Consider the following 46107-nt stretch of genomic DNA (forward strand, 5'->3'; position numbering starts at 1 on the left):
TGGCAGCCGAAACCGCTGATCAACTGATGATACCGCCTGTTGATGGCGCCATAGCCGGCCAGCCCGACCTTTTTGCCAGCGAGATCGCCATGGATATAGGCTAACGGGTCAATCTCAGATTCCTTCCAGCCGCCCGCTCTCATGAGCGCAATCGCCGTCGGAATGTCGCGCAACAGATTGAGAGTTTGAGCCACTGCAAATTCCGCAATGCTTGGCGACATCGAGCGCGAAGTCTCGATCAAGACGATTCCGCGCTCGGTGAGTGCGTCGACCGAAACGAAACTAGAGAAGCGATTGTCGTAGGTTACCCCGATTGCCCGTAGACGAGACGCGCGGTCGAGCAAAGCGTGATCCAAGGTGATGTCAGGCAGCGACCAGGGAGAAACGAGCAGAATATCCGCATCGATCAAAGCCGAAAGCAATTCGTCACGCCACGAGGGATTGCGAAGCGATATCGTGGTCGTGGTCCCTCTGGTCTCCAGTAGGGCGGCGCCACGTTTGATCCATTCCAAGCTCAACGGGTGATCGGAAAGAATGACGCTGTTCAAGTTGCTCGCGACCATTTCGATAGGCTCCTTCTTTGGTAGCATTCTTGGGTGTAGTCGAAACCGACATGCACCTCGTTAAAGATGATGTGGCTCAGGCTGAGCGGAAGCCCGCCCGAGCCGTGATGAGACCCACTCAGCTGGCTGAGGGGTGGGCAGGCGCCGAGCGTTCCCGGTACGGGCACTCGGCACCGTCTCAGGTCGCAGCGGGGTGCTCATGATGCTGGCTGCTGGCATCCCGCACATTTGCCTCGGTTCGCTGGCGCTCCGTTTGGATCGCGAGATCCACCACCCTCTGCAGGTTCGCCGCGTACCTAAAGCTAGGTTCGGTGTTCTTTCCGGTCTCCATAGCTTTGATGAAGCAGGAGTAGATGCTCATCGCCAACTCGTCGACGGCAATCTGCCGCCACATCCCGTTGGGGACGTTCTCTCCCAGACATGCCCGCAGGGTTGAGCCTTCCGATGTACTGAGTACTTCCGGCGCCCCTTTGTCCCCAAATAGCCTCAACTCTAACTCGTTCGTATAGCCAGTAGCCCAGCGGCTGGCCTGAATAACGCCAATGGCGCCATTCTCGAGCTCCACCGTTAATCCGAGACTATCGTTTGCGTAGAGCTCGTACTCGCCAACACGGTTGTCTCGAACCTTTTCGAAAGCTTTCAGTCGGGCAAACACTCGCTCGATGGCGCTGTCTGCCGCAAAGGCAGCACAATCCAATACGTGAATACCAAGGTCACCAAGAACGCCGTTAGAACCGTGTTTCGTTGAAAGCCGCCAGAGCAATTTCGCCTCATTTCTCCAATCACTGTGAACTAACCAGCTCTGCAGAAAGGATTCATCCACGTGCCGGACACGGCCGATCTGCCCCGAAAGCACAATCTCGCGTGCTCTCTGCAAGGGGGCATCATCACGAAAACTAAAATTCACCATTGCAATAAGACCAGCACTCTCTGACGCTGCGGCCATTTCTTGAGCCTGCTCGTAATTTTTGGCGAGTGGCTTCTCGCATAGTACGAGCTTTCGAGCAGCAATGAGAGCCATGGTTGTCGGATAATGAGAGCGGTCCGAAGTCACATTCGCTGCCGCGTCGAACTGGCCCCATCCAATCGCCTCTTCGGGAGAGGCGAAGGTGTGCTCGATGTTGTACTTGGCGGCGAAGGCCTTGGCGCGCACCGGGTCGGCGTCGACGGCACAGACTATTTCGACGCCATCGATCTTGCCGAATTCGATTGCATGGGCGTTCGCCCTGCCGCCGGTTACGAGAATAAGCAAACGCGTGAACATCTCTCCTCTCAGACAGAGCCAGCTGCAGGCAGAAAAAACCGTTTCGGATCGCGGTGGACTATCGGCTCTAAAGCGCTTTCCACGGGGACGTGAGGCAATTCCTGAATGGCCGCGTAGCTAGTTTGTGGGTTGTGTGCCCATTTAACCGCATTGCGCAGCACCTTCTGGACCGTCTCATCGTGATAGGTCGGATAAGTCTCGTGCCCGGGACGGAAATAGAAGATATTGCCAGCACCGCGACGGTAGGTGAGTCCTGAGCGGAAGACTTCGCCGCCTGCAAACCAGGAGATGAACACCGTCTCTAGCGGCTCCGGTACGGAAAAAGGTTCCCCGTACATTTCCTCATTCTCCAGCGTAAAGTGCTCGCCCACCCCTTCGGCTATCGGATGGCGCGGATTGACCGCCCATAGGCGTTCGCGCTCGCCGGCCTCGCGGTATTTGAGCGCGCAGGACGTTCCCATCAGCCGCTTAAAGAGCTTGGAGAAGTGGGCGGAATGGAGCAGGATCAGCCCCATGCCCTCCCAGACCTGTTTGACGACCCGCTCGACGATTTCATCATCGACCGCGCCGTGCGCCGTGTGTCCCCACCAGAGAAGCACGTCGGTCGAGGCAAGCCGTTTCTCCGTCAAGCCGTGCTCCGGCTCCTGCAATGTTGCCGTTGTCGCTTTTATAGCCGGATCCGCATTGAGGGCCACCGCGATACTGTTGTGCATCCCGTCCGGATAGATCTCCCGAACCAATGCATCTCTCTGTTCGTGCACATTTTCGCCCCACACGATGGCATTTACAGTCAATTTCATTCTCCAGTGGTTGAGGCACCATTTCGCGGTGCCAACAATTCGCGCGTTGCTGTGGACGCTGGCTCTGATTTGCTGTGCTGTCGTCCGGCCTACAGGGTAGCCCTAGGCCACGCCTCGCAATTCCACACTGTTGATCGCCCGGCCCTCCGCGTCGAAGTGATGGATATGGCCGGCGGTTGGCGAGATACGCACGACCTCGCCCGGATGGTGCCGCGACGTGCCGTTTTCCCGAACAATCAGCGGTTCCGAGGCACCGAGGTCGACGTAAATGTAACTGTCCGACCCAAGCATCTCGGAATGGACCACTGTACCTGACCACTCCCCCCGCCCGGCGATCTCCAGATGCTCGGCGCGGATGCCAATCGTATGAACGTTGTGAACTTGAGAGAAGCGGCCGGAGAGGAAGTTCATTTTTGGCGATCCGATGAAGCCAGCTACGAAAATTGACTTCGGCTTCTCGTAAAGCTCCAGTGGCGTACCAATTTGTTCAACGAGCCCGTCGCGTAGAACGCAAATTCGATCCGCGAGCGTCATCGCCTCCACTTGGTCGTGCGTTACATAGACCATAGTTGTGTTATGCATACTGCGGTGAAGCTTAGCGATCTCGATGCGCGTCGCGACGCGCAGTGCTGCGTCAAGATTTGAAAGCGGCTCGTCAAAGAGAAAAACCTTCGGGTCCCGTACGATGGCGCGCCCGATTGCCACGCGCTGACGCTGACCGCCAGAAAGCTGGCGCGGCAGCCGCTCGAGATAGGGGGTCAGCTGCAGCATCTCCGCAGCAGCCTCGACTCTTCTCCTACGCTCTCTCTTATCTGCGCCAGCAAGCTGCAAACCGAACGACATGTTCTCGAACACGGTCATATGCGGGTACAGCGCATATGACTGGAACACCATTGCGATCCCTCGTTTCGAAGGAACTAGATTGTTGACGACCTGATCGTCAAAGGCGAGGGTGCCGGAAGTGATTTCCTCCAGCCCGGCGATAAGTCTGAGGAGTGTAGATTTTCCGCAGCCTGACGGGCCGACGAAGACCATGAACTCGCCTGTGCGGATTTCCATGCTCACGCCCTTGATCACCTCAACAGCGCCAAAGGATTTCCGAACATCGTTCAGTTGCAGCTTTGCCATCATTTTCTCCTGATCTTCAGCCTTTAACGGCACCGGCCGTTAGGCCTGAAATGATCCGCCGCTGAAAGATGAGCACGAGAACTATGAGCGGTATCGTGACAATGACAGAGGCCGCCATGATGCTGCCCCAGGGAATTTCGTGCTGATAGGCGGCTGAGAGAAGCGCAATCGCAACAGGAACGGTGCGCTGGTCATCGGACGAAGTGAAGGTCAGCGCGAACACGAACTCATTCCAGGCACCGATGAAGGCCAAAAGTCCCGTGGTTACCAGCGCCGGCCCCATCAGCGGCATGAAAATGCGCGTGACGATTACCCAAGGCGAGGCGCCGTCTACAATCGCCGCCTCTTCAATTTCGATTGGCAGATCGCGCATGAAGGCGGTAAGCACCCAAACCGTGAACGGCAACGTGAAAATCATATATGAAAAAACCAGCGCAAAGGGTGTGTTGTAGATCCCGGCCCAGCGGATGAGTTCAAAGAGGCCAGCAAGCACGGCGATCTGCGGAAACATCGACACCGACAGGATTGTAAAGAGAAGCAGCGAGCGACCCCGGAAGTGCACGCGCCCCAATGCATAAGCGGCGGTCAGTGCGAGTAGGAGCGACAGACCGACTACTAACGAGGCGATCAGAACTGAGTTACCTAGGTTACGAGCGAAGCCGCTTGAAACGACGTCCGTGTAGTTGGCAAAGGACATCTCGGTCGGCCAATAGTCAATGCGAAATAGAGCGGCGCCGGATTTGAAGCCGGTGAGGATGGCGTAGTAGAGAGGAAAGATCGACACAACGACAATGAAGATGACGAGTGCATAGAACGCACTTCGCTTGGCGATGGTGACAAACATCAACGCTCCCCTCCCTCGAGATTGACCCGTCCCAGCCAGATGTAGAGGACTGTGACGCCGGCTATGATAAGAAAGAGGACGGTGGAAGCGGCGCAGCCGTAGCTGAATCTGTCGAACTCAAACAGGTACTGGCGCGTCAGTACTGACATGGTCACGGTCTGGGTGCTGGTAGGAGTCATAACGTATACGAGATCGAAGAGCCGCAGCCCGTCGAGTATCCCGAAGATGATGGTCACCATCAGCGGCGCACGTATCAGGGGTAGCGTCACCCGCCAGAACACCTTGAATGGGTGAACGCCGTCAATCTTGGCGGCCTCATAGATATCACTAGGCACCGTCTGCAGTGCGGCGAGGATGAGAAGCGCCACAAATGGTGTGCTCCTCCAGACCTGAACAACTAGGATCGCAGAGACCATTGTGTCGGGATTTGCCATCCAAGCGACCTTGTGACTTATCACCCCAAGGCGCAGCAGAATGTCGTTTATGATGCCAAACTGGTCATTGAACATCCACGCCCACATCTGTGCGGACACAACCCCTGGAAGCGCCCAAGGCACGAGTATGGCTGCGCGCACGAGGGCCCGCCCCGGAAACTGGGAATGGAGCACGAGCGCGACGACAAGACCCAGGACCGTCGCGCTGCTTACGGAGATCAGCGCGAATTTCAGTGTGTTCCAAACAGCGTTCCACCAAATGGGGTCGGCGAGCAGTCCGCGATAGATTGTGCGGCCGCTCTTTAGCGTGGTCCAGGTGAAATAGTTCTGGAAGCCTGCGAATTGAGCGTCCGCGATATTGTTAAGCGACCCATCGGTGAAGCTGAAGTAGATTGTGCGGACGAGCGGCCAGGCCGCGACCAGCACCAACAACAGCAGCGTCGGCGCCAAAAACACCCAGGCGGAGTGAACACGTTGCGCATTCAAATCCGAGTTAACGCGCGAGGAGTGCCCGAGCGCAGCCGGCGTATCTGCGGCAAGAAGATCGGCCATCAAATAAGACTTTCCATGCGGTTCGGCTCTGCAAAGGATGGCGGCATGATAGCCGCCACCCTTGGCGATGGCTGCAGACAAGATGATAGTACTCTTGTCCTCAGCCTTCCTCGGCCGGGAGGTTCACCAGCCGCTGCCCTTCAGTTCGGTCAGTTGCGCCTCGACGCGTTCCAGATTCTCGGCAGCGGTCCCTTTGCCGGAGAGCGTATCGTTGACGGCCGTAAAGAAGGCCGTGTTGGCCTCGTTCCATCTAGACTTAAGAACCGCCGCAGGGCGTATAGCCCCGCTGTCAATCACCCCCTTCATCGTGGGCATAAAAGGCTGGGCAGCAACTACGTCCGGATCGTCAAAGAGCGATGGGATCGCAGGCATGTCTCCAAGCTGAAGCGCGGCATCCTTCTGCACTTCAGCCGAAGCCAAGAACGTCACCAGCTCGATAGCCTCTTTTTGGTGTTCGGAATACTTCGACACTACGTTACCCTTCACGCCGAGCGTTGGCGCCGACACTTCGCCGGGATCCGCCGGCAATGGCATGACATCGAACTTGCCCCTTACGGCACTATCGTCGGCATTACTGAGTTGATAGGCATAAGTCCATTGGCGCATAAACACGGCATTGCCCGACTGCCACACCCCGCGCGACTCTTCTTCTCCATAAGAGACGACACCTGGAGGGGAGATCGTGCCGACCCAACCCTTGGCCCGCTCAAGGGCGGCAACTGCCTTTTCGTTGTTGATGGAGATGGTCCCGTCCTGCTCGACGATGTTGCCGCCTCCTGAGGACTTGATCCACTCAAGCGCATTGCAGGTCAGTGTGTCATTGCCCCTTCCCTGAAAAACGAAGCCCCACATATCAGAGTTGCCGGCTGCGCGTTCCTTATCCTGAATTTCCTTGGCAGTTGCCGTGAGTTCGTCCCAGGTCTTGGGCGGAGCCTTACCATACTTCTCCAACAGATCCTTGCGGTAAAAGAGCAGCGGCCCATCTGAACCTTGCGGCAGCGCAACTAGCCTGCCGTCAACCGTCAGTGACTGGATAATTGAAGGGAAGGTGTCGCCGATGACATCTTCGGCCGCGACTTTTAGGTCAACCAGGTGGTCGGCAAACGCCGGCAGCCAGATGTCATCCATCCGGAGAACATCGACGCTCTTGTCCCCGGCCGAAAACCAGAGCCTAAACTGGCTGAGCTTTCCAGAGGGTTCCGCTGGCAGATGTATAAATGTAACCTTATTGCCGGTTGCCTTCTCGAACTTGGCAATCTCTGCGGCAAAAAAGTCGAAGCCATAACCGGTTGCAAACGTCAATTCGGCGGCGCTGGCGACGTGGGCTACGAAGGCTATCGCGGCACTGAGACATAGGGTCCTCACGAAAGATTTCATTGTTAGCTCCTCCCAAGCTCCGCGGGTGCGCAGATACGTTCTGCATTGAATCCGATTTCGAACGGAGACTTTTTCGCCCACCAATCCGACTAATCGCATATACTGGTACCAACGCTCCAGTTAGAACAGTGTTCCACCTTTCGGGCCTGATTGTCAATCCGCAAATCGACAGCTAAATGGACTGACTGTGACCGGATCAATATCCTCTCGGGCGCGTGTTCTGATGTTGGCCTGCGCGCCGCGGTGCCGAAGCGCTCGAGCTTTGCCGTCGCCCAATTCGACACGCTGCGTTTGCGCCTCATCAGGATCGCCGCGCGGAGGGTCGAGATGAAGACGCAAATCCGCCTGCGCCTGCCGACATCCTGCCCCGACCAGCGCATCCTGCGCATCGTCCTCGATCGCATCCCCGGGGCTCGCGACATAGCCACAGGGCGCCGACGCCCTGAAAACAAACCCGCTGACCGCAACCCTCAAACCCGCCTTCTATCACGACTGATCACCGCCGTTCACGAGGCTTGTCAAAAAAGCACCGCAGCGGCGGCCGGATCGCCGATGCAGGCCGCCGAAAGCCGATCGCCGTGCATCAAGGCAGGCTAAGAAGGTAACGCAAGGAACCGGGATAGAAGGGTACGCATACGACGAAGGCCGCATGATTGGCACGCACGCGTGGGCGCGGCGGGCTCTATGATGGCGATGCGTGAAGGTCAGGCGGCCTGCTGATCGGCGGCCTTGTCGGCTTCGCGCAGGCGCTTCCATTCCCAGGGCAGTAGTTCATGCAGACGCGAGGCGGGAAGATCGGCAATGCGGGCCAGGACGTCGGCGAGCCAAGCTTTCGGGTCGACGTCGTTGAGGCGTGCCGTGGTGATGAGGGTAAGCATAACGGCGGCGCGGTCGGCGCCGCGCTGGGAACCGGCGAAGGTCCAGTTGCGCCTTCCCAGAGCAATGCCGCGCAGCGCTCTTTCGGCCGCGTTGTTGCTGAGACAGATTCTGCCGTCGTCGATGAAGCGGGCGAAGTCGGCCCAGCGCCTGAGCATGTAGTTGATTGGCTTCAGGACCTCGGAAGAGCGCGAGAGGGTATCGCGCTCGCGGAGCAACCAGGCGTGCATGTCGTCGAGAAGTGGTCTGCTCTGCTCCTGGCGCACGGCATCCCGCTCGTCAGCGCTGCGGCCGTTGATGGCGCGCTCGATCTTGAACAGCGCGTCGAGGCGCCTGACCGCTTCCAGCGCGATCGGGGAGATCGGTTTGCCCTTCTTGCCATCCCGGGCCTTTTTCGCGATGTCGGCCAATTCGAAGAATCCTCGCCGCGCATGGGCGTAGCAAAAGGCCGGCGTGATCCGCTGCGGATCGAACAGCGGCTAAAGCCACTGTAACAGTCGCACTGAAGGATGCCGGCGAATCCGGCCAGATGTTTCTGAGGATGCTCCCCGCGTCTGTCGCTCGAGGCGTAATAGATCGCCGCCGGCGGCGCAGGCCCGGCGAAGGGCCGGTCGTCGCGCGTATAGGTCCAGATGCGCCCGGTCGCGCACTTGCCCTTCGCCAGGATGCGAATGGTGGTGTCGTCGCCATGAAGGCGCTCGGCCGCGAGCACATGGCGCTCGATCAGCTGGAAGAGCGGCATGACGGCGAAGGTTCCGTGGCCGACCTGATCGGCCAGCGTCGACAGCGGCAGGTCGATCCCCTCGGCCTTGAAGCGCGCGCTCTGTCGGTTGAGTGGAGCATGCATGCCGAACTTGTCGAACAGGATTGTCGCCAGCAGTTGGGGACCGATGAAGCCGCGCGGCGTGGCATGGAACGGCGCCGGCGGCTGGTGATCTTCTCGCAATCGCGGCAAGTGAACTTTTCGCGCACCGTCTCGATCAGCTTGAACCGGCGCGGGATCTCTTCCAGCTTCTCGGTCACGTCCTCACCCAGCTTGGACAGCCGCGATCCGCCGCAGCAGGCGCAGATGCTGGGTGGCTCGATGACGACGCGCTCGCGTTCGATATTCTCTGGCCAGGGCTTACGCACCGGCCGCTTGCGCGTGAAGGAACGCACGCTCTGGGTCTTCGCCGCCGCGGCGGCCGCGGCAAGCTCATCCTCGGTCGCCGAGGTGACGAGGTCTTCGAGTTCCAATTCCAACTGCTCGATCAGCCGCGCCGTGCGCTCGGAGCGCTGCCCGTACAGTTCGCGTTTCAGCTTCTCGATGCGCCGCTCGAGATACGCAATCCGGGCCTCGGTGTCGGACAGCATGGCCTGCGCGTTGGCGGCTTCAGCCCGCCAGTTGGCAGCATCCGCGACCGCCACATCGCGTTCAGCCTGCAACGCCTCACGCTCAGCCAGCAGCGCCACGTAGGCGGTGCTGCTCGCCACAAGGCGAGCCGTGGCGACGATGGTGACCTTCGGGAGCGGATGAAGGCGATCGCGCATGAGCGCCGGCGCTTCGGCTATCGCCGCCTGCACGTGCTGCTGCGGCGGGAAGGTTATGTGGTCAATCACAAGCGTCTGTTCCGGCTCTATCGCGAGGAGAAACTTGCCGTTCGGCGCCGTGGCGGCCGCAAGCGGGCCACTGGAACGCGGGCATCGATGATGGTCCCCGTTGCGCCCAACGACCGTTGGTCACTGGACTTCGTGTCGGATCAGCTGACCGTGGCCGTCGCTTTCGGATATTGACCGTCGTCGACGACTGCACGCGCGAGTGCCTGGGGTGGTCGCGGATACGTCTCTGTCCGGCGTGAGGGTTGCCCGCGAACTCGATCGGCTCATGATCGAACGAGGCAAGCCGAAGATGGTGGTCAGTGACAATGGCAGTGAACTGACCAGCAATGCCATCCTTGCCTGGGCCGATGCAAGCCGCGTGGACTGGCATTATATCGCGCCGGGCAAGCCAATGCAGAACGGCTTCATCGAGAGCTTCAACGGTCGCCTCCGTGACGAACTGCTGAACGAGATGCTGTTCACCTCATTGGCGCAGGCTCGCGCGGTCTTGGCCAGTTGGCGGACAGATTACAACATCATTCGCCCACATTCGCGGCTCGGCTGGCAGACCCCTTCGAGTTCGCCCATACCTTCACCCCGCGACGGGACACAGCGCTGCGCACCATGATCAGCTCCGCGCCTGTGCCCGTCGCTCAACCGCTCAATAGGGCAACATTGATCGCCGGAGCGAACTCAGGATTGGATAAAACTTGGGGGCAACGCAACTCTTTCTGAATTGTCCGCAGTGCGCGCTCACAAGGTGAAGCCGTGTGGAGCGCCCCTCTGCCTCATAGTGTGTAAATAACGATTCTGGTGCGCATGGATGTGCGCAAACTGGTCGGCCGGAATTTCGCCCGCCTGCGTCGGGAGAAGGGCCTGACCCAGGAGGAGGTCGAAGCGCGCTCCGGATTCAGTCAACAGTACCTTAGTAGCCTTGAGCGGGGTCGTCGGAACCCGACGGTGATAACGCTCTATGAACTGGCCCAGGCGCTCGGCGTCAGTCATGTCGAGCTCGTCAAGCCGACGACGCCGCTTGAGCATCTGCCCGCGAGGATCATGATTCTCTTCGAGGTCGGCACCGAGCCGCTGGATAGAGCCCCATGGGGGAAGGTCGACCAAATCAGTTGGCAAAACTGCTGTTGCCATGACCGCATAAGAGTTCGCTGTTCTTGCGCTCTTGTGTCGACCCATCATGGTTCCCTAGATCAGCTCGAGCTTCGTTGCCAGCGCTGTTGCCTGCGCGAGACTTCCCGCGTCGAGCGTCTTGCGAGCATTATTCAGGTGGAAGTTGACCGTCGCGAAGGACATGCCCTCGATCGCCGCGATTGCTCTCATCGATTTGCCTTCGGCCGACCATTTGAGGCAAAGGGCCTGCCTGGCGGTGAGCTCGGCCTGAACGCTCGTCGTCGGCTGGACTTCCTGTTGTTCCAGCCTTGCCTGGAGGAGCGCGACGGCTGTCACAGCCGCGAGCTGATCGGTGTCGTGCTCCAGCGACAACGATGGCTTGTGCGATGCGACGGTCAGCATGGACATGTGACCAAACGCTGTCCTGATCGGGATCGTGATGCCCGACCGGATGCCGAAGTCGCCTGCGTCAGCGTAGAAGGCGCGAACTCGGGACGATACCTTTCTCGGGTTGTCAGACGCCCAGGTGAACGCCTCCATTCTTGCCCGCGCGGTCCTGACGACTGGATCGATATCCTTGTAGTCGCGTTCCAAATAGCGCTGTTGCCACTCGTTCGCGTAGTTCGATACCGCGTAGCTCCGCACTGGCTGGACGTTAAGGTAGGCATAGCAGTCGAAGCCGAGCTCACGGACCGCATCGGTGAGCGCTTCCTTCAACATCGCCTCTGTCCTCGCCAGTGGCGAGATGTCAGACAACTTCTGGAACCAGGTTCTCAACACTCGAACCTCCCTGTTCGGCGTTCGCCGTTGTTGCTGCTGTTGACTTTCTGCTGAAAACTAACCCGGGAAATGCGGATCACTCCCTTCTTGGATTACGGGCGCGCTGACATCTCGATCGAGGGTGCTGGAGTGCAAAACTGCGCCCTGCCGGTAGGGGAGGTACACCGGCAGGGCACGCCACGCACGACGCCGTCGTCGTCGAAGAGTTTTCCGCATTGGCCCTCGTGCGGGCAAGAACAGCAATGATGTTCTTGATGGAACTGTATTCAACAGAACAGCCAGTTGTCAACTCGCTTCTCGAGAACTGCCGATAGCGCACTCTATATCGACGACCAGACTATGATTTGATCGGAATAGGTCATCAGCTGCGTGCAACCGGCGGCCTTCGCCTCGTGGCCTCGGCTGCGTTGCGTAGGCGCCGGTGGGTTCCAGCCGCTAAAACCGAGCAAGCCGCGTCGGCCGTCCAAGGTAGGCAAGGCGTCCGAACGCTGCCTGTTCAGGTCATGGCCACTGCCGACGCGTTCCCATCGGGCAACCTAGGCCGGGCGCTTTTCCAGATCTGCAGGCGTATCAACTCCGTAGCTCCGCACTGGCTGGATCTTGCGGTAGGCATAACAGTCGAAGCCGAGCTCACGCCCCATCCAGCGCTTCGAAATGGACCCTCCCGGTGGAGAGGGACACCGGCAGGCTGTCGCGGCGTTAGGTCGCGGTCGCTCTTGGCATTCCCAGAAACACGCGGAGTTACCGTTCCCGCCGCCGGGAGAGCTGTGACGTGGGTTGCGCCGAATCTAACGGTTCTTAGCTTTTCATTGAGCGCATGTATGGCCCGGCATGATCAGTGGCGAGGAACATAGGAATTTGACCGGTCGGCCTTGCCGGTCGGGCTTGTCGGGCGCTCGATCCAAAGCGTCATCTGAGGTGGAACTTCTCCCGCGTGCAGGCGAAAGATCCGTTCGTCCAGTTCCTTATCTTCCGTCGTCAGACGATGGTTGAGGCGAAGGTAGTCGGTCCAGGTCGGTGTTTGGAATGCTTCCGTCCATTGGTTAGGCTTCTGAAGGTTGCGCTGGAGCGTCCAGCGCCGGGCACCGACGCGGCTGTGTACATGGCGGCGCTCGCGCATGAGGTCCAGGAACACCTCGACATTTTGCTCGGCGATCAGGTACTCCACCTTGACCACGATGGGACCACTTCTCGGCTTTAGTTTGAGGGCGACTGCTGGCGCGTCGAATTCATCCAAAGGATCTGGCTCGGAGTCGTGACGCTCACGAAGTGGAAACACGACCCCGGCTGCAGCGACCAAAAGCAGAGCTCCAGCGGAACCCTCCAGCGCCAAGTTCAGGGAGTAATTCTGCGCCACCGTGCCCCACACCCAACTGCCGGCCGCGATGCCGCCATCTATCAATGCATAATAGATCGAAATCGTGCGCCCCACGACCCAGCGCGGGCTCGCCAGTTGCACGCTCACGCCAACCCCGGACCAGGCGGTGACCCAACCCGCGCCGCCCAAAGCGAGCGCAATTGCGGCCACCGCAATCGAAGAGGTCAGGGCAAGGGAAAGAGAGCATGTAGCGCAGGCGACGCAGGCAAGCGTCATCAGTCGTTCTTGAGACAAGCTCCGTCTGAACAGGCTATTGGAGATGCCGGCGATGACAGCGCCTGTCCCGAAGCCGGCCATGAGGGCGCCATAGGCGATGGGGCCTCCTCCCAGCTGATCGCGGACAACCAGCGGCAGCAGCGCGAGTATGGCGATGCTCGCGAGCCCAAAGAGGGTTCCGCGCGCAATCGCCGCCTTGATTTCGGATGACATCGCGGTGAAGCGCAGCCCGTCATAGATCGCCGTCGCCATTGGCTCACGCGGGAGAGGTGAGGAGCGAACCTTCCATTTGCAGCGCCAGATGGTGACCAAAGGGACCAGATAGCCGAGTGTGGTCACGGCGAGAGCCGTCACAAGCCCGAACGAGGCAACCACAATGCCGCCGAGGGCCGGGCCAACGGTCCGGACAGTGTTGAAGCCGACGGAGAGCAGGGTAACGGCAGCGGGAACGTCACGTCGGTCCACGATATCGCCAACCGAGGCTTGCCAGGCGGGATCGTTGAGAGCACCGCCGCCCGCAATCAAGAAGCTGAAGCCGAGGATCATCCAAGGATCGGCAAAGCCCAGCGCCACAGACGCGGTCAGCATGGCAGATGCGACCACCATAATGCACCGGCCGGCGAACATGACCCTGCGACGGCTGAAATTGTCGGCGAGAGCCCCGGCGAAGACGGACAGGATGAAAGCGGGCAGGTTCGATGAAGCCTGGACCAGTGCGACCATTAGATCGGAAGTGGAAATCGTCGCCATCAGCCAGCTGATTGCGACGGTCTGCATCAGCCAGCCAAGGCTGGAGACCTGAGTGGCGAGCCAGATCGACCGAAAGGTCAGGTTCCTGAGTGGCGCAAACGTCCTAGGCGAAAATGGGTCCGGACCCGCGCCCGCCACCTTGCCCATTTAAACTGACCTTTGCTCGTGTGTCATTCGCCACATTTTCGTTGCTAGCAAAACAGCCGCCACTCAACGCAACCAGCTGCGAGCCCGAAATGCCTGAGCGCAGGGACGATCAGTAAATTGACAGCCCGGCAGGAGACTAAGCTACCTGCCGGGCCGGTGCGCCTTGGGAGGGCGTATACAAAGACGCGACACCAAGATGCGCGGCTAACGTTTTTGGCGCCAATCTTGATACGTGAGCCTGTAAAGGACTTGGCGTCGCAAGGGATCATCGGCTGCCTTGAGCGGGTGGTCGAAGTCGTCGTTTGGATCATGCGACATGCCGACGCGTTCCATAACGCGTTGTGAGGCGACATTGTCCACTGCGGCGTTCGCGATGATTTCGTTCAGCTTTAAATTCCGGAATCCGAAGTCAAGGACGGTGGCGGCGGCCTCGGTTGCATATCCATGCCCCCAGTGATCTGGATGTAACCTCCAAGACACTTCAACCGCCGGCGTGAAATGTGCTTGATAGGCGACGTCAACAATACCGCAGAAGCCGACAAATCCTGCAGCACCCAAGCGCTCGATCGCCCAAAGGCCATAGCCATGCCTTTTGAAACGCTCGCGCTCGGCAGTTATCCAGGCGTCGATCGCGGCCCGATTGTCGAATTTTGCGAGGTACTTTCCAACTCTAGGATCGTCAACCAACTGAGCTGCTGGTTCGGCGTCTTCGTCCTTCCATTCCCGTAGCAGCAGGCGTTTTGTCCGCAGCTCCATCAGTTGGCCCTCCTCCCGCTGGAGATATCTAAGCCCGCCCCAATTGAGCAGCCGCAGTCGCTCGGGCGCGCGACCATGCACAATGCGCCTCGTCCGCCGGTTACGAGTGCCCATTTGCTTGAAAACGCAAGGGCGCACTGTTTGGAGTTAGTCATCTATTGCTCCTAGAAATGCCACAAGATTGTCACCGAGTTCCGGGCAGGGATATCCGCCCTCCTGCAGCATGGCGATAGGTCCATTGAAGTCGCTTATGGCCCTAGCAGCCTTCCGGAAGCCATCGGAGGAGACGTCAAGCACACTGAGCGGATCGCCGCGATAGGCATCGAGGCCAAGCGCAACGAGGAGGACATCTGGTCCGAAATCTCCTATCTTTTGCATGCCCAGTGCGATTGCTTTGACGAAGACGGAGTCATCGCTGCCATGATTTAGCGGAAGATTGAAATTGAACCCTTCTCCGGCACCGGAGCCAATTTCATCTGCATAGCCGCTAAAGAATACCGGAAATCCATCAGGATCGGCATGGACCGATACCGTCAGCACGTCAGGCCGCTCATAGAAGATCTGCTGAGTGCCGTTCCCATGGTGGATATCGATATCCAGAATTGCGACGCGCTCGGCTCCTTTCATCCGTAGAGATTCAGCAAGGGTCGCAACGTTATTGAGGTAGCAAAACCCCCAGGCCATCTCGGTGCAGGCGTGATGGCCTGGCGGGCGGCAAAGTCCATATGCATGGCGCTCGCCGCGCGCCATCAAATCACCGACGTTAAGGGCGACGTCTACACTGGATCGCGCCGCCGCCCACGTTCCGCGCCCGACGGGACACGCTGTGTCGGCTTGGTGGAATCCGGAGCGTGCAACGATATGGCTGGCGTAATGTGACGCAAAACGGTTGGGGTGCGTGTTGGGCACAATTTCCGGGCCGGCGTGGGGCAACGCAAGCCATTCATTTATGCCATTCTCCAGAAAGTCGAGATACCGCGCCGTGTGAACGCGCGTCAGAATCGAGGCGTCGGCCGGGTTCGCCTCGAGCGCCTCGTGCCCGGCATCGATCGCCGACGAGAGCAGCATGTCGGCACGCTCGGGGCGCTCGGGGCTTTGAACCAGTCTTCCGCGATGAATGAATGTTTGCGGATCGTGGCTACGATGGCCTTCTGAGTAAACGACTTTCATGCCAATAGCTTTCTTGAGGGCTAGACGGTGGCGCCAAGAACCCACGGGGCGAATTCGGCCGCACCAAAGTCAAACTCTTCGCTTTTGGTTCGTTCCCCTGAAGCCACGCGCAAAATCAGATCGAAGATTCGCTTGCCGCATTGTTCGACACTCTCGCCCCCGCTGAGGATCTCGCCGCAATTGATATCCATGTCGTCCTGCATGCGCTGGTACATCGCCGTATTGGATGCCAGTTTGATGGAAGGTGCCGGCTTGCATCCAAAAACACTGCCTCTTCCCGTCGTGAAACAGATGAGGTTCGCGCCGCCGGCAACCTGACCAGTCGCCGACACTGGGTCGTATCCGGGGGTGTCCATGAACACCAATCCAGGGCCCTTGACTGCCTCCCCGTATTTGACGACATCAACCAGGTTTGTTGTGCCGCCCTTGGCCATGGCTCCCAGCGACTTCTCGACAATGGTGCTTATCCCACCAGCCATGTTCCCCGGGGAACGATTGTCGTTCATAACGGCACCTTCCCGCTTGAAGTATGCATCCCACCAATCCATCAGAGCGATCAGCTTCTCGCCGACTTCGCGCGATACGGCCCGCCGCGTCAGCAGATGCTCAGCCCCATAGGTTTCAGGCGTCTCGGACAGGATCACCGTTCCGCGATTACGGACCAGAATGTCGCTGGCTTCTCCCAAGGCGGGGTTTGCCGTCACCCCCGAAAGACCGTCCGACCCGCCGCACTGCAGCCCCACGATCAATTCGCTCGCAGGAATGGGCTCTCGGGTGACCTGATTGGATTCCCCGAGAACCTCCCGCACGAATGCGACTGCGGCTTCGACTGTCTTTCGCGCGCCGCCCATGGCCTGGATGTCCATGCTTCGTACGCGCCCAGCCAGTCGCTGCTCTTCCAGCAAACCCCCTATCTGGTTGACCTCGCAGCCCAGTCCGAGAACCATTACGTGGCTGAAATTGACATGGCGGGCGTAACCTCCGAGCGTACGGCGCAAGACGTTCAACGGTTCGCCGCCAGTCATGCCGCATCCAGTCTTGTGGGTTAGCGCGACAACCCCTTCCACATTCGGAAATTGAGCCAGTGGATCGTCCCCCGTAAAGGGGTTTTTCTTGAACACATCTGCCACAACATTGGCGACGTGGCTGCTACAGTTCACGCTGCTCAGAATTCCGACGTAATTCCGAGTTGCCGCGCGCCCGTCAGGACGGCGGATGCCCAAAAAAGTAGCTGGCGTTTCAACGTAGTCGGTGTCGCGCGCTGCCGCGCCAAAAGCGTAGTCCTTGTCGAATTCGCCCAAAGCCATGTTCTGCAGGTGGACATGCAGCCCAGGCTCAATGTCTTTGGTGGCAAACCCGATGATCTGACCGTATCGCAACACGGGCTCACCCGATCTGATCGTCCTGATGGAGATTTTGTGTCCCGCAGGGACAGCGCTCTTGGCAACAAGCGCCCCATCCACCGTCTGCTCCGGCGCGATTGCACGTCGCGCGATCGCGACATTGTCGCTAGCGTTCAGGACGAGCACCGAACTGGGCAGAGTCGTTGTCATCGTGTCGCCTTGCATTGTTGCTCCCGCCTGTTCGTGAGCTGGAACTCGAACCGGTCTGCGGCACGGTTGATACCGGCGCGACGCCAGGATCGGTCAAAAACCTCGGCACTATGCCCCGGTCGAGACGAGCGTTTGCGCTCTCCATCCAGCCAAGTCACGGTATTGTGCCTCCGTTAAGCTGCCCGGGAATACCGCTCGCTTAATGTGGCGATCGTCTGGTTGATGATCGCCACCACCCGCTCACGCTCATCTCCGACCAAGGGCAACCGCGGCGCGCGTGTCCATTCCGGTGCTCCGCAGACAAGGTGCTCGGCCAGCTTGATGTACTGCACAAGTTTTACACTGGTATCCAAGTGGAAGGCAGGGGTCATGATGCGGTACAGTTCGCGGGCCTCCGCAAACTTCTCGGCGCGGCCCAGGTCGAAGATGCGGACGCACTCCTCAGGCCAGGCATTCGTCATGCCGGAAACCCACCCCGTGACGCCCAAGGCCAGGCTCTCGAGGATCAGATCGTCCACGCCGCAAAAGACTGAGAAACGGTCACCAAACGCGTTATGGAGGTCCGTAACACGGCGAATATCGCCAGACTCTTCCTTAATACAAACGATCTGATCGACGTCCTCAAGTGACCTCAGGATTTCAGGGGTCACATCGACCCCGTAAGCAATCGGGTTATTGTAAATCATGATCGGGAGATCGCATCCGGCTGCGAGGTTGCGGTACCACGCGGAGGTTTCACGGGCGTCTGATTTATACGCGATACTCGGGAAGGCCATCAGTCCTTCTGCACCGAAGCTTTGAAACTTTCGTGCCGTCTCAACGGCCGAGTCGGAGGAAATCTCCGCAAGGCCGGAGAGGAGTGGAACACGGCCGCTGACAACTTCCTTGGCAGCGCGGATGACCTTCTCCTTTTCGTCGAGCGTCAGCGACGCATTCTCTCCCAACATGGGAAGAACAATAACGCCGGATACGCCACTTCTGATCAGCCGCTCAATGCTGCTTTGCGTCGAGGCGAGATCGAGATCGCCTTTTTCATTCAGCTTCGTGGTCACTGCCGGGAAAACGCCTGCCCAATTCGCCATCACTGCCAACCTTTGTTATTGCGCCCCAGGACGAGGCTTTTCCTAAAACGTCAATGATATTCTGTGTGGAACACCGTTCTAATAGCAGTTTTGCGCGTTGTCAACCGGTCTGCGGCGTAGCTGAGGCCTGATACACTTAGCGACCCCGACGTCCACAAACTTCAGAGCGCGGTGATGCGACCGCGTATAAGATCCGCCGCCCTTTCAGCGACTGCGATCGCGCTTGCGTTCATCCCGCCCGATAAAGGTCGCGGGAAGACTGAATTGTCGACGACCCTCAGGCCGGATACGCCGCGTACGCGAAGCGAAATGTCCGTTACGCTGCTCTCATCTGATCCCATTCGGCAGGTTCCGGTATAGTGGGCGGCGGTGGTTCCGACCCGCCGCGCGAAGTCCAGAAGCTGTTCATCTGTGACCACGTCGGGCCCTGGCACGGTCTCTCCAATGCTCCATCGCTTGAGAGCCTCCATCTCAAAGACCCGCCGAGCCGTGCGTAATCCGACCAACAGCCTTGGCCAGTCGGTTGGCGCACTGAGATAGTTCGGACTAATTGCCGGCGGCTCATGCGGATTTGCGTTGCGAGCGAGTACCGTCCCCGCGCTGTCGGGACAGGTTACGAACACGCCGATCGTCATACCTCCGTCACGCTCCAAAATTCCTGGAGTGGAGGCTGAGAAACTCACCGGCGCGAACATGAGTTGTAGGTCATCGAACTTAGCTTCTGGGGAACTTCGGCAAAACAGGGAGGCCATGCTCGCGCCCAGCGTGAGCAGCCCGCTGTTTTTGGCGAGATAGTTGATTGTTTCTCTCGCAATGGTCAGGGCATTATTCATTTCATTGATGGTAAGGACTCCGCGCGTGCGGTGAGACATCCTAACAAGGTATTGATCCCGAAAATTCTCGCCAACCTCCGGTAAGGCCTGAACAACAGGAACACCAATCCGCTTGAGATGCTCAGGGTTTCCGATCCCGCTCAGCTGGAGCAATTGCGGTGAGCGCAGAGTGCCACAGGAAACGATCAGCTCGCGCCGTATCTTAACTCGCCAGAAGCGCCCATTCCGAACGAACTCCAGGCCTTCCACTTTCTTTCCGGCGAAGAGAATCCGAGTGCAGGCCGCGTTGGTCTCGATCCGTAGATTGCGCCCCCTCTTCAGAGCAGGGCGGAGATAGGCTGACGCGGTGCTCGCCCTGAAACGGCCGTTGCGATTCTGTTGGAAGAGACTGGCTCCCCTTCTGTCTGGGGCGTTCATGTCGCCAACCTCGTCATAGCCGGCCTGGATTGCGGCTTTGACAAAATCCCGTGCGAGTGGATGAATCGTGCGGAACGAAGCGACGTTCACGGGGCCGAAGCTGCCGCGATACTGGGACGCATCGCCTTCAAAGCTCTCCGCCTTTTTGAAATACGGAAGTAACCCTGCATAATCCCAACCGCGGCATCCAAGATCATTCGCCCACCAATCATATTCAGCCGCTTGCCCTCTCGTGAACAGAATGCCGTTGATAGAGCTGCTGCCCCCCAACCCTCTACCGGCGGGAGCGGCGATACTTCTGCCGAATATGTCGGGGCTCGCCTCAGTCTTGTACATCCAGTTGAAGCGGCGATCTTTCAGCAGATAGAAATACCCTGCAGGAATGTGTATGAACGGATTCCAGTCGCGAGGCCCCGCCTCCAACAACAATACCGAGTTATCATCCTCGGATAGGCGACTCGCGACGACGCTGCCTGCCGACCCGGCGCCAGCGACGCAATAATCGGTCTCAAAATCCCATGCCGTGGCCATCACAGTCCTATGATCATCTGCTAGCGCCGCATCCGGTGAGGTAGGCGTTCGCCATGTGCAAACCGCTTCGCAACGGGCTCCGTTGTCCTTGGCAGAACTACCAGGAAAGTCTGGTGCCTATCCCGGCAGCGGAGTTAGGCACCTGTTAGACGCTGCACCACGGTTTGCCTTTGCCGCCCCAAGCCGTCGACGCCGAGTTCGACGACATCACCAGGCTTAAGGAACTCGGGCGGCTTCATCCCCAGCCCGACACCATGGGGAGTACCCGTTGTGATGATGTCGCCGGGCTCGAGCACCATGAACCTCGAAATGTAGGCGATCAGATACTTGAAGGGAAAAATCATCTTGCCAGTGGTGCCTGACTGCCTTCTGACCCCGTTCACCGAAAGCCATAGAGAGAGGTTTTGAGGGTCGGGCACTTCATCCCCCGTCACCAGCCATGGGCCAAGCGGGCCAAAAGTGGGGGAGGACTTGCCTTTAATCCATTGCCCCCCCCGGTGAATTTGGAAATCCCGCTCGGACACGTCGTGGCAGACCAAATAGCCAGCGACCACGGAGAGTGCATTTTCTTCCGGAATCTCGAAAGCGCGCTCGCCGACTACCACGGCGACTTCCGCCTCCCAGTCCAGCATGCGCGAACCACTCGGCATCACTATATCGTCGTTGGGTCCGACGATGCATGAAGGGGCTTTGGAGAATATCACAGGCTCTTCTGGGATGGGCGTGTCTGTCTCGAGTGCGTGATCTGTGTAATTCAGCCCGACGGCGATGAAATGTCCAACGTCGGCGACCGGCGGGCCGAAACGAATACTGCCGTCGACCGCCGGCAACGACGATGGATTTAGAGAGCGCAACTCATTCAGGCCTTCACGAGAGAGCGCGCGTCCCGCAATATCCGGAATAACTCCGCTGAGGTCGCGGACCGTTCCGGTTTCATCAAGGAGTCCAGGACGCTCGGAACCAGGCAAACCAAACCGCAAGAGTTTCATGCCGCGTCCCTTCCTTAACCGGCCGCGGCGTCGGTTTTGAGACGCGTGTACTCGAGCAGGTAACGACCGACCTGGGGCTTCGCGACAGCAGGATGCTGGAGGAGAGCGTGGACAGGTGCTTTCAGGGCATCCACGGTGCACGCCTCCAGGAGAATGAACCAGCTGGGCGGCGCGTCGTAGTCGTTTCGCCCCTCGCTCTCTGCGGTGCGGACTTGGGTGGCCGCCTCGTCCGCCTTGCCGAGATGCGCTCCGGTGAGAAGCGGATACTGCATAAGGTCCGACATGAGCGCCGATAGGTCGCCGGCCACTTCGCGGTCATTCCTATTCGAGGACTGAAAGCGCACCGTGGCGATCACGCCGCCCGGTCCAGGCCCCGTTGATCTGACCACACGCGCCAGTCCGCGTGAGGTGTTGAGAAAATGAGAGGTGGCTCGCCGCGTCCAAGGCGTGGGGCTGTTCAGCCGTTGGGCATACTCGGGGCCCGTAATCACCTCGAACCCCTCGACTTCGTAAAGCGTGAAGAATTCAGGATGTGTTTCGCTGTCGGCTGCACGATAGCGCCGCCCGCGCAGAAAGCCTGGAATGGCCGTCCTCTCAGGCATGTGTTCGTGAATATGCCATTGATAGAAATCTAGACGCCCCTCCTCTGCAATTCCATTCCAGATGGCGACCATGCCATTACCGCAGAGCATTGGCTTCTCCGTTACTTTCTAGGCTATTGAAAATTACTGACACTGGCGGAAAGCCATCAAACTCCGCTTTGATTTCGTCTCCTGAAGTTGCGGTATGAAAACCTGTGAAACTTCCTGTGGTGACGATCTCACCTGCCCCCAACATGATCCCGCGTTTCAGCAGGTCGTTTGCGAGCATCACTAGGAGCCCGATCAGGTCACAGTCGGAATGGCCGCCCCTCGTCTCGGAGCGGACGGTTCCGTTAATGGACAGCCGAGCTGCAAGGACGTCAAACGCCACACTCCGCCAATGTGGGTTGCATGAGCCGACGACGAGCGCGCCATTCGAGAGCAAGTCCGCGATCATCGCGTTGCGTGGAATGGGGGAAGCGACGGCCCAGCGGCTGTCTACCACTTCTACGGCTGCACAGGCGGCGTCGAGCGCATCGAGAATGTCCTCCCGCTCGAATCCGTGCTTCCGTGGCGTTGGCCGTCTTGCAAAACGGAAGGCGATTTCGCACTCGACACCGCCAAGTCCATACATCACCGGCGACAGTGAAGCCGGACTTTGTAGGAGGCGATGACGAAGGATTGGCGCGGACACCAAGTCCCCGTCGGGCAAAGCCGCTGCCTTCCAACCGGCGACGGGAGACAGCGCACTCACCACTTCACCTTGGATACGCAAAGCCTGCGCGCGGCTCAGCGCCTCGAGCTCTTTCACCTGAGCTGGAGCGCGCTGGCCGCCGCGGTGGGCTGCGATGAGTTTCCTCGCCAACATATGGTACAAATCGCTTGCAAATTCTGACATGACATACTAGCTGGAATAACGTTCTAATAGGATTACCCGCTTTCCTATGCCGGGTCAACCGGGGGCTCACGGGATATTTCCGTGGAGCTGTGAGGGATGTCGCCAAGTGAGGATGAGAATGTTTAAAGGTGATCGTGTGCTCGGGGGTATGCCAGGACAAAACAAAGCCGCTCGTACTCAGCAGGATCCGGAGGTGATTGTCGTGGGCGGCGGGGGATCTGGATTGTTCGCTGCGATAGAAGCAGCCGAGATGGGACGGCGCGTGCTCGTCTTGGAAAAGAATCCAGTTCCGGGAGGCACCACGAATTGGGCAATAGGTTCGCTCTCATCCAGCATGTCTCCCATGCAGGTAGCAATTGGCGTGCACGACACGCCGGAGGCTCACTATGAGGACATGGCAAAGTTCCACGGCAACCTGCTGGCACGTGACAATCCCGATCTGCGCAAGGTATTCGTGGAAAATGTTCCGGCCACTCTAAAGAAGCTGCTTGACATGGGTGTGGTCTTTTTCGGTCCGATGCCCGAACCCCCGCATCGCGTTCCTCGAATGCATAATATCTTGCCGAATTCTCGGGCTTATGCTCACGCCCTCTATCGACGCGCTCGCCAGCTTGGCGTTGACGTTCGCTTCAGTCATCGTGCCTGTCGTCTAATCCGCGAGCGTGAAAGGGTAGTCGGCGTCGAAGTCGAGGCGGACGGTTCGCAAAAGCGTTTCTTTGCGCTCCGTGGCGTTGTCCTCGCCGGCGGCGATTTCAGCGCTAACCGCGAGATGAAGAGGGAATATGCCGGGGACGTCATCGCCCAAGCGGATGCGCTGGTGAAGACCAGCACCGGCGATGCGATCCAGCTGGGGCTAGACGTAGGCGGAGAGATTGTGAACGGCGACCTGATGAGCGGGCCACAACTCCGGTTCGTGCCCCCCAGGACCAACTTGATGACAATGCTGCCGCCCAGTCGCTTTCTGGCTTTGACGATGCGGTGGGCGATGGCGACATTGCCGCAGCCCGTCATTCGCCCATTCATCATGATGTTTCTGACAACGGTTTTGGAACCGCAGCGCAAATTATACGAAAGCGGCGCGATACTGATAAATCGGGATGGCGCTCGATTCACCGATGAATGCGATAAACCCCAACTCGCAGTTCCGCAGCAAAAAGGCAAAGAAGCCTACATCATCCTGGATGACCGCCTAGCAAAAGCATTCAGCGCCTGGCCGAATTACATATCAACGGCACCCGGGGTCGCTTACGCGTACCTGCCGGACTACAGGAGAAATCGCAAGGACATTTATCATAGCGCGCGCTCCTTAAGTGGGCTCGCAAGCAAGATAGGCGTTTCTCCGCCCACGCTTGAAGTGACCATAGCTGACTACAATCGCAATCCCCGCCCGGGCTGTGCTGGATTACTTGAACCACCTTTCATTGCCCTTGGACCGGTTCGAAGCTGGCTTCTGACTGAGGGGGGCCTCCGAATTTCGGCTTCAATGGAAGTGCTCTCGAAAAGCGGGCAGGTGATCCCCGGTCTTTATGCGGCGGGAGCGACGGGCCAGGGCGGAATCATCCTGGAGGGCCATGGCCACCATCTCGGTTGGGCATTTACCTCCGGGAGATTGGCTGGTCGCGCTGCCGCTCTTCAGGAGAAGTCTTAGACTGTATATAGATTGTGCAGCCGGCCGCGATATCCGCATACCGCCCACGCGGCCAGAGTTGGTCCACCAGAAGGTGGCTATTACCGATTGACGTTGCTCGGCTCATGCTACAGTATTCTAATTAGAACAGTGCATTCGCGAAAAGCTTTTATCGAGCAATGGCGGCGTGGAAGTTGCCTTGACCGTCCGGCCGGAAATGCTAGAATGCCATTCTTAATGGAACAGAGAGATCACGCGTGAGAGTCGTTAACTCCCTCGTCGAACGGTGTTTCGCGGTCATCGAACTGCTGGCCACCGAAGCTTGCGCGATGCGTCTTGGGGAAATCGCAGACAAGCTCGATCTGCAGAAGAGCGCCGCCCACCGGATGCTCAACGTTTTATGCGAAATTGGCTGGGTAGAACAAGAGCAGGTGACCGGCTTTTACAAGCTTTCACTTCGACTCGCGATATTGGGGCAGCGTTTCCTGAGCGCGACGCATCTGACGGATGTTTGCCAGCCTGTTTTAGAAGAACTGGCGGCGGAGAGCGCAGAACTTGTCCGGATGGCTGTCGTGCAAGGCGAGACCCTGACGTGGATAGCGCAGGTCCAAGGCGCAAGGAACGGTCTAAAGTATCAACCGGAAATGGTCGCAAGCGTCCGTCTTGCCACAACGGCTAACGGAAGAGCCTACTTGTCGACGCTAAGTCCTAAAGATGCGCTACGCATAGCTATAAAGAGTGGCGACGACGGGCAGGATGGAGCGATTGCCTCTATAGAAGATTTTATGGATGAACTGAAATTGGCCCGGAAACGCGGTTGGGCAATTTCCGATGAGGCAGCCGAGCCGGGTGTAGTGGCAATTGCCGCCCCGATCACTTTGGCAAGTGGCCAAACGGTGGGTACCGTCAGCGTCGCCGGCCCCAGCTCCCGCCTCACTCCGGAACAGCACGACAAGACCGCGTCCTCGGTTCTCGCTACCGCGGCAAAGCTGGCAGAGTTGTGGCCTTTGAGACAATCGCGCGTCCAGGAAAACTGACTGCGTTTGTGTTCTGATTCGCCGGTGTAAATATAAATATCCTATCCCAGTTCCGCTCCGACGCGGGGCGCCATTGCCCAGCAAACGCGTCTGGCCGGCTCAGAACTCGCGCGCCCGGCCCTAAGGCTACTTGAATCGGTAGACGCCGAGCTTCTCGAAGGTCGAATAGATCCGATTTGCGTAGTCGGCGAATTGTGGATACTCACCGAGATGCGCCGGTCGCGGCCGCGGCAGATCGATGACAATTTCCTCCACGATCTGGCCCGGGGATTGTGACATGACCAGCACCCGATCCGAGAGCCCTATAGCCTCATCAATGGAATGCGTGATGAACATCACGGTCATCCGTTGCTCAAGCCATAAAAGCTCCAGGTCGTGCCGGATTTGCGTGCGGCTGATAGCATCGAGCGCGCCAAATGGCTCGTCCATGAGGAGCATTGATGGCTGATGAACAAGTGCCCGCGCGATCGACACTCGCTGCCGCATGCCGCCCGAGAGCTGGGCCGGATATCGGTCCTCCGCGCCTTTCAGGCCCAACTTCGCGAAAAGAGCCTCTGCGTCCTCGCGAAGTGCCTGCCTGTTGAGCCCGCGGATCTGTTGCTGGAGCATGACATTAGCCATTGCCGTCCGAAACTCAAGCAAGAGGTGGTTCTGGAACACGATGCCGATATCCGTGATGGGTCCCGCAAGCGGCCGGTCATCAATCGCGATCATTCCGGTCGATCGCGGAAGCAGTCCTGCGACCATCAGCATCGTGGTGCTTTTTCCGCAGCCTGACGGGCCGATCACACTCACGAATTCCCCACGTTCGATGTGAAGATCGAGAGGTCCCACCGCGCGAACCTCTCCACCCGGCACCGGAAAGACCTTTGAGAGTCCGGTCACGGTGATTGAGGCTCCACTCCCCGCAGGTACATGCGTCGATTGATTGGCGGATTTCAGTTTGATACCGTGCATGAAGGCTTCCCCTGTGTTGTAGTTTCGATGATCTGATGTCCCCTTGTCATCGGTCGGGGCGGGCCCAGGGTGTGAAAACATGTTCGAGGAGTGCAATCGCATAGAAGAAAACCAGGCCCTGCAGTGTAACGGCTACAATCGCCGCGAACATCTGTTCTAGATCCATGAAATTAGACGCCTGGATAATCAGAAATCCCAATCCGTTCGTTGAACCGATAAACTCAGCCAGCAACTCTCCGCCGACAGCGAATACGCTTGCGATTTTCAAACCGGAAAATATGAACGGGAGCGCCGCGGGTATCTGCACGTACAGGAACGTTTGCCGTCCGGAAGCGCCCATTGAACGGGTAATGTGATAAAGTTGCGGATCGATGGAACGAAGGCCGGATATGGTGTCAACCAAAATCGGAAAGAAGGTCAGCAATGCGGTGAGAGCGAGCTTTGACCCAATGCCTATACCGAACCAGACGATAAGTAGCGGCGCAATGATGGTTTTCGGAATCATCTCGGAAAATGCGATGATGGGATAGAGTCCGCGTTCGATTGATGGGAATGACGCGATCACAATCGCCAAGGGGATCGCCACCGCCGTAGCAAGCAGGAAACCCTCCACGATCATCGAAGCGGTGAATAGGAAATGAGGCCATACTTGCGGCCAATCGAGAACGAGTCTGCGGAAGATCGCCGACGGCGAAGGTAGCAGGAACTCGGGAATAGAAAACAGGCGACCTGCGTATTCCCACATGGCCAGGAAAACCACGATTGTGGCGAGTGGCAAGAACCAAGCCAACACTAGTTCAAGCAACGCCCACATCCGTATTGCGGCAGGTGTAGATGGAAGCTCGGTCGTCTTCATTCGCTTCTTCACCATTGAATCTCTCGGAGGAGCGCCCGGGTAAGATGCGGGCGCTCCCGTACTATGCGACAGTCCGCATCAGGGACAGGCGGGCCGGTTTTCCGGCAGGTAATCGCGGGTGTAGTGGTCAGTAATTGGCTTAATTGTGGGAAGCCCGAGATAGGTGGTCAGCAGCTCATAGGTGGTGTTCCAATTGGTATCTGGAACATCCCCGAGAGTAGAAGCTCCCTCTACGCACAGGGCCGGGATAATCAGGTTCTGTGCGGTCCAGATGCTTGCATCCCGGCTGTTCGCCTTCGGGTACATTTCCAACAGAGCGTCTGCCGCCGCGGCGGGGTCCTTGCGCGCTGCATCCCAGCCCTTTAGCGACGCCTCTATGAAGCGCTTGTAGAGATCAGGATTGGCAGCCAGCTTATCTTCCCGGGCGATCAGGCTAAGGCCGACTGTGGGGATACCATTCTCGCGGTACAGGATCGCCGTGGTCTCGATGCCCCGATGACGCAGTGGAGCGCTTATCGATCCTGGGTCGGACAAGACCACATCAACCTTTTTCTCGGTCAAAAGACCAAGGAACGCTGCGCCGTCGACACTGATGATCTCCATGTCAGATTGATTGAGACCGTTCGCTTTGAGCAGAGGGTCAAGGAGGGCGGTCTGGGAACACCCGGCGCAGACCGCGACTTTTTTGCCCTTCAGATCCTTGATCGTTTCGATGCCGCTTTCTTTAAGAGAGATCGCAGCGGACGTGTTGCCTTCCAAGATCGCGGCGATGATCTTGAAGTTCGCTCCCTTTGAAGCCACGTTCATTGCGGCGGGGGCATCTGCGTACCCGACGTCAGTTTGACCGGTTGCCACGAGCTGCGAGGTGATGGATGAACCTCGCCCTTCTTCGAATTCAATGTCGATGCCGAGCTCCTCATAGAAGCCCAGCTTCTTCGCTAAGACAAAGCCGAGGTCGCCATCGTCAGCCGTCCAGTTGAAGGTGAACTTCATTTTATCGGCTGCGAGTGACAGCGAGCTGCTCATTCCTACCGCAAGCGCTGCCAGAAAAATGCTTCTTCCCATTGTTTTCATGAGTGTTCTTCCTTCAGTGTTCATGTCCATTCCCCTTTCGCTTCTTTTAGAGTGCTCGACTAATGTTTCTCGGCATGCCTGAGCCAAGGCATGCAAGATTTCTCCGCCGCCTGAACGACATAGGTGAGCAATATTCCGAGCAGCGCGGCGCAGAAGAGAAGCGCGAAAATAAGTGCCACGTCACCGACCCTCATCGCGCGCAGCACCAGGTAACCAATACCGCTGTTGGAGCCGATATATTCGGCAATGATGACTGACGTGACCGATAGAACGATGCTGACCTTAAATCCGGAAAAGATATGGGGCAGCGCTGCCGGCAGGCGGATCAGGTATAGCGTTTGCCACCAATTCGCGCCCATCGAGCGGGAAATATAAAAGATATCCCGGTCAACCGACTTAAAACCGGCGATGCTGTCGACCATGATCGGGAAGAAGACAAACATGACCGTGAGGATGATGGCCGATGTATGCCCGAAGCCGAACCAGATGATGAGAAGGGGCAGCAGCGCGATCTTCGGCGCGATTTGAAACAGCAAAATTAGCGGATACAAACTGCGCTCGAGGAGCGGGCTGATTGCCACAAAAAATGCAAGCGGAATGGCCAGGAGTGCGCCGACAAAAAATCCAACGGCGATGAGCGTCAGGCTTTCAAGTGCGCTTGGCCAGATGAACTCGAACTCCAGGAAAATCCGGGTGAAGATCTTCGTGGGGGCTGGCAGGATATAGTCGGACGCACCCAGCAGGGTGATGGCGATTTCCCATACCGCGAGCACAGCAACAAACCAGATGAGCGGAGTGGCCCATTCCCCCACGCGTGCCATGCGCACATGCGAGCCGGTCTTCTGAGAAGCGATGCCATGCGCCATCTTCAGTCCTTCAAGTGCCTAGCGAGGTTGATCCGGCAGCAGGTCCGTCTTGTCCAGCACCCCCGCACTCCTTCTCTTTATGGAACGCCGTTCCAACTGTAACTGCCTTTATTTCGATGTCAACGGTTGAATCGCTATGGCGTAATCAATGCGCACGGTCTCCTCAACGGTTCAGTGCTTAAGGAGGCCGATCGCCGCGGCATGCATCCTCGGCTGCCAGCCGAGATCCTAGTCTAGGAATCGGTCACGCAGGGATGACGCGTCGGGTTACTGACCTGCGTCGCTTGAGGTGTTTATACCTGTGCGTGCCTCGATCGCCCAAGGGTTGACAGCGCGCCACTCCGCCAGCTTTCGCAGCCCCTCCCTCAGCGGGATTCGCGATTTAAATCCGATTTCTGCGCTCGCCCTAACCGTGTCGCCAAAATCGGCGCCTTGCACCCGGTCAGGTCGCAAATCATCTCAGCGATTTCGCGCAACGTGGTTTTCACGCCGGTTCCGATATTATAGGCGCGATCAACCGTGCCGGCCCTTAGCGCGCACACATTTGCCCGGGCGACGTCTTCAGCGATGATGAGGTCGTAGCCTCGCTTCCATCTCCTGCTATGACCGGTGACTCTCCGCGTTCCGCAGCGTCTAACATCCGCATGATCACAGACATGTAGACGCCCGAATAGCCTTGTCGAGGGCCATAAACATTCATGTACCGCATAGCGACGTACGGAAGCCCATACTCGTGATGATAGGCATGCAAAAGCACCTCGGACGCGATCTTCGTCGCCCCGTATAGATTCTGATTGTTAGACGGGTGCGCTTCAGTCATCGGCTCCTCGGCAGCATCCCCGTAAACGGACGTAGAGGATGCGTAGACAAGGCGCTCAACGCCCTGGTCTACACAGGCCTGCATCACGTTCAAGGTCCCTCTGACGTTGACCTCGAAGCCAGCTATCGGGTCGGCTCGGCAACGCAGGAGCAATAGCGTTGCAAGATGAATGACGCCGTGGGCGCCGGATAGCGTTCGATTGAGTTGATCGAGGTCCCGAACGTCAGCATTCACGATTTGCACGCGCTTGTCCTTCCGTGCCTCCGTAAGGAAATGCATCTTTCCGTGGCTGAAGTCGTCGTAAACGATGATTTCCGAAACCTGCTCGCAGACAAGCTGGTCCACCGTATGAGATCCGATGAGGCCCGCGCCTCCGATCACCACAACGCGTTTTCCTGTAAGCTCCATACCGACGTCGCAATCTAACGTTGCTGTGCGGCGGCGTATTGGTGTTGCGCCATCTCGGCCAGTATGGCGTCCGCAGCTTCTGCCGCGTCCTCTATGTCGGACGAGGTGTGTGCAGTGCTCAGAAAGAACGAGGCCCGACTGGTGATACGACGCCGGCGTCGAGCATCCTTGCAACAAACTCATCGCCGGCACCACGGTCGACGAGCCGCAGGTCCTGGAAGCTTTGAATGCGGCGGTGCAAAGAAAAGGCCGAAATGCGCTCCGTACCCCTGGACCTGACCGGCAATTCCGTGCCGCTTGAAAGACTCCTCCAGAAGTTCGATGAGTTGGACGCCCATCGCATCCAGGGCCTTCAGGGCCTGTCCGCCGCGGTTACAAGTCTGCTCCAGCGTCGCTAGACTAACACTTAGACCGGTGACGTTGCCACTGTAGGTGCCTCCGTGCATCACACCTCGGGTCAGCATTCCATCACGTCCGCTCGGCCCGCAACGCAACCCATTGGAACATCGGCTGCCAATGCTTTTCCGAAAATGGCCAGGTCCGGAATAACCCCGAATTTCTCCTGGGCACCACCCGGTGCCAAGCGGAACCCCGTGATCACCTCGTCAAAAATCAGTAGGGTGCCACATGCGGTGCAAAGCTCGCGAACCCTTCTCGAGATATCGGGGCCTTCGGGTGATGACGCCGCTATTGCACATCACGGGCTCCATGATCACGCCCGCGACGGTTTGGCCTTGCCAATTCAGGCACGGCTCGATCGCGTCCAGGTCGTTCCAGGGCAAGACAATCACATCGTCATAGCTTGAGGGGGTCATCCCCAATGACTCCGGCTGCGTCTGCACGGTAGTTCGACCGTCGGCCTGAACGAAGGGTGGCTTGATACTAACGGCCAGACCGTCACCCCAGCCGTGATAATGCCCTTCAAACTTTATGATCTTCGGGGGTCCCGTGAACGCCCGGGCAAGTCTCACCGCCAGCAGGTCGGCCTCAGTCCCGGTGTTGGTGAACCGCACGAGTTCAGCGCACGGAACAAAATCGACTACCTTCGCCGCTAACTGGGCCTCGAGAGGGTCTGTCCACCGAATACCTGTCCGATCGCGAGCGAGTCGATCATTGCGGCTTCGATAGCTTTCGGCCGGTGGCCGAGGACCATCGGCCCCATAGCCCATGACGAAGTCGATGTAGCGATTGCCGTTGGCGTCGATCAGCTCGCTTCCCTGCGCGCGAGCAACAAACAGGGGGGCCGCTTCCCAACAAGCCTCGCGTTGCTGCTCACACCAGCAGCCAGATACTGGCGGGCCCGGAAAGCAGTCGTTCCGATTCGCTGTACTTTTCGGATGTTGTTTCAAGGTTCGTACCTGACCTGCCACTGAGAATTTCCTCCATCTGAGATTAGAGTCCGGGCCTTGATTGAAGGACGGACTGATGAAGAGAAAGCGGTTTACGGAAGAGCAGATCATCGCGGTTCTGCGCGAGCATGAGGCGGGTGCGAAGGCGGGCGATCTTGCCCGCAAGCACGGGGTCTCGGAGGCGACGCTGTATAACTGGAAGGCCAAGTATGGCGGATGGACGTCTCTGACGCCAAGCGGCTGAAGGCTCTGGAAGACGAGAACGCCAAGCTGAAGAAGCTGCTCGCCGACCAGATGCTCGAAGCCTCGGCATTGCGCGAGCTTCTGTCAAAAAAATGGTAGGGCCCGCCGCCAAGCGCGAAGCCGTCGCGCATCTGCAGGCCGTCATGGACCTATCGGAGCGTCGGGCCTGTTCCTTTGTCGACGCCGATCGCAAGATGATCCGCTACCAGTCTCGCCGACCGCCAGAGACGGAGCTGCGTGGTCGGCTGCGTGACCTCGCGAACGAGCGCCGACGCTTCGGCTACCGGCGGCTGTTCATCCTGCTCAGGCGCGAGGGCGAGGCATCTGGGGTCAACCGTATCTACCGTCTCTATCGCGAGGAAGGTCTGACAGTGCGCAAGCGCCGGGCAAGACGGCGAGCAGTCGGCACGCGGGCGCCGATCCTGGTCGAGGCAAAGCCGAATGCGCGCTGGTCGCTGGATTTCGTCCATGACCAGTTCGCCTGTGGCCGGCGGTTCCGTGTGCTCAACATCGTCGACGACGTGACACGCGAATGTCTGGCCGCGATTCCGGACACCTCGATCTCCGGCCGTCGGGTTGCCCGTGAACTGACGGAACTGATCGCCCAGCGCGGCAAGCCAGGCATGATCGTCTCCGACCACGGCACGGAGTTCACGTCGAACGCCATCCTCGCATGGTCGAAGGATCACGGGATCGAATGGCACTACATCGCGCCGGGCAAGCCGATGCAGAACGGCTATGTCGAATCCTTCAACGGTCGCATGCGCGACGAGCTCTTGAACGAGAGCCTGTTCTTCGGCCTCGACCACGCCCGCAGCGCCATCGCCGAATGGCGGGAGGACTTCAATCCTGTTTCATAACACCCATCTGTCTATGTCGTTGAAGTGAATAGGTTTTGCTGATCTGGATGCGATCCCGTGGGGTATTTTGGGTTTTGCCGCGCGCGATGAACGATGCGCTGTGCCGCAGGTTCGCCAAGCGTTGATCGGCTGAAGACCCATGGACCATCCGGCAGAGGATGAACGCCTTCGATCTCGCCCGCCTCGGCGGCGAGCCTGAGGGTCTTCGGTGCAACGCCGAGAAGGCGCGCCGCCTTGTTCAGGTTAAGCCATGGCTCTTTGCCGTCCGCCGCTGGCCGGAAGACAGGGATCTTATGATGCGACCTGTGCGCGGTGACCCGTTCGCGTGTCCATCGATTGCCGTGGCCGGTCACCAGTCCATTGCGGTTGAGGATGCCAGCAATCAGATCATCATTGGCGATGAGCACCAGTTGGCGGACGGCCGCGATGATATCGCCGGACGTGCTGTTGCGCTGTCCACGGCGCCGCTTCGGCAGGCGCAGTTCAGTATGGACGCCGCCAACCCAATGGATCAGAAGAACGATGTCTGACGCTTCGTCATCGATATCGGCGACCACCTCCCGGATGACGGTGCGAACGATGCGCTTCTTGAGCCTTGCATCCGTCGTCGGCGCCGCCCATACAGCCTTGAGATCGGCGGCGAGCGCGGTGACGTGTATTGGCGACAGAAGTGATGGCTCCGATGTCGAGGCATCATGCGCGGCAATCCTGCTCTCGATCTCGCCGACACGCGTAAGCGCCCGGTTCCATCGCAACTCCAGTTCCGCCGCGACCAGCCGGTTCTGCGGATCGATGGCGTCGTATTGCCGGAACGCCCGATCGGCGTTGTAGCGTGCCGCCTCGCGATCGCGCATCAGAGCATCGCGGACCTGATCGCGGCGACTGGCCGCTTGCGCTTCGGCCTCGACGGCCGCGGCTATCGCTGCCGGCTCGACAACCCGCAGAAGAGCTTCCTCGATGGCGTCGTCGACGCGTAGTCCACCGAAGGCGATGCAACGCGGCTCGCCATTGTCAAGCAGACCACGCCAGCAGGAATAGCGCGGAATGTTGTGCTTGGTTCCCGTGTAGCGGACCGTCAGCTTGCGGCCGCAGCGCCGGCAGCGGACAAGGCCGGCGAGCAGAGCGTCGCCATGCTTGGGCGCCCCGTGATGCCGGCTCGTGGGCACGTTGTCGCTCACCATCTTGCGGATCGCTTCCGCCCTTTCCCAGCTGACGTAGCCTTCGTGTGCACCCGGGATCAGCGCCAGCCATTCATCACGCGCCTTACGGCGGCTGCGCGAACGAATGGCTGTTGCATCATATCCCGACGCAGCACGAGTCTTACCATAGGCATAGGCGCCGCCGTAGATCGGGTTCTCGATCATTCGGTGGATGGTCGCATAGCTTGGCCTGCGCCAGACCACATCGCCATTGTTGCGCTTGGCAGGCAAATCCAGCCCATGTTCGAGGAACCAGAGCAGGGCCTGGCGGGCACTGCCGAGTTCCGCCACCTTGTCAAACACAAGGGTGATGGCCTCCTGCATGCGACGGTCGGGATCCTTCTCCAGCCGGTCGCCGACCTTCACGAAGCCGACCGGGGAAGCGACGACGAGTTCACCGCGCCGGGCCTTCTCATAGCGGGCCGACAAGGAGCGCTGACGCAGAAGATCGAGCTCATACTCGTTGAGACTGCCCTTCAATCCCAGCAGCAGCCGGTCATTGCTCTGGCGCGGTGCGTAGACCGTCTCCTGGTCGATCAGCACGGTATCGACGACGCGGCACATCTCGATGAGCTGCTGCCAGTCGCGGCTGTTGCGGGCGAAGCGCGATACCTCCCGCGCCGCAACCGCCCCAACCTTGCCGAGACAGACTGCTGCGACCATCCGATCGAAGCCCGCTCGCGCGACACCGCCAGCAGCAGAGCGGCCGAGATCGTCATCGACCGTCTCGATGCAAGACCAGCCGAGCGCGACCAGGCGATCGCGCATCGCATACTGCAGGGCGCTGCTCTCACGATTGTGCAGAACCTGATGGGCCGAGGACTGCCGCACATAAAGGATCGCCTTTCGCTCCAGATGGTGGGGCCGGATCTTCTCATGCATCATGGCGTGCCTCCTCCCGTGGAACGGCGCGCTCGCCGTCGACGTGGTTGAGGATCAGGCGCACCATCAGCTTTGTCAGCGTCAGGCGCGTCTCTTCCGGCAGCGCCTGCCATGGTGGCATCTGCGCGGTCTCCGCATCGTGCGGGTTGGAGAACAGATCGAACTGATATGTCGTGGGCTGGCGCGGCATGGACCTCTCCCCGATTCGCGTCGTGAGGATCCGATGCTGCGCCCGAAACCTCCAATTGCGATGGGGTGTGGGAATTGGCCGTCGCGTCCTGCAGCAGTGTCACCAAGACGCCAAGCGTTCTGGGATCGACATGTGGGGCAGCGGCAATGCGCCACGCGGTGCAGACCGCGCGATCAAACATCCAGGCCGGAACCTCCAGCCACCGATCGGAGGCGTGGCCAGAGAGACTGCAGCGGAAAACCTCCCGGTCAGCCTTCTCGATCACCTCATGAACGTGAACACAACGCCCGGCCCAGGGATGCCATGGATAAAGAAACTTGCGTTCCTCGGTCCCGTGGGCGTTCTCTCGTCGTGTTGTTCAACACCGCCAGGCCTCATTCCTCGCTCGGCTACCAGACCCCGGCGGCATACGCCGAGGACATCACCGCAACCGGCTCCGACGCTGTGCTGATCGAAGGCTCCGCGCCTCCGCCGGTTGCTCAACCCGCGCCAAGAGGCGTAACAGAAACGGCCAAGGCTCTAATCGCCGCTGGATGAATGTTCAGTGGCAGGTCAGACGTGGCCGATTACAGTCGCAATCCGCGCGCAAACCGCCGGAGGCGATCGGCACGGTTAACCGATAAGGCGCTCTGGTAATCCCAATCTAAGCCGCCAGGCGGCGTTTTCTGAAATCTTTGATGATTTCCCTTGCCGCATTATGTCCCGGCACTCCGGTCACGCCGCCGCCCGGATGTGTACCGGAACCACACATGTAGAGGTTGCGAAGCGGACCGCGATATTGGGCATATCCGGCAGCCGGGCGCAACGCCCAGAGTTGGTCGAGATGAAGTGCTCCATGAAAGATGTCGCCTCCAACTAATCCAAATTCCCGCTCAAGGTCGAGCGGGCTCAAAACTTGGCGGCCGAGAATGCTGGATTTAAAATTTGGAGCGTAGCGGTTGACCGTGGCAATGACGTGGTCAGCAACTCCCTCCTTCACCTCATCCCAAGTCCTGCCGCCCGCGAGTTGGGGATTGAAATGCTGACAGAATAAACTCGCCACATGCTGACCTGCCGGAGCGAGGCTGTCATCGCAAAGGCTTGGGATAATCATCGATACAAGAGGTTCTTCGGACCATCCACCCCGCTTTGCATCATCGTAAGCTCGCTCCAAGTAGTCGAGTGACGAGCAGATGTGGATCCCGCCGTTGAGCGGCTCAACAGAATTGTCGATGTTGTCGAGCCCGTCGAAGCTTGGCAGTTCCGACAACGCCACGTTCATTCTGAATGTGCCCGAGCGACACCGCCAGCTCTCGATCTGGCGGATAAACTCAGAGTCAAGTGACGATGGATCCATCATTTTGAGATAGAGCAATTTGGGACCTACGTTGGCGGCTACCGCTCTCGCACGGATCACGGTACCGTCCTCCAGCACAACACCGCGCGCAACGCCTTTCTCCACGATCACCTCTCGAACTGGCGAGTTGACTCGGATTTCTGCACCCTTGGCTTCAGCGGAGCGCGCCATCGCCTGCGTGATGGCACCCATGCCGCCGCGGGCGTGCCCCCAAACGCCCTTTTTGCCGTTCGTTTCGCCGAACACGTGATGAATCAGAACATATGCTGACCCTGGATGGTAAGGACTGACCATGTTGCCCACAATACTGTCCCAAGCCAAGTGACCCTTGAGAGGATCGCATTCGAACCACTCGTTTAGATAGTCACCGATACTCATCGTCATCAGTTTCACGAAGCTTTCCTGCCTGGAGGTTGAAAGCTTGCGGAATCGATTGCCCATCTTGAGCAGCGACAGCAGATCGCCGAATCCGCCGCCAAGATTGGGTGGAGTTTCCAGTAGAGTATCGCGGATAATATCGGCAGCAGACCTAATTTCATCCTGAAAGGCGCGATAGCGCTCAGCATCGCGTGGGGAGAAACGTTGGACCTCTCGTTCTGTCCCCTCGATGCTGGGCGGAATGAACATCGCACCGCCCTCAGGCAGGGGCAGAAGCGTCGTGCCGGTTCGCTCTATGATATCCAAACCATGGGCCGCAAGCTCCAGGTCACGGACAACATTCGGGTGGAGTAACCCGACCACGTAGGAGCAGACAGAATTACGGAAGCCCGGATAAAACTCCTCAGTAACAGCAGCACCGCCTACAATACCTCGCCTTTCAAGCACGAGCGTCTTCAGGCCGGCACGAGATAGGTAACCCGCCGTCGTGAGGCCGTTGTGCCCGCCCCCGATTATCACAACGTCGTGTTCAGACCTGCTCGTCATCAACTACCTCGTACGGCTGCCGTTCGCCCCATAAACATGACTCGAACATCGTTCCAATTAGAACGTAATTGCCAGAAAGTCAATGGATCGGGCAAGCGAAGACTGTCAAACGGAACGGGTACCGGCTCCAGCCGTGAAGCAGTGACATCAGCCTATGGGCGCGGCAGCCTGACCGCCCTTGGAGAGTTGCCGTGTTGCTGTCAACCCTTGTGGCGGTCGATCCAGTCGACGGCGACGAGCCTGGCGAAGACGGCGCGGTCGATGCCGCGCGGGGTGCGCAGATCGACATCTTCCACGCAGGCGCTCTGGCGCAGCGCGGCGAATTTGAGCCGCGTCGTGAGCCGTTTGGTGTCGCGCTCGGCGGCCTCGCGATCGACAAGAAGCCCGATGCGCTCCTCGAACGACAGGGCATCGAGATCCGGCGATCGTCGCTGCTCCTCGAAGGCCTTGGCCATTCCGGTCAGGCCCAGAGCGATCAGCTGGTCATGGGTAGGATGGGTGAGCATTGAAATCTCCATAGTTCAGTGGAAATAGCCCTGACCGCGGATGTTGCCGTGGCGCAGGGGTTGGTGATCGGGCGCCTCGTCGAGGAAAGCGCGATCAAGGCCGTTCTTGAGAATCGAACGGATCGAGGCGACGGAGCGCGCCTTGATGAGGATGCCGCGTTGGCAGGCCGCATCGACACGTGCGTTGCCGTAGCTCTTGGTCAGCGACAGAATGCCGAGACAGGTGCGAAAGCCTTGTTCGGGACGCGGCCGGTCCGCGATGACAGCCTGGAAGAAGGCGGCGGTGGAAGGACCAATCTTCTCGCCGGCGGCGATCAATCCTCCCGGCCTCCACTTGCCGTAGCGGCGATGCGCGCTCGGCATGTGATCAGCGACTGTCGTATGGCCGCGCCAGTTGGGTGCACGGGCGTGGCTGGCGATCCGCTGGCCCTTGTGGAAGATCTCGACCGTCTTGTCGGCGATCCGCACATCGACGAGCTCGCGAATGAGGCGGTAGGGCGTGGAATACCAATGCCCGTCGATCTCGACGCGATAGTCGGGTGCCACGCGGCAGCGCTTCCAGCGCGCAAAGACGTATGGCTGGTCCGGCAGTTCTCCCAGCTTCGGCCTGTCGATCTCGGCGAACAGCTCGGCTCGGCTGGAGCCGAAACCGCGCATCTGGCGGGCGTTGAGTTCGGCGACGAGCACGCGGATGGCAGCGTTCAGCTCCGCCAGGGAAAAGAAGCGCTGATTGCGCAGCCGCGCCAGGACCCAGCGCTGGGCAATTTGCACCGCAACTTCAACTTTTGCCTTATCCTTCGGGCGTCCCGGCCTCGCCGCGAGTATCGCGGTGCCGTAGTGGCTCGCCATCTCGGCATAGGTCCGGTTGAGAGCGGGGTCGTAGTGATCGGGGTTGGTGACGGCGGCCTTGAGATTGTCGCAGACCACGAACTTCGGGACGCCGCCCAGAAAGGTGAAAAGGTTGGTGTGAACGCCGATCCAATCGGGCAGGCTCTCGCTCGGGCACGCCTCGGCGTAGGTATAGTTCGAGGCGCCCATCGCTGCGACGAACAGCTTCATGGCGTGCGCTTCGCCGGTGATGGGGTCGAAGATGTCAATGGTGTCGCCGGCGAAATCGACAAACACCTTCTCGCCGCCCAGGTGCGTCTGGCGCATCGTCGGGCGCGTCCGCCCTTTCCAGGCCTCGAAGGTCGTGCAAAACCAGGTATAGCCAAAGCCATCGGGATTGGCGGCGCGATACTCTTCCCACAGCAGCACCCGCGTCACGCCGCGGCGGCGCAATTCCTTCTCCACATAGCTCCAGTCGGGCACCGGCAGCCGGGGGCTTTGCGATGCCGCCTTCGGCGCCGGGAAGAGGAGCAGCTCAAGGCCTTCGTCATCCATCCCTTCGGGCAGCGGCCAGCTCAGCCCGGCAAGACGGGCGCGCCGTAGATAACCATGCACGACACCATTGCTCACCCCGAGCGTGCCCGCGAAGACGCGCTCGGTGAGGCCTTGGACATGTCTTAGACGTAAAACTTCTCTGATCCGGCGCATCGACAATCTCTGGGTTGGCATCAGCCTTCCTCGTTGCATTGACGAGGCATCCTGTAGCCGGGTTGAGATGTCGGCCGAAGCGTCCACAACCTTCGAGAAGGTTGCTCACGATCGTCTGAAATCGTTGCTCACGATCCCGCGAAATCCGTGCTCACGATGCGGTGAAATCCGTGCTCACGATCGCCAATACGCACAATTTCGTCTCATTGGAATTCTTATGTTCATTTGCAAGCGGCGTGGCCACGACTGTTCATCCCGCCAATAATGGCTGGTCCTGCATGGTGTAGCTAACCAAAGCGATCTTCAGCGGTGCGCCACGGCCGAAGCGTGTAGGGCCTCGACGAAGGCCTTCTGCATCTGCACGTACTCGGGGCGGTTGGGCTGGTTTTCGTTGAGCCAAGCGGAGTGGATGGCAATCACCACCTTGTCCTTCGGATAGACGAGGATCCACTGGCCAGCGAATCCACTGTGATCGTAGCCGTTCTTGGAGATGTACCAGAAATATCCATAGCCAATCCGATCATACCGATCAGATCCGGAGGGGAAGATCACTTGAGCACTGGTCGCCTCCGCCAACCAGTCTGGCGGCAGCACCTGGACGCCGCCGGCCTTGCCGCCTTCCAGCATGAACTGTCCGAAGCGGGCTAAGTCGCGAAGGCTCATGGCGAGGCCGCCGCCGGCGTGCTCGTAGCCGGCCGCATCCACCGTCCAGACCGCGTCCTCCTCCATCCCGTAGGGCTGCCAGAGCTTCTCCGAGAGGTACTCTGACAACAACTTGCCGACCGCGTTTGAGACCAATATTCCGGCCAAGTGGGTGTCGGCAGTACTGTAATTGTACTTGGTGCCCGGCTGATCGGCTCTGGGCATGCGGCGCATGTAAGAGACGACTGGACTCACGCCAGACTCGATCACCGGGTACCACAAGGAGTAGACGTCCGAGCGAGGGTCCATGTCATCTTCCACGCTGTACTTCACGCCCGAGGTCATGGTCATAAGCTGGCGGATGGTCACGCCCTCGTAAGCGCTGCCTCTGAGCTCATGAATGTAGTCGGTGACTAGATCACCCATACTTTTGATGTCGCCATCCTGGATCGCAGCGCCGACCAGAATCGAAGTCACCGACTTGGAGACGGAATTGCATAGCCAGATGTCCTTTTCCGTACGCCCGAGGTTATAACGCTCTAGGATCACCTGGCCGTCCTTGAGCACGATGACGCCCGAGGTGCGCGCCGCCTCCATGTAGCGATCGACGTCCATGGCCTGGCCGTTCCAGGTCCACTGGGGCGAGATCTGCTGGACAGCCACGGGCAGCGCGTGAACGTGGTCCCCGCGTTGCACCACATGGTGCCGAACGATCTTCTTGATCTCGCGGTAGCCGAAGACTTGCTCGTCCGGATTCCAGAACGCTCCGCCGCTAACCGGAGGCAGGGACGCGGCGTCCTTGTTACGTCCTATCATAGAAAATTTCCTCCTTATTTTTCATAGCCTCACGGCATTCTTAGAGGCGCATGGGGCAAGAAAATTCCTATACCTCCATCTGCATACTTAGTAGGGGTTTCATGTGCCCCGAGGATGAGAAGGGCCACAAATGGTGTGCTCTTCCAGACCTGAACGACTAGCGTCGCAGGGATCATCGTGTCGGGATTTGCGATCCAAGGAGGCGGCCATGATAGCCGCCATCGTAGGCGACGATTGGAGATATTCGTTAGCTCATCTTCAGCCGCTCTCGCCCGGGTTTACCAACCGCTTCCCTTTAAGTCGGTCAACTTTGCCTCAAGTTCTTCTAAGTTTTCGGCAGCTGTCCCTTTCCCCGAGAGCGTGTCGTTGACGGCGGTATAGAAGTAGGTGTTAGCCTCGTTCCATTTAGTCTTAAGAACCGCCGAAGGGAGTTTAGCCCCGCCGTCAATCACCCCTTTCATCATAGGCATAAAAGGCTGGGCAGCAACTACGTCCGGATCGTCAAAGAGCGATGGGATCGCAGGCATGTCTCCAAGCTGAAGCGCGGCATCCTTCTGCACTTCCTTCGACGCCAAGAACGTCACCAGCTCGATAGCCTCTTTTTGGTGTTCGGAATACTTCGATACTACATACCCCGCTATGCCAAGCGTTGGCGCTGACAATTCGCCCGTGTCCGCGGGTAGCGGCGCGACATCGAACTTGCCCTCGACAGCGCTATCGTCGGCGTTACTGAGCGGATAGGCATAAGTCCATTGGCGCATGAACACAGCATTGCCCGACTGCCACACCCCGCGCGACTCTTCCTCTCCATAAGAGACGACACCTGGAGGGGAGATCGTGCCGACCCAACCCTTGGCCCGCTCAAGGGCGGCAACTGCTTTTTCATTATTGATGGAAATCGTCCCATCCTGCTCGACAATGTTGCCGCCTCGTGAGGACCTGATCCATTCGAGCGCATTACAGGTCAGCGTGTCATTGCCCTTTCCCTGGAAGACGAAGCCCCACATATCAGGGTTACCAGCAGCCCGTTCCTTATCCTGAATTTCCTTGGCAGTTGCCGTGAGTTCGTCCCAGGTCTTCGGCGGCGCCTTCCCATACTTCTCCAACAGATCCTTGCGGTAAAAGAGCAGTGGCCCATCTGAATAACGCGGCAGCGCAAGTAGCCTGCCGTCAACCGTCAGTGACTGGATAATTGAAGGGAAGGTTTCGCCGATGACATCGCCGGCCACGCCTTTTAAGTCAACCAGGTGGTCCGCAAATGCGGACAGCCATATGTCCTTCATCGCGAGGACGTCGACACTCTTGTCGCCAGCCGCAAACCAGAGCCGATATTGGCTGAGCACTGCGGAGGGTGCCGCGGGCAAATGTATAAGCGTCACCTTATTGCCGGTTGCCTTCTCGAACTTGGCAATCTCTGCGGCAAAAAAGTCGAAGCCATAACCGGTTGCAAACGTCAATTCGGCGGCGCTGGCGACGTTGGCTACGAAGGCTATCGCGGCACTAAGACATAGGGTCCTCACGAAAGATTTCATTGTTAGCTCCTCCCAAGCTGCTCGGGTGCGCAGACACGCTCTGCATTGCGATCCGACTTCGAACGGAAACTTTCCGCCCCACCAACCCGACTTAATCGAAAATACTGGAACGAGTGCTCCAGTTAGAACAGCGTTCCACACTTGGCCATCATTGTCAATCCGGGAAATTCGACAGCTAACTCTTATGATCATGGTCAAGGGTGGTGCACGATGTTTTCCGCCCCATGTCTTTGCCACAGGTTTGTTGCCGTTAATGGGGAACAGCACGGGGACGGGATGGGCCTTGAGACGACGGTTGATCCAGCTCTTATCCGCGGGGTGGTTACCGCACTTCCATAATTCGTCCTGGGGGTTTCCCTGTCTAATGTCGGGCGTTAGGAGCGATGCTCCAGCCACATAGTTAGCACGGGAGTTTCCCCACCGTGGCCACATCCCGTCGCCGTGCGGTCCGGTGTTGCCGCCGGATTGAAACCGGTCAAATGAGCTTCAATCCGGCGGCGGCGCCCGTGCGAGCGGAACCCTTGCCACAAGCGCGATCTTCAAGGCGGAAGCGCACCGCATCTTCAGTGCACCGGTTCGACCTGGTGACCGATGGCCCACAGAGGCGGCCATCTCGCGCGCGATCGCCGCAATGACGATGGTTTTCTTCTTGCCGGCCGCCGTCATGCGGCGGTAGCGGGCGCAAAGCCGGGTCTGCGCCTTCCAGGCGATCTCACGCACCGCCCTCGGCAGGCCCTCGAGGCGGACGCTAATTAGCTACGTCACCCGGGCGGGATAGGGTAGCTCCAGGCGCCCTACACCAGCACGCGGCGCGCGCGGCGGTTGCCGGCCAGCGTCAGACTGCCCCGTTTTACCGTGTTGCCGGTCGAGCGCTCCGAGGGCACCAGGCCGAGAAAGGCCATCAACTGTCGGGGATTGTCGAAACGACGGACATCGCCGACTTCGCTCAAAAAGGTGACGGCGACGATGACGGAGGCCCCACGCAGCGCCTGATAAGCCGCCACCACCGGGCCATCGACCAGCTCGGCCAGTTGGGCGTCCAATCGCTCTAGCCGAGCCTCTGCGTCGGTGATCACGTCGACCTGGTCCTGGAACACGATCTGCTGGGCCGGAGGGTCGAACTTCTGTGCCGCCAGCCAGCGGGCATGGGCCCGGCTCCAGTTCTTGCGGCCGCTAAAGATACGGCCATGACGCAGCAGGAAGGAGACCAGCTGCTGACGTTTCTTGCGCAAGTCTTCGCCGGCCGCGGCACGGACCCGAACCAGATCACCGATGGCCTCATAGACGTCGTCGGGCACCCAGATGCCGGTCAGTTCGCCGGCGCGCAACAGCCGCGCCAGGCTGACCGCATCGCGCCGGTTGGTCTGACACGCTCGCCCGCACGCTTGGGGATCAGCGAGGGCGCTACGACATCGCAGCGATGGCCGAGCGCAACGATCTGGCGGTACAGCCCATAGCCGGTCGGGCCGGCTTCGTAGCAAAAATGCAGGCGCGGATACTTTTTCTCCAGCTTGCGCACGAAGCGCTCCACCGCCGCCGGCGTGGCCTCGATCTCGCCGAAATAGCGGACCTCACCTTCCGGCTCCCCTCGGCGATCGCAACCGCGTGCTTGGCCTTCGACACATCGACACCGACGAAAAACCCTTATCTTCCTTCATGGCCCGTCCTTCCTTTGCTTGGGGCTCGGCTCGGCACTATTCGGAGCCTCATCTTCGGGACAGGATGCATTGTGTAGGTGTTGAAGGTGCTGCGCTTCGAGCTGATGATTAACGTGGTCTGCGTGGAGGCAGCCACAAGCATCAGAAGGAGGAAGCGCAGCATGAAGCACTACGCCGCATGGTACGTGCGGTGAAGGAGACCGCAGTGTGCATGTCGACGAAACCGGCCGGATTTGCCGCGAGGTGAAGGTGGTGAGCCATCCGCAGGATCTGGCACCGGTGCTCAAGGACCCCGCTTGGCGGCTAGAGCGCGTTGGGCTTGAAGCCGGGCCGCTGTCGCAATGGCTGTTTAGCAGGCTGGCGGAAGCCGGATTGCCGGTGATCTGTATCGAGACCGGTCACACCAAGGCCTTCCTCAAGGCGCAGGTGAACAAGACCGGCCGCAATGATGCCCGCCGCATGGCGCAGATGATACGGGTCAACCTGTTTCGCCCGGTGCACGTGAAGACGCTGACGAGCCAGAAGCGCCGGGCGCTGCTGACCGCGCGCAAGCTCCTGCAGGAAAAGGCCATCGCGATTGAGAACGACATTCGCGGCTTGCTGCGCAACTTCGGCCTCAAGGTCGGCCCTGTTGGTGTGGTCAAGTTCGCGGCGTGCATCCGCGAACTCACCGAAGACATGTCCGATCTGGCCGAGATCGTTGATCCGCTGCTCGAGGCGCGCGGCAAGCTGCGGGAGAAGTTTGCCGCCCTCCACCGCAAGGTCCTCGCCCTTGCCAGCGACGACGAGGTCTGCGCTCTGCTGTGACCATCCCCCGTCGGCCCCGTGACCGCGCTGGCCTATACGGCGACGACATTCCGGAGCGCTTCAAGAACTCCAAGGCGGTCGGGCCGGCCCTCGGCCTGACGCCGGTGCTCGACCAGTCGGGCGAAAGCTGGCGCATCGGCCGGATATCCTGCTGCGGCGACGGCATGATGCGAACGCTGCTTTACGAGGCCGCGCAGACGCTGCTGACACGTGTGACGAAATGGTCGTGGCTGAGGGCGTGGGCGATGAATGTCGCCAAGTGGCGCGGCCGGCAAAAGGCCATTGTCGCATTGCCCGCCGGCTGGCGGTGATCATGTATCGCATGTGGCGCGACGGCACCCAATTCCGCTGGACTAGGCAGGAGCTGGTGCCGGTGCCGGCTGCCGGCAGCCGGCTGAACGGCTGACGGCTGACGGCTGACGGCTGACGGCCCGACCAGTGCAGCCTGCCGCCGTGCTCGTGGCCCGTCAAGGGCAGGTCGCTGCGCGCTGGCCTTCGGCCACCCTTGACGACCACTGCGCGCGCCGGCCGAGCCGAAACCGGACCGGGACGAGGAGATGGTCGCCCATCAGCCGAACAAGGAGATGAAAGATGATCGCAGAGCGAGCGTGACAAGGATCAACCCATAAGGTTCCACCTGCCGGTGGAAAAGGCGTCCTTCGCGGGACGATGAATGAGGTGAGTTCGCGAGGGTTGCAGTACCGGTCGCCATCGCAACGATCAGGACGCTTCCGAGATTGTTCCGCCTCATTCTTCTGATCCCCCATCAAGGCGACGGCCGAGCCGATCCCGTAGAGAAGCATGACCCCGCGAAAGACGTCACGCGCCGGCGAAGCGGAAAGCTCGAGAAGCGCTTGACTTCAACCTGTCGAGTAGAGAAGCAACCCCCGTTCGCTTTACAGCTGCAAAGACTAAGGGCGGGCCGCCCTCTCAGACCACGATCATAACGTCTAGGTGAGTTCAAGGAGAAGTGTTGGTGTCGTCTTCTCTATTGGCATGTTGAAGTCAAGTCTCCCTCGTCCAGCGGAATTCGGTTCCATCACACCAGATGCGATGCATGATCACCGCGGCGACCAGTCATCGCGCCGTCGCTTATCTCGATCGTGGTGAGGAACCGGCTCGCACCATACGCCTGTACCATGAAGCGTCTCCTTCTGATGGCAGATTTCAGAAACGTATCAAGGAGGGTCTTCGAGGTTGCAGTTGAGCGGACGCTTGACCGTTCGTTCGGTGGAGAGCAAGCTTCAGGTTCTAGCCGAAGTCACTTAGAAGCGCGACGTCGGGCCAATTCTTCCACTGGCCATTCGTCAACATGATGCTTGAGAGGAAACTCGACCCGGTCGCTCTCGATCATAGAAAG

General features: G+C 59.2%; 33 protein-coding genes and 8 pseudogenes. 8 read left to right on the forward strand and 33 right to left on the reverse strand.

Going from position 1 to position 46107, the window contains the following annotated elements; translation table 11 throughout:
• The 7 genes from NKH83_RS29800 to NKH83_RS29830 form a co-directional block, all read right to left on the reverse strand.
• Positions 1–563, reverse strand: a 563-nt coding sequence (locus tag NKH83_RS29800) for an NAD(P)-dependent oxidoreductase (RefSeq protein WP_352808587.1), incomplete at its 3' end; no start/stop codon positions are given.
• A 178-nt stretch (positions 564–741) separates the two neighbouring features.
• Positions 742–1827 carry a Gfo/Idh/MocA family protein gene (locus NKH83_RS29805; protein WP_352808589.1) on the reverse strand — a complete coding sequence of 362 codons (1086 nt, stop codon included), beginning with the start codon at positions 1825–1827 and terminating at the stop codon, positions 742–744.
• Positions 1828–1835: 8 nt separating this feature from the next.
• Positions 1836–2621 carry a ThuA domain-containing protein gene (locus NKH83_RS29810; protein ID WP_352808643.1) on the reverse strand — a complete coding sequence of 262 codons (786 nt, stop codon included), beginning with the start codon at positions 2619–2621 and terminating at the stop codon, positions 1836–1838.
• 108 nt (positions 2622–2729) lie between these two features.
• Positions 2730–3755, reverse strand: a complete 1026-nt coding sequence (locus tag NKH83_RS29815) for an ABC transporter ATP-binding protein (RefSeq protein WP_352808592.1) — start codon at positions 3753–3755, stop codon at positions 2730–2732.
• Between the two features lie 16 nt (positions 3756–3771).
• A complete protein-coding gene (locus NKH83_RS29820; protein ID WP_352808594.1) occupies positions 3772–4599 on the reverse strand; it encodes a carbohydrate ABC transporter permease in 828 nt (275 codons plus the stop codon).
• Positions 4599–5585, reverse strand: a complete 987-nt coding sequence (locus tag NKH83_RS29825) for a carbohydrate ABC transporter permease (protein WP_352808644.1) — start codon at positions 5583–5585, stop codon at positions 4599–4601. The genes NKH83_RS29820 and NKH83_RS29825 overlap by 1 nt, the downstream gene beginning before the upstream one ends.
• Before the next feature lie 123 nt (positions 5586–5708).
• Positions 5709–6962 (reverse strand): ABC transporter substrate-binding protein, encoded by a 1254-nt coding sequence (locus NKH83_RS29830; protein ID WP_352808596.1) that lies wholly within the window; start codon positions 6960–6962, stop codon positions 5709–5711.
• A gap of 231 nt (positions 6963–7193) precedes the next feature.
• On the opposite strand from NKH83_RS29830, the pseudogene NKH83_RS31760 reads away from it, so the two are divergent.
• Positions 7194–7370 (forward strand): annotated as a pseudogene (locus tag NKH83_RS31760) (transposase); the annotation flags it as partial.
• A gap of 296 nt (positions 7371–7666) precedes the next feature.
• Here the strand turns inward: NKH83_RS31760 and tnpC are convergent.
• Positions 7667–9332 (reverse strand): annotated as a pseudogene (gene tnpC / locus NKH83_RS29840) (IS66 family transposase).
• Between tnpC and NKH83_RS29845 the strand changes: the two are divergent.
• Both NKH83_RS29845 and NKH83_RS29850 read left to right on the forward strand, forming a co-directional pair.
• Positions 9306–10123: pseudogene (locus tag NKH83_RS29845) on the forward strand (IS3 family transposase); the annotation flags it as partial. The pseudogenes tnpC and NKH83_RS29845 overlap by 27 nt on opposite strands.
• Positions 10124–10235: 112 nt before the next feature.
• Positions 10236–10439, forward strand: a pseudogene (locus tag NKH83_RS29850) (helix-turn-helix domain-containing protein); the annotation flags it as partial.
• 177 nt (positions 10440–10616) lie between these two features.
• Here NKH83_RS29850 and NKH83_RS29855 read toward each other — a convergent pair.
• The 10 genes from NKH83_RS29855 to NKH83_RS29900 all read right to left on the reverse strand — a co-directional run bounded on the left by NKH83_RS29855 (position 10617) and on the right by NKH83_RS29900 (position 22622).
• Positions 10617–11318, reverse strand: coding sequence for an autoinducer binding domain-containing protein (locus tag NKH83_RS29855; protein ID WP_502895649.1), 702 nt, complete (start codon positions 11316–11318; stop codon positions 10617–10619).
• Between the two features lie 838 nt (positions 11319–12156).
• On the reverse strand, positions 12157–13812 hold the full coding sequence (locus NKH83_RS29860) for an MFS transporter (protein WP_352808598.1): 1656 nt from the start codon (positions 13810–13812) through the stop codon (positions 12157–12159).
• A gap of 204 nt (positions 13813–14016) precedes the next feature.
• Positions 14017–14568, reverse strand: coding sequence for a GNAT family N-acetyltransferase (locus tag NKH83_RS29865; protein WP_352808599.1), 552 nt, complete (start codon positions 14566–14568; stop codon positions 14017–14019).
• A 147-nt stretch (positions 14569–14715) separates the two neighbouring features.
• Positions 14716–15738, reverse strand: a complete 1023-nt coding sequence (locus NKH83_RS29870) for a histone deacetylase family protein (protein WP_352808600.1) — start codon at positions 15736–15738, stop codon at positions 14716–14718.
• Between the two features lie 20 nt (positions 15739–15758).
• Entirely contained in the window at positions 15759–17306 is a 1548-nt protein-coding gene (locus NKH83_RS29875; protein WP_502895646.1) for a UxaA family hydrolase, read from the reverse strand.
• Positions 17307–17464: 158 nt separating this feature from the next.
• Positions 17465–18373, reverse strand: coding sequence for a dihydrodipicolinate synthase family protein (locus tag NKH83_RS29880; RefSeq protein ID WP_352808602.1), 909 nt, complete (start codon positions 18371–18373; stop codon positions 17465–17467).
• Positions 18374–18534: 161 nt separating this feature from the next.
• Entirely contained in the window at positions 18535–20154 is a 1620-nt protein-coding gene (locus NKH83_RS29885; RefSeq protein ID WP_352808604.1) for a GMC family oxidoreductase, read from the reverse strand.
• A 134-nt stretch (positions 20155–20288) separates the two neighbouring features.
• Entirely contained in the window at positions 20289–21143 is an 855-nt protein-coding gene (locus NKH83_RS29890) for a fumarylacetoacetate hydrolase family protein (RefSeq protein ID WP_352808605.1), read from the reverse strand.
• A 14-nt stretch (positions 21144–21157) separates the two neighbouring features.
• Positions 21158–21835, reverse strand: a complete 678-nt coding sequence (locus NKH83_RS29895; RefSeq protein ID WP_352808607.1) for a hypothetical protein — start codon at positions 21833–21835, stop codon at positions 21158–21160.
• Positions 21822–22622 (reverse strand): 2-keto-4-pentenoate hydratase, encoded by an 801-nt coding sequence (locus NKH83_RS29900; protein WP_352808609.1) that lies wholly within the window; start codon positions 22620–22622, stop codon positions 21822–21824. The genes NKH83_RS29895 and NKH83_RS29900 overlap by 14 nt, the downstream gene beginning before the upstream one ends.
• 118 nt (positions 22623–22740) lie before the next feature.
• Here NKH83_RS29900 and NKH83_RS29905 point away from each other — a divergent pair, with 118 nt between their 5' ends.
• Positions 22741–24270, forward strand: coding sequence for an FAD-dependent oxidoreductase (locus tag NKH83_RS29905; protein ID WP_352808612.1), 1530 nt, complete (start codon positions 22741–22743; stop codon positions 24268–24270).
• A 236-nt stretch (positions 24271–24506) separates the two neighbouring features.
• On the forward strand, positions 24507–25286 hold the full coding sequence (locus tag NKH83_RS29910) for an IclR family transcriptional regulator (protein ID WP_352808614.1): 780 nt from the start codon (positions 24507–24509) through the stop codon (positions 25284–25286).
• Positions 25287–25412: 126 nt separating this feature from the next.
• On the opposite strand, the gene NKH83_RS29915 is transcribed toward NKH83_RS29910, so the two are convergent.
• The 5 genes from NKH83_RS29915 to NKH83_RS29935 form a co-directional block, all read right to left on the reverse strand.
• On the reverse strand, positions 25413–26243 hold the full coding sequence (locus tag NKH83_RS29915) for an ABC transporter ATP-binding protein (RefSeq protein ID WP_352808616.1): 831 nt from the start codon (positions 26241–26243) through the stop codon (positions 25413–25415).
• Between the two features lie 46 nt (positions 26244–26289).
• Positions 26290–27099: an ABC transporter permease gene (locus tag NKH83_RS29920; protein ID WP_352808617.1), complete on the reverse strand. Its 810-nt coding sequence runs from the start codon at positions 27097–27099 to the stop codon at positions 26290–26292.
• A 78-nt stretch (positions 27100–27177) separates the two neighbouring features.
• Positions 27178–28197 carry an ABC transporter substrate-binding protein gene (locus NKH83_RS29925; protein ID WP_352808618.1) on the reverse strand — a complete coding sequence of 340 codons (1020 nt, stop codon included), beginning with the start codon at positions 28195–28197 and terminating at the stop codon, positions 27178–27180.
• Between the two features lie 35 nt (positions 28198–28232).
• Positions 28233–29039, reverse strand: a complete 807-nt coding sequence (locus NKH83_RS29930; RefSeq protein ID WP_352808620.1) for an ABC transporter permease — start codon at positions 29037–29039, stop codon at positions 28233–28235.
• A 529-nt stretch (positions 29040–29568) separates the two neighbouring features.
• Entirely contained in the window at positions 29569–30204 is a 636-nt protein-coding gene (locus NKH83_RS29935; protein WP_352808622.1) for an NAD-dependent epimerase/dehydratase family protein, read from the reverse strand.
• A 317-nt stretch (positions 30205–30521) separates the two neighbouring features.
• Here NKH83_RS29935 and NKH83_RS29940 point away from each other — a divergent pair, with 317 nt between their 5' ends.
• Complete coding sequence (locus NKH83_RS29940; RefSeq protein WP_352808624.1) at positions 30522–30665, forward strand: hypothetical protein; 144 nt, start codon at positions 30522–30524, stop codon at positions 30663–30665.
• A gap of 59 nt (positions 30666–30724) precedes the next feature.
• On the opposite strand, the gene NKH83_RS29945 is transcribed toward NKH83_RS29940, so the two are convergent.
• Together NKH83_RS29945 and NKH83_RS29950 are read right to left on the reverse strand one after the other, a co-directional pair.
• Positions 30725–30868 (reverse strand): hypothetical protein, encoded by a 144-nt coding sequence (locus tag NKH83_RS29945; RefSeq protein WP_352808627.1) that lies wholly within the window; start codon positions 30866–30868, stop codon positions 30725–30727.
• 4 nt (positions 30869–30872) lie between these two features.
• A complete protein-coding gene (locus NKH83_RS29950; RefSeq protein ID WP_352808629.1) occupies positions 30873–31637 on the reverse strand; it encodes an aminotransferase class III-fold pyridoxal phosphate-dependent enzyme in 765 nt (254 codons plus the stop codon).
• A gap of 55 nt (positions 31638–31692) precedes the next feature.
• On the opposite strand from NKH83_RS29950, the pseudogene NKH83_RS29955 reads away from it, so the two are divergent.
• Positions 31693–32707, forward strand: a pseudogene (locus tag NKH83_RS29955) (IS3 family transposase); the annotation flags it as partial.
• 23 nt (positions 32708–32730) lie between these two features.
• Here the strand turns inward: NKH83_RS29955 and NKH83_RS29960 are convergent.
• The 8 genes and pseudogenes from NKH83_RS29960 to NKH83_RS30000 form a co-directional block, all read right to left on the reverse strand.
• Positions 32731–34803: a recombinase family protein gene (locus NKH83_RS29960; protein WP_352808631.1), complete on the reverse strand. Its 2073-nt coding sequence runs from the start codon at positions 34801–34803 to the stop codon at positions 32731–32733.
• Positions 34793–34990 carry a hypothetical protein gene (locus tag NKH83_RS29965; RefSeq protein WP_023672821.1) on the reverse strand — a complete coding sequence of 66 codons (198 nt, stop codon included), beginning with the start codon at positions 34988–34990 and terminating at the stop codon, positions 34793–34795. The genes NKH83_RS29960 and NKH83_RS29965 overlap by 11 nt, the downstream gene beginning before the upstream one ends.
• 643 nt (positions 34991–35633) lie before the next feature.
• Positions 35634–37250, reverse strand: coding sequence for a phytoene desaturase family protein (locus tag NKH83_RS29975; RefSeq protein WP_352808634.1), 1617 nt, complete (start codon positions 37248–37250; stop codon positions 35634–35636).
• Positions 37251–37456: 206 nt separating this feature from the next.
• Positions 37457–37756 (reverse strand): annotated as a pseudogene (locus tag NKH83_RS29980) (ATP-binding protein); the annotation flags it as partial.
• Between the two features lie 15 nt (positions 37757–37771).
• Positions 37772–39313: an IS21 family transposase gene (gene istA, locus NKH83_RS29985; RefSeq protein WP_352808636.1), complete on the reverse strand. Its 1542-nt coding sequence runs from the start codon at positions 39311–39313 to the stop codon at positions 37772–37774.
• Between the two features lie 282 nt (positions 39314–39595).
• On the reverse strand, positions 39596–40750 hold the full coding sequence (locus NKH83_RS29990) for a serine hydrolase domain-containing protein (protein ID WP_352808638.1): 1155 nt from the start codon (positions 40748–40750) through the stop codon (positions 39596–39598).
• A 278-nt stretch (positions 40751–41028) separates the two neighbouring features.
• The gene (locus tag NKH83_RS29995; protein WP_352808641.1) at positions 41029–42282 is read right to left on the reverse strand and encodes an ABC transporter substrate-binding protein; all 1254 of its coding nucleotides are present in this window, start codon (positions 42280–42282) and stop codon (positions 41029–41031) included.
• 563 nt (positions 42283–42845) lie between these two features.
• Positions 42846–43905 (reverse strand): annotated as a pseudogene (locus NKH83_RS30000) (IS110 family RNA-guided transposase).
• A gap of 196 nt (positions 43906–44101) precedes the next feature.
• On the opposite strand from NKH83_RS30000, the pseudogene NKH83_RS30005 reads away from it, so the two are divergent.
• A pseudogene (locus NKH83_RS30005) lies at positions 44102–45153 on the forward strand (IS110 family RNA-guided transposase).
• The last annotated feature ends 954 nt before the right edge of the window (positions 45154–46107 follow it).

It is taken from the genome of Mesorhizobium sp. M0909 (assembly GCF_040319515.1).
In the GTDB taxonomy this organism is placed as follows: domain Bacteria; phylum Pseudomonadota; class Alphaproteobacteria; order Rhizobiales; family Rhizobiaceae; genus Mesorhizobium.

Excerpts from the sequence above, each read along its gene's own strand:
- NKH83_RS29805 (WP_352808589.1), bottom strand. The coding sequence starts at position 1,827 with ATGTTCACGCGTTTGCTTATTCTCGTAACCGGCGGCAGGGCGAACGCC.
- NKH83_RS29815 (WP_352808592.1), bottom strand. The coding sequence starts at position 3,755 with ATGGCAAAGCTGCAACTGAACGATGTTCGGAAATCCTTTGGCGCTGTT.
- NKH83_RS29820 (WP_352808594.1), bottom strand. The coding sequence starts at position 4,599 with ATGTTTGTCACCATCGCCAAGCGAAGTGCGTTCTATGCACTCGTCATC.
- NKH83_RS29825 (WP_352808644.1), bottom strand. The coding sequence starts at position 5,585 with ATGGCCGATCTTCTTGCCGCAGATACGCCGGCTGCGCTCGGGCACTCC.
- NKH83_RS29830 (WP_352808596.1), bottom strand. The coding sequence starts at position 6,962 with ATGAAATCTTTCGTGAGGACCCTATGTCTCAGTGCCGCGATAGCCTTC.
- NKH83_RS29860 (WP_352808598.1), bottom strand. The coding sequence starts at position 13,812 with ATGGGCAAGGTGGCGGGCGCGGGTCCGGACCCATTTTCGCCTAGGACG.
- NKH83_RS29865 (WP_352808599.1), bottom strand. The coding sequence starts at position 14,568 with ATGGAGCTGCGGACAAAACGCCTGCTGCTACGGGAATGGAAGGACGAA.
- NKH83_RS29870 (WP_352808600.1), bottom strand. The coding sequence starts at position 15,738 with ATGAAAGTCGTTTACTCAGAAGGCCATCGTAGCCACGATCCGCAAACA.
- NKH83_RS29875 (WP_502895646.1), bottom strand. The coding sequence starts at position 17,306 with ATGCAAGGCGACACGATGACAACGACTCTGCCCAGTTCGGTGCTCGTC.
- NKH83_RS29880 (WP_352808602.1), bottom strand. The coding sequence starts at position 18,373 with ATGGCGAATTGGGCAGGCGTTTTCCCGGCAGTGACCACGAAGCTGAAT.
- NKH83_RS29885 (WP_352808604.1), bottom strand. The coding sequence starts at position 20,154 with ATGGCCACGGCATGGGATTTTGAGACCGATTATTGCGTCGCTGGCGCC.
- NKH83_RS29890 (WP_352808605.1), bottom strand. The coding sequence starts at position 21,143 with ATGAAACTCTTGCGGTTTGGTTTGCCTGGTTCCGAGCGTCCTGGACTC.
- NKH83_RS29895 (WP_352808607.1), bottom strand. The coding sequence starts at position 21,835 with ATGCTCTGCGGTAATGGCATGGTCGCCATCTGGAATGGAATTGCAGAG.
- NKH83_RS29900 (WP_352808609.1), bottom strand. The coding sequence starts at position 22,622 with ATGTCAGAATTTGCAAGCGATTTGTACCATATGTTGGCGAGGAAACTC.
- NKH83_RS29905 (WP_352808612.1), top strand. The coding sequence starts at position 22,741 with ATGTTTAAAGGTGATCGTGTGCTCGGGGGTATGCCAGGACAAAACAAA.
- NKH83_RS29915 (WP_352808616.1), bottom strand. The coding sequence starts at position 26,243 with ATGCACGGTATCAAACTGAAATCCGCCAATCAATCGACGCATGTACCT.
- NKH83_RS29920 (WP_352808617.1), bottom strand. The coding sequence starts at position 27,099 with ATGAAGACGACCGAGCTTCCATCTACACCTGCCGCAATACGGATGTGG.
- NKH83_RS29925 (WP_352808618.1), bottom strand. The coding sequence starts at position 28,197 with ATGAACACTGAAGGAAGAACACTCATGAAAACAATGGGAAGAAGCATT.
- NKH83_RS29930 (WP_352808620.1), bottom strand. The coding sequence starts at position 29,039 with ATGGCGCATGGCATCGCTTCTCAGAAGACCGGCTCGCATGTGCGCATG.
- NKH83_RS29940 (WP_352808624.1), top strand. The coding sequence starts at position 30,522 with ATGCGCTCCGTACCCCTGGACCTGACCGGCAATTCCGTGCCGCTTGAA.
- NKH83_RS29960 (WP_352808631.1), bottom strand. The coding sequence starts at position 34,803 with ATGATGCATGAGAAGATCCGGCCCCACCATCTGGAGCGAAAGGCGATC.
- NKH83_RS29965 (WP_023672821.1), bottom strand. The coding sequence starts at position 34,990 with ATGCCGCGCCAGCCCACGACATATCAGTTCGATCTGTTCTCCAACCCG.
- NKH83_RS29975 (WP_352808634.1), bottom strand. The coding sequence starts at position 37,250 with ATGACGAGCAGGTCTGAACACGACGTTGTGATAATCGGGGGCGGGCAC.
- istA (WP_352808636.1), bottom strand. The coding sequence starts at position 39,313 with ATGCCAACCCAGAGATTGTCGATGCGCCGGATCAGAGAAGTTTTACGT.
- NKH83_RS29990 (WP_352808638.1), bottom strand. The coding sequence starts at position 40,750 with ATGATAGGACGTAACAAGGACGCCGCGTCCCTGCCTCCGGTTAGCGGC.
- NKH83_RS29995 (WP_352808641.1), bottom strand. The coding sequence starts at position 42,282 with ATGAAATCTTTCGTGAGGACCCTATGTCTTAGTGCCGCGATAGCCTTC.